The organism is Amycolatopsis bullii, assembly GCF_014654205.1.
Taxonomy (GTDB): domain Bacteria; phylum Actinomycetota; class Actinomycetes; order Mycobacteriales; family Pseudonocardiaceae; genus Amycolatopsis; species Amycolatopsis plumensis.
This window is the reverse complement of sequence record NZ_BNAW01000022.1, coordinates 56,617-111,935: the sequence shown is the minus strand read 5'-3', so window position 1 is coordinate 111,935 and position 55,319 is coordinate 56,617. Positions and strand designations below refer to the sequence as shown.

General features: G+C 69.9%; 54 protein-coding genes and 1 pseudogene (2 of these 55 only partly in view). 28 read left to right on the top strand and 27 right to left on the bottom strand.

What is annotated here, in order from left to right:
• The 3 genes from IE317_RS24000 to IE317_RS23990 all read right to left on the bottom strand — a co-directional run.
• On the bottom strand, positions 1–1,011 hold the 5' portion of the coding sequence (locus tag IE317_RS24000; RefSeq protein ID WP_191313581.1) for a bifunctional metallophosphatase/5'-nucleotidase. The gene continues 681 nt to the left of window position 1, outside the view; only the first 1,011 of its 1,692 coding nucleotides appear in the window; it begins with the start codon at positions 1,009–1,011; its stop codon lies off the left edge, out of view.
• A 116-nt stretch (positions 1,012–1,127) separates the two neighbouring features.
• On the bottom strand, positions 1,128–1,907 hold the full coding sequence (locus IE317_RS23995; protein WP_191313580.1) for an alpha/beta fold hydrolase: 780 nt from the start codon (positions 1,905–1,907) through the stop codon (positions 1,128–1,130).
• Between the two features lie 38 nt (positions 1,908–1,945).
• Positions 1,946–3,025, bottom strand: a complete 1,080-nt coding sequence (locus IE317_RS23990; RefSeq protein ID WP_191313579.1) for a Gfo/Idh/MocA family protein — start codon at positions 3,023–3,025, stop codon at positions 1,946–1,948.
• A gap of 209 nt (positions 3,026–3,234) precedes the next feature.
• On the opposite strand from IE317_RS23990, the gene IE317_RS23985 reads away from it, so the two are divergent.
• Positions 3,235–3,861, top strand: a complete 627-nt coding sequence (locus tag IE317_RS23985) for a VanZ family protein (RefSeq protein ID WP_191313578.1) — start codon at positions 3,235–3,237, stop codon at positions 3,859–3,861.
• Here the strand turns inward: IE317_RS23985 and IE317_RS23980 are convergent.
• Positions 3,802–3,978, bottom strand: coding sequence for a hypothetical protein (locus IE317_RS23980; protein ID WP_003058066.1), 177 nt, complete (start codon positions 3,976–3,978; stop codon positions 3,802–3,804). The genes IE317_RS23985 and IE317_RS23980 overlap by 60 nt on opposite strands.
• Positions 3,979–4,260: 282 nt before the next feature.
• Between IE317_RS23980 and mug the strand changes: the two genes are divergently transcribed.
• From mug to IE317_RS23960, 4 genes are all read left to right on the top strand, one after another.
• Positions 4,261–4,821, top strand: a complete 561-nt coding sequence (gene mug / locus IE317_RS23975; RefSeq protein ID WP_191313577.1) for a G/U mismatch-specific DNA glycosylase — start codon at positions 4,261–4,263, stop codon at positions 4,819–4,821.
• A gap of 264 nt (positions 4,822–5,085) precedes the next feature.
• Entirely contained in the window at positions 5,086–5,877 is a 792-nt protein-coding gene (locus IE317_RS23970; RefSeq protein ID WP_191313576.1) for a response regulator transcription factor, read from the top strand.
• Positions 5,878–6,036: 159 nt separating this feature from the next.
• Entirely contained in the window at positions 6,037–7,872 is a 1,836-nt protein-coding gene (locus IE317_RS23965) for an acyl-CoA dehydrogenase (RefSeq protein ID WP_191313575.1), read from the top strand.
• Positions 7,873–8,010: 138 nt separating this feature from the next.
• Complete coding sequence (locus IE317_RS23960; RefSeq protein ID WP_191313574.1) at positions 8,011–8,286, top strand: GlsB/YeaQ/YmgE family stress response membrane protein; 276 nt, start codon at positions 8,011–8,013, stop codon at positions 8,284–8,286.
• A gap of 63 nt (positions 8,287–8,349) precedes the next feature.
• Here the strand turns inward: IE317_RS23960 and IE317_RS23955 are convergent, their stop codons facing one another.
• Entirely contained in the window at positions 8,350–9,756 is a 1,407-nt protein-coding gene (locus tag IE317_RS23955; protein WP_191313573.1) for an MFS transporter, read from the bottom strand.
• 111 nt (positions 9,757–9,867) lie between these two features.
• Between IE317_RS23955 and IE317_RS23950 the strand changes: the two genes are divergently transcribed.
• Together IE317_RS23950 and IE317_RS23945 are read left to right on the top strand one after the other, a co-directional pair.
• Positions 9,868–10,710: a helix-turn-helix transcriptional regulator gene (locus IE317_RS23950; RefSeq protein WP_191313572.1), complete on the top strand. Its 843-nt coding sequence runs from the start codon at positions 9,868–9,870 to the stop codon at positions 10,708–10,710.
• Complete coding sequence (locus IE317_RS23945; RefSeq protein ID WP_191313571.1) at positions 10,707–11,414, top strand: leucine-rich repeat domain-containing protein; 708 nt, start codon at positions 10,707–10,709, stop codon at positions 11,412–11,414. The genes IE317_RS23950 and IE317_RS23945 overlap by 4 nt, the downstream gene beginning before the upstream one ends.
• Positions 11,415–11,418: 4 nt before the next feature.
• On the opposite strand, the gene IE317_RS23940 is transcribed toward IE317_RS23945, so the two are convergent.
• The 3 genes from IE317_RS23940 to IE317_RS23930 all read right to left on the bottom strand — a co-directional run bounded on the left by IE317_RS23940 (position 11,419) and on the right by IE317_RS23930 (position 15,791).
• Positions 11,419–13,332, bottom strand: a complete 1,914-nt coding sequence (locus IE317_RS23940; RefSeq protein WP_229902888.1) for a VanW family protein — start codon at positions 13,330–13,332, stop codon at positions 11,419–11,421.
• Between the two features lie 307 nt (positions 13,333–13,639).
• Positions 13,640–13,972, bottom strand: a complete 333-nt coding sequence (locus IE317_RS23935; protein WP_013230909.1) for a GroES family chaperonin — start codon at positions 13,970–13,972, stop codon at positions 13,640–13,642.
• A gap of 1 nt (position 13,973) precedes the next feature.
• Entirely contained in the window at positions 13,974–15,791 is a 1,818-nt protein-coding gene (locus IE317_RS23930) for an NHL domain-containing thioredoxin family protein (protein WP_191313609.1), read from the bottom strand.
• 153 nt (positions 15,792–15,944) lie between these two features.
• Between IE317_RS23930 and IE317_RS23925 the strand changes: the two genes are divergently transcribed.
• A complete protein-coding gene (locus tag IE317_RS23925; RefSeq protein ID WP_191313569.1) occupies positions 15,945–16,520 on the top strand; it encodes a hypothetical protein in 576 nt (191 codons plus the stop codon).
• Here the strand turns inward: IE317_RS23925 and IE317_RS23920 are convergent.
• The 5 genes from IE317_RS23920 to IE317_RS23900 form a co-directional block, all read right to left on the bottom strand.
• Positions 16,510–16,980 carry an SRPBCC family protein gene (locus IE317_RS23920; protein ID WP_229902887.1) on the bottom strand — a complete coding sequence of 157 codons (471 nt, stop codon included), beginning with the start codon at positions 16,978–16,980 and terminating at the stop codon, positions 16,510–16,512. The genes IE317_RS23925 and IE317_RS23920 overlap by 11 nt on opposite strands.
• 521 nt (positions 16,981–17,501) lie before the next feature.
• Positions 17,502–19,805 (bottom strand): oxidoreductase, encoded by a 2,304-nt coding sequence (locus tag IE317_RS23915; protein ID WP_191313567.1) that lies wholly within the window; start codon positions 19,803–19,805, stop codon positions 17,502–17,504.
• A gap of 81 nt (positions 19,806–19,886) precedes the next feature.
• Entirely contained in the window at positions 19,887–20,660 is a 774-nt protein-coding gene (locus tag IE317_RS23910; RefSeq protein WP_191313566.1) for an amino acid ABC transporter ATP-binding protein, read from the bottom strand.
• Positions 20,657–21,589, bottom strand: coding sequence for an amino acid ABC transporter permease (locus IE317_RS23905; RefSeq protein WP_191313565.1), 933 nt, complete (start codon positions 21,587–21,589; stop codon positions 20,657–20,659). The genes IE317_RS23910 and IE317_RS23905 overlap by 4 nt, the downstream gene beginning before the upstream one ends.
• A gap of 15 nt (positions 21,590–21,604) precedes the next feature.
• Positions 21,605–22,540, bottom strand: a complete 936-nt coding sequence (locus tag IE317_RS23900) for an ABC transporter substrate-binding protein (protein WP_191313564.1) — start codon at positions 22,538–22,540, stop codon at positions 21,605–21,607.
• A 138-nt stretch (positions 22,541–22,678) separates the two neighbouring features.
• Here IE317_RS23900 and IE317_RS23895 point away from each other — a divergent pair, with 138 nt between their 5' ends.
• Genes IE317_RS23895 through IE317_RS23885 form a run of 3 tightly spaced genes read left to right on the top strand, consistent with a single transcriptional unit; the run spans position 22,679 to position 26,135 of the window.
• Positions 22,679–24,337, top strand: a complete 1,659-nt coding sequence (locus IE317_RS23895) for a circularly permuted type 2 ATP-grasp protein (RefSeq protein WP_191313563.1) — start codon at positions 22,679–22,681, stop codon at positions 24,335–24,337.
• Positions 24,338–24,348: 11 nt separating this feature from the next.
• Positions 24,349–25,296, top strand: a complete 948-nt coding sequence (locus IE317_RS23890) for an alpha-E domain-containing protein (protein ID WP_191313562.1) — start codon at positions 24,349–24,351, stop codon at positions 25,294–25,296.
• Positions 25,293–26,135: a transglutaminase family protein gene (locus tag IE317_RS23885; protein WP_191313561.1), complete on the top strand. Its 843-nt coding sequence runs from the start codon at positions 25,293–25,295 to the stop codon at positions 26,133–26,135. The genes IE317_RS23890 and IE317_RS23885 overlap by 4 nt, the downstream gene beginning before the upstream one ends.
• On the opposite strand, the gene IE317_RS23880 is transcribed toward IE317_RS23885, so the two are convergent.
• Positions 26,132–27,136 carry a hypothetical protein gene (locus tag IE317_RS23880; protein ID WP_191313560.1) on the bottom strand — a complete coding sequence of 335 codons (1,005 nt, stop codon included), beginning with the start codon at positions 27,134–27,136 and terminating at the stop codon, positions 26,132–26,134. The two genes, IE317_RS23885 and IE317_RS23880, sit on opposite strands and share 4 nt — an antisense overlap.
• An 80-nt stretch (positions 27,137–27,216) precedes the next feature.
• On the opposite strand from IE317_RS23880, the gene IE317_RS23875 reads away from it, so the two are divergent.
• Complete coding sequence (locus IE317_RS23875) at positions 27,217–27,777, top strand: TetR/AcrR family transcriptional regulator (protein ID WP_191313559.1); 561 nt, start codon at positions 27,217–27,219, stop codon at positions 27,775–27,777.
• On the opposite strand, the gene IE317_RS23870 is transcribed toward IE317_RS23875, so the two are convergent.
• Positions 27,774–29,192 (bottom strand): M20/M25/M40 family metallo-hydrolase, encoded by a 1,419-nt coding sequence (locus IE317_RS23870; protein ID WP_191313558.1) that lies wholly within the window; start codon positions 29,190–29,192, stop codon positions 27,774–27,776. The two genes, IE317_RS23875 and IE317_RS23870, sit on opposite strands and share 4 nt — an antisense overlap.
• A 423-nt stretch (positions 29,193–29,615) precedes the next feature.
• On the opposite strand from IE317_RS23870, the gene pdhA reads away from it, so the two are divergent.
• The 5 genes from pdhA (at position 29,616) to IE317_RS23845 (ending at position 35,934) form a co-directional block, all read left to right on the top strand.
• Positions 29,616–30,821, top strand: coding sequence for a pyruvate dehydrogenase (acetyl-transferring) E1 component subunit alpha (gene pdhA, locus IE317_RS23865; protein ID WP_191313557.1), 1,206 nt, complete (start codon positions 29,616–29,618; stop codon positions 30,819–30,821).
• Positions 30,821–31,813: an alpha-ketoacid dehydrogenase subunit beta gene (locus IE317_RS23860; RefSeq protein WP_191313556.1), complete on the top strand. Its 993-nt coding sequence runs from the start codon at positions 30,821–30,823 to the stop codon at positions 31,811–31,813. The genes pdhA and IE317_RS23860 overlap by 1 nt, the downstream gene beginning before the upstream one ends.
• A 16-nt stretch (positions 31,814–31,829) precedes the next feature.
• Positions 31,830–33,230 (top strand): dihydrolipoamide acetyltransferase family protein, encoded by a 1,401-nt coding sequence (locus IE317_RS23855; protein WP_191313555.1) that lies wholly within the window; start codon positions 31,830–31,832, stop codon positions 33,228–33,230.
• A gap of 146 nt (positions 33,231–33,376) precedes the next feature.
• On the top strand, positions 33,377–33,961 hold the full coding sequence (locus IE317_RS23850) for a TetR/AcrR family transcriptional regulator (protein WP_191313608.1): 585 nt from the start codon (positions 33,377–33,379) through the stop codon (positions 33,959–33,961).
• A gap of 20 nt (positions 33,962–33,981) precedes the next feature.
• Positions 33,982–35,934: an ABC transporter ATP-binding protein gene (locus IE317_RS23845; RefSeq protein ID WP_191313554.1), complete on the top strand. Its 1,953-nt coding sequence runs from the start codon at positions 33,982–33,984 to the stop codon at positions 35,932–35,934.
• On the opposite strand, the gene IE317_RS23840 is transcribed toward IE317_RS23845, so the two are convergent.
• Positions 35,924–36,820 (bottom strand): quinone oxidoreductase family protein, encoded by an 897-nt coding sequence (locus IE317_RS23840; RefSeq protein ID WP_229902886.1) that lies wholly within the window; start codon positions 36,818–36,820, stop codon positions 35,924–35,926. The genes IE317_RS23845 and IE317_RS23840 overlap by 11 nt on opposite strands.
• Before the next feature lie 80 nt (positions 36,821–36,900).
• Between IE317_RS23840 and IE317_RS23835 the strand changes: the two genes are divergently transcribed.
• Both IE317_RS23835 and IE317_RS23830 read left to right on the top strand, forming a co-directional pair.
• Positions 36,901–37,452, top strand: coding sequence for a TetR/AcrR family transcriptional regulator (locus IE317_RS23835; protein WP_191313553.1), 552 nt, complete (start codon positions 36,901–36,903; stop codon positions 37,450–37,452).
• Between the two features lie 39 nt (positions 37,453–37,491).
• Complete coding sequence (locus tag IE317_RS23830; protein WP_191313552.1) at positions 37,492–37,959, top strand: FxsA family protein; 468 nt, start codon at positions 37,492–37,494, stop codon at positions 37,957–37,959.
• On the opposite strand, the gene IE317_RS23825 is transcribed toward IE317_RS23830, so the two are convergent.
• From IE317_RS23825 to IE317_RS23810, 4 genes are all read right to left on the bottom strand, one after another.
• Positions 37,946–39,145, bottom strand: a complete 1,200-nt coding sequence (locus IE317_RS23825) for a YDG/SRA domain-containing protein (protein WP_191313551.1) — start codon at positions 39,143–39,145, stop codon at positions 37,946–37,948. The genes IE317_RS23830 and IE317_RS23825 overlap by 14 nt on opposite strands.
• 53 nt (positions 39,146–39,198) lie before the next feature.
• Complete coding sequence (locus tag IE317_RS23820; RefSeq protein WP_191313550.1) at positions 39,199–39,702, bottom strand: SitI3 family protein; 504 nt, start codon at positions 39,700–39,702, stop codon at positions 39,199–39,201.
• A 5-nt stretch (positions 39,703–39,707) separates the two neighbouring features.
• Complete coding sequence (locus tag IE317_RS23815) at positions 39,708–40,259, bottom strand: SCP2 sterol-binding domain-containing protein (protein WP_191313606.1); 552 nt, start codon at positions 40,257–40,259, stop codon at positions 39,708–39,710.
• Between the two features lie 61 nt (positions 40,260–40,320).
• Positions 40,321–40,983, bottom strand: a complete 663-nt coding sequence (locus IE317_RS23810; protein WP_191313549.1) for an SCP2 sterol-binding domain-containing protein — start codon at positions 40,981–40,983, stop codon at positions 40,321–40,323.
• A 127-nt stretch (positions 40,984–41,110) separates the two neighbouring features.
• On the opposite strand from IE317_RS23810, the gene IE317_RS23805 reads away from it, so the two are divergent.
• The gene (locus tag IE317_RS23805; protein ID WP_043787198.1) at positions 41,111–41,767 is read left to right on the top strand and encodes a TetR/AcrR family transcriptional regulator; all 657 of its coding nucleotides are present in this window, start codon (positions 41,111–41,113) and stop codon (positions 41,765–41,767) included.
• Here the strand turns inward: IE317_RS23805 and IE317_RS23800 are convergent.
• Positions 41,759–42,601, bottom strand: a complete 843-nt coding sequence (locus IE317_RS23800) for a MaoC family dehydratase (RefSeq protein WP_191313548.1) — start codon at positions 42,599–42,601, stop codon at positions 41,759–41,761. The genes IE317_RS23805 and IE317_RS23800 overlap by 9 nt on opposite strands.
• A gap of 1 nt (position 42,602) precedes the next feature.
• The gene (locus IE317_RS23795; RefSeq protein WP_191313547.1) at positions 42,603–43,937 is read right to left on the bottom strand and encodes a 3-oxoacyl-ACP reductase; all 1,335 of its coding nucleotides are present in this window, start codon (positions 43,935–43,937) and stop codon (positions 42,603–42,605) included.
• 93 nt (positions 43,938–44,030) lie between these two features.
• Here IE317_RS23795 and IE317_RS23790 point away from each other — a divergent pair, with 93 nt between their 5' ends.
• On the top strand, positions 44,031–45,320 hold the full coding sequence (locus IE317_RS23790; RefSeq protein ID WP_191313546.1) for an acetyl-CoA C-acetyltransferase: 1,290 nt from the start codon (positions 44,031–44,033) through the stop codon (positions 45,318–45,320).
• Positions 45,321–45,371: 51 nt separating this feature from the next.
• Here the strand turns inward: IE317_RS23790 and IE317_RS23785 are convergent, their stop codons facing one another.
• Positions 45,372–45,911 (bottom strand): DoxX family membrane protein, encoded by a 540-nt coding sequence (locus IE317_RS23785; protein WP_191313545.1) that lies wholly within the window; start codon positions 45,909–45,911, stop codon positions 45,372–45,374.
• A 178-nt stretch (positions 45,912–46,089) separates the two neighbouring features.
• On the opposite strand from IE317_RS23785, the gene IE317_RS23780 reads away from it, so the two are divergent.
• The 4 genes from IE317_RS23780 (at position 46,090) to IE317_RS23765 (ending at position 49,734) form a co-directional block, all read left to right on the top strand.
• Positions 46,090–46,824: a MerR family transcriptional regulator gene (locus IE317_RS23780; protein ID WP_191313544.1), complete on the top strand. Its 735-nt coding sequence runs from the start codon at positions 46,090–46,092 to the stop codon at positions 46,822–46,824.
• 155 nt (positions 46,825–46,979) lie between these two features.
• On the top strand, positions 46,980–48,170 hold the full coding sequence (locus IE317_RS23775) for an ATP-binding protein (protein ID WP_003058004.1): 1,191 nt from the start codon (positions 46,980–46,982) through the stop codon (positions 48,168–48,170).
• A gap of 260 nt (positions 48,171–48,430) precedes the next feature.
• A complete protein-coding gene (locus IE317_RS23770) occupies positions 48,431–48,580 on the top strand; it encodes a hypothetical protein (protein WP_167344411.1) in 150 nt (49 codons plus the stop codon).
• Between the two features lie 224 nt (positions 48,581–48,804).
• The gene (locus tag IE317_RS23765; RefSeq protein WP_191313543.1) at positions 48,805–49,734 is read left to right on the top strand and encodes a bifunctional helix-turn-helix transcriptional regulator/GNAT family N-acetyltransferase; all 930 of its coding nucleotides are present in this window, start codon (positions 48,805–48,807) and stop codon (positions 49,732–49,734) included.
• Here IE317_RS23765 and IE317_RS23760 read toward each other — a convergent pair.
• Positions 49,731–50,054 (bottom strand): annotated as a pseudogene (locus IE317_RS23760) (peroxidase-related enzyme); the annotation flags it as partial. The gene IE317_RS23765 and the pseudogene IE317_RS23760 overlap by 4 nt on opposite strands.
• A 210-nt stretch (positions 50,055–50,264) precedes the next feature.
• On the opposite strand from IE317_RS23760, the gene IE317_RS23755 reads away from it, so the two are divergent.
• Entirely contained in the window at positions 50,265–50,858 is a 594-nt protein-coding gene (locus tag IE317_RS23755) for a hypothetical protein (protein WP_191313542.1), read from the top strand.
• On the opposite strand, the gene mctP is transcribed toward IE317_RS23755, so the two are convergent.
• Both mctP and IE317_RS23745 read right to left on the bottom strand, forming a co-directional pair.
• Complete coding sequence (gene mctP / locus IE317_RS23750) at positions 50,855–52,510, bottom strand: monocarboxylate uptake permease MctP (RefSeq protein WP_191313541.1); 1,656 nt, start codon at positions 52,508–52,510, stop codon at positions 50,855–50,857. The two genes, IE317_RS23755 and mctP, sit on opposite strands and share 4 nt — an antisense overlap.
• Positions 52,507–52,785 (bottom strand): DUF3311 domain-containing protein, encoded by a 279-nt coding sequence (locus IE317_RS23745; RefSeq protein WP_191313540.1) that lies wholly within the window; start codon positions 52,783–52,785, stop codon positions 52,507–52,509. The genes mctP and IE317_RS23745 overlap by 4 nt, the downstream gene beginning before the upstream one ends.
• A 189-nt stretch (positions 52,786–52,974) precedes the next feature.
• Here IE317_RS23745 and IE317_RS23740 point away from each other — a divergent pair, with 189 nt between their 5' ends.
• Together IE317_RS23740 and IE317_RS23735 are read left to right on the top strand one after the other, a co-directional pair.
• Positions 52,975–54,594 (top strand): alpha/beta hydrolase, encoded by a 1,620-nt coding sequence (locus IE317_RS23740; protein WP_191313539.1) that lies wholly within the window; start codon positions 52,975–52,977, stop codon positions 54,592–54,594.
• Between the two features lie 114 nt (positions 54,595–54,708).
• Entirely contained in the window at positions 54,709–54,981 is a 273-nt protein-coding gene (locus IE317_RS23735) for a helix-turn-helix domain-containing protein (RefSeq protein ID WP_191313538.1), read from the top strand.
• Here IE317_RS23735 and IE317_RS23730 read toward each other — a convergent pair.
• On the bottom strand, positions 54,978–55,319 hold the 3' portion of the coding sequence (locus IE317_RS23730; RefSeq protein WP_191313537.1) for an EndoU domain-containing protein. It continues 237 nt past the right edge of the window; only the last 342 of its 579 coding nucleotides appear in the window; its start codon lies off the right edge, out of view — the gene reads right to left on this strand; the stop codon is at positions 54,978–54,980. The two genes, IE317_RS23735 and IE317_RS23730, sit on opposite strands and share 4 nt — an antisense overlap.

Sequence of the window (55,319 nt, the reverse complement as noted above, 5' to 3'; positions counted from 1 at the left end):
GACGATCTCGTTGAACGCCTTGGTCTGCGACCGCACGACGTCACGGGTCTTGCGGCTGATCTTCAGGTCGACCACCGAAAGCAGGCGCCCGAACGACGAGCCCTGGATGACCGGCCGCGGCTGGCCGGCCGGGTCGTTGATCACGCAGTTGTACTGCTGGTGGCTGTGCCCGGTGAAGAAGGCGTCGACCTTCGGCGTCACCGCGGCCGCGATCGCCGCGGCCGGGCCCGGGCGCAGCTTGCAGTCGTTCGGGCCCTCGACCTCGGTGCCGTCGCCCTGGTGCAGGAGCACGACCTGGGCCTTGACGCCGAAGAAGTCGAGCAGGTTCGCGGTCCGGTTGATCGCCTCGACCTCGTCGCCGAACTTCAGGCCCTTGATGGCCTCCGGCGTGACGACGGTGGGCAGGTCCTTCAGCGTGGCGCCGATGACGCCGACCGGGATGCCGCCTTCGAACTTCACGGTGAACGGCAACAGCGCGGGCAGGCCGTTGGTGAAGTACACATTGGACCCGATGAACGGGAAGTTCGCACCCTTGAAGGTGTTCTGGAACTGGCAACCGTCGGTCGGGTGGCAGCCGCCGAACTGCATGCGCTGCAGTTCCTGGTAGCCCTCGTCGAATTCGTGGTTGCCGACGACGGAGGTGTCGACACCCAGCATGTTCAGGAAGTCGATGGTCGGCTCGTCGTGGAACAGCGCCGAGATCACCGGCGACGCGCCGATGTTGTCACCGGCGGACACGACGAACGAGTTGGCCACCTGCGCCCGCAGCTGCTTCACGTGCGTGGCCAGGTACGCGGCGCCGCCGGCGTCCACAGTGGTCCCGTCCGACTGCACCACTCGCCCGCTGGAGCCGGACGGCGGCTCCAGGTTGCCGTGCAGGTCGTTGAACCCGATGATCCGGACGTCGGTGGTGGGATCCGGGCGCTGGCCCGCGGACGCGGGTGCGGTGGTCACCGCCGTCGTCGCCAGCGCGGCCGCGGCCAATACCGCGAGCCGGGTCGAAAGCCTCATGAGTGTTCTTCCTCCGATTCGCGCCCAGGGTCCCCGAACGGGCGCACGGCGGAGGATTCTGCCTCGCGAAGCAGTCACCTACCAGGGTCAAAAGACGGACGTAAAGCGAATGTCACCTAACGGCTTCCGTCGAGCAGGACCCGCGCGACGAGTTCCGGGTCGTCGTTCATCGGCACGTGCCCGCAGCCCGGCAGCAGCCGGAACACCCCGTCCGGCGCGACTTTCCGCAGGTCGGCGACGCGCGGCCGGGCGAGGATCCGATCACGCTCGGCCCAGGCGATGGTCACCGGGACGCCGGTGACCGGCCCGGTGAACCGGAAGTCACCGCGGGACTGGGCGGCGGTGGGCTCGAAGCCCGGGGCAGTGGCGAGCGCGTGGGCGTCCTCGACGACCGTGTCGGGAGTCTGCAGCTCGGGACGTCCGACGATCATCCCGGTCAGGGCGCGGCGTCCGGACGCCGTGGCGGCGATGCGGCGCACGACGTGCGGCGGCGTGCGCTGCGCGAGCGCGCGGTGGGCCTTGAGCGTGGCGATCGCGTACATCTTCTGGCGCCGGTTCCACAACCCGGCCGGCGACAACGCCGTGACGCTGCGGACCAGCCCGGCCTGCCCGAGCGCCAGCGACAGCAGGCCACCGAGCGAGTTGCCGGCGACGTGCGGCCGGCCGAGCCCGAGGTCGGTGAAGAGCTCCTTGAACATCACCAGCGCCGGCTCGATGCCGTACCCGCCGACCGGTTCGGGCGACTCGCCGAAGCCGGGCAGGTCGACGGCGATGACGTCGCGATGGGGCGTGAGCAGCGGGAACACCGGCGCCCACGCCTGACGGCGGTGGCCGATGCCGTGGATCAGCACCAGCGGCTCGCCGCGGCCCGCGCGGTCGTAGACGACGTCGTCCATGACTCGAGAGTAGCGGAATCTGCAACCGGCGGTAACAGTTACTTTGCGTCCGGCACGACGCGGCTCCCGCTGTCGGCCGACCGCTGGACGGCGTCGAGCACCCGGTGCACGCCCACGGCGTGCGCGAAGTCCGGCAGGTCGCCCTTGAGGTGCCGGGCGTAGGCGTGCGCGACGTTGTACGACGGCTCGGCGCTGCGGCCGGCCAGCTGCGGCAGCTCGTAGCGCGCGGGCACGGTGAGCTTTTCCAGCGTGCCGGTCCGGCTGCCCCGCAGCGTCAGCTTCGCGATCCAGAACAGCGGGTCCGCGGCGTCGACGACCAGCGTGCCCTCGGTGCCGTTGATCTCCCAGCGGAAGTTCGTGGCCGGCGACGTCCCGCCGCGCAGGTGCAGGGACGCGACGGCGCCGCCGGTCAGCACGCCGGTGACGGCGATCTGGTCCGGCGCGGTCATCTCGACGGACTCGCCGGTGACCTCGTCACGCACCCGCGGCCGGACGGTCGCCATCGTCGCCGAGAGCTCGGCGAAGCCGCCGAGGACCATGGCCACCGTGTCGACGGTGTGCGCGAACGGGATGGTCAGCATCGTCGCCCCGCCCGCGGGGTGCAGCTGGTAGTCGCGGCCGGCCCGCACGCTCGGGCCCCAGTTCGCGCCCGAAGCGATCAGCGACGTCGAAAGCACGCGGCCGACGTACCCGTCCTTGATGAGGTCACGCAGGTAGCGCAGCGCCGGCGCCGACCGGCCCTGCAGGCCGACCGCGGTCGTCCTGTCCCGCGCGGCTTCGGCCAGCGCCTCGGTCTCGGCCAGGCTGACACCAAGAGGCCACTCGCTCAGCACCTGCTTGCCGGCGGCCAGCGCGGGCTCGATGAGTGCCCGGTGCTCGGGCACCTTGACGGCGACCACCACCAGGTCGACCTCGGGGTGCCGGGCGAGCTCGCCAGCGTCGCCGAAGGTCAGCGGCACGCCGTACTTCTCGCCGGCCACCCGCGCCGTCTCCGCGCTGCTCCCGGCGAGCGCCCGGAGCTCGTAGCCGTCCACCGCGGCCAGCGCAGGCACGTGCGCGGTCGCGGCCCAGCCGCCGTTCGCGCTGAGCCCGACGATGCCGACCCGGACCGGTGCCATGAGCGTTCCTTTCGTTGCCCCCTAAAGACTCCGACGTGCCGAGCGTCGTAGTCATTCCCGTATCGGCGCAAGCCGCATCCGGTTACGACGGCATGACTTCGATCACCCGCGAGCCGTCGATCGGCCGCACCCGGGTCGGCCGAGTGGCCGAGGGAGCCGGGCTCATCGACCGAAGCGGCGCCCCGGCCAAGATCCATAACGTCGATGACATGACGAACGCACAGCTCACGGCCCTGCAGTACGGCTTCATCGCCTTCCTCGCGCTGTGGGCCGTGGTGCTGGTGCCGCAGCTGATCACCCAGCTCGCCCGGCACGGCGGCCTGCGGTGGCGCGGGATCGCGACCACGGCGGCGGTGCTGCTCTACGGCTGCATGACTCTCGCGGTCGTCTTCCTGCCGCTGCCGGGCCCCGGCACCCGCCGGCTCGCCCAGACCGTGCAGCTGCACCCCTTCCAATGGATCGCCGACATCCACACCGAGCTGCTCAAGCACGGCGGGCAGTGGTTCATGACGCAGACGTTCCAGCAGGCGTGCCTGAACGTCCTGCTGTTCGTGCCGCTCGGGGTGTTCGCACGGATCCTTTGGCGCCGCGGCCTGACGGGCACCGCGCTGATCGGCTTCACGGCATCACTGTTCATCGAGGTCACGCAGCTCACGGCCAACTTCGGCACGGCGCCGTACGTCTACCGGATCTTCGACGTCGACGACCTCATGAACAACACGGCCGGGGCGATGGTCGGCTGGGTGTTCGGGGCGCTCCTGCTGACGCTCCGGCGTTCAACGGTCGACGTGCAGCCGGCCCGGAGCGAGCGGGTCGACTTCGCCGAGACGCGCTAGGCGGGCTTTCCGCTGCAGCGCGGCCCGCTTGGCGGCCCGCCGGTCTTCCAGGACGACGACGAGCGCGGCGACGGCCAGGACCAGCGCGACCAGCCCGAGGACGATCGGAAGCTGCACGAAATCCTCCTCGGTACGGCGCTGTGCGGGAGATCACACAGGTTACGCAGGTCAGTGCCGAATTCGCTACCCCACGCGACCGGCCCGGGCAGCGAACCAGTTCCGGTCAGCGGCGAGCCAGCCGTCGAAGGTGAGATCGGCCCAGGTCAAGAGGGTTTGGAGGTCGAGGCGGCGGCAGGTGAATTCCTGGTGCCACCGCCGGTCACGAGCGATCCGCGGACATCGGCCCGCGTCAGCCGGTGACGCGCCGCGGTCGAGCGCGGCGTGCCGGAGACTGGACGGGTGAGCACCCGACCCACCAAGGACCAACTGGCCGCAGCCCACAACACGACCATCCCCGACGTCATCGCCCCCGGCCTCGACGTCCTCTTCTGCGGCATCAACCCCGGCCTCTACTCCGGCGCGCTCGGGCAGCACTTCGCCCGCCCGGGCAACCGCTTCTGGCCCGCGCTCCACAAGGGCGGCTTCACCCCGCGCCTCTACGCACCCAGCGAGCAGGACCAGCTGCTCGACCTCAAGCTCGGCATCACGAACGTCGTCGCGAGGACCACCGCCCGCGCCGACGAACTCACCGACGACGAACTCCGTGAAGGCGGGCGGATCCTCACCGCGAAAGTCCTCGAGTACCGGCCGGCCTGGCTGGCCGTCGTCGGGATCACCGCCTACCGGACCGCCTTCGGGTTCCCGAAGGCGCAGGTCGGCCCGCAAGACCACCGGATCGGCGACACGCGCGTGTGGGTGCTGCCGAACCCGAGCGGGCTCAACGCACACTGGACGCCGGCCGGGCTGGCGGCGGAGTTCGCCCGGCTGCGGGCCGCATCCGAAGACTGTCGAAATCGTTGAACGGCCTGCGGGCCACCCTCAGTAGCGCCGACTGCCCCAACAGGTCCCATCCTGCCCGGCGGAGCCAGCTCCCCAAGATCCACTTCTACGGAAAGTTTGCTGTGACCGGCAGATTGGGCCATGAGGGGGATTTGGCGTCATGAGCTGCGCAATCGCGACTCGTACCAAGCAGGAGGAGTCACTCCACCGGTCCCGGCAGGGGGACCGGACGGCGCCGGAGACGTCCGGCACCGGTGAGCGACGGCGCAGAGACGGAGGCCCGCGATGCACGGCATCGAGCCCACCCGCAGGCCCACGGGGCCGCCGGCCGGACCCGGTGGCGGGCGCAGCCTCGGTGTGGCGGTCGTCGATCCCGTCCCGATCTTCCGCGACGGCCTCGCCGCGCTCGTGCACCGCAGCCAGGGGCTGCACTGGGCCGGACAGGCCGCCAGCCACCACGCCGCTCTGCAGCTGTGCGAGCAGGTCAAGCCGGACGTCGTCGTGCTCGACTCGGCGCTGGACCCGAACTGCCACCTGACCAAGCTGCTCAACGCCGGCGACCCGGCCCTGCTCCTGGTCACCCTGATCCGTGACGCGAATCGCACGCAGCAGTACCTCGCCGCCGCGATCGCCGCGGGCGCGCACGCGATCGTGCCGCGGTCGATCGATTCACGACGTCTCGCCGAAGCGATCCGGCGGGCGCACAGCGAACGCCGGTACATCGACCCGGCGCTGGCCGCGCTGACCGCCCGGCCGAAGCGCGCGACCGCCCCGAAGGGTGACGTCGCCGCCGACAGCCCGCCGTCCCCGCGCGGCGCGATGCCGCTGTCCAGGCGCGAGTACCAGGTGCTCCAACTGGTCGCCGAAGGACTCGAAAACTCGGCGATCGCGAAGCTGCTGTTCCTGTCCGTGGAGACCGTCCGGACCCACGTGAAGAGCATCCTGCGCAAGCTTTCCGCCCGGGACCGGACACACGCGGTGACGATCGCCTTCCGCAGCGGGATCCTCATCGCCCGGCCCGAAGACGGGTACGTCCCGGTGACGGCGGACACAACGGCGATCCCGGGCCACCGCTGACGCCTCTTCACCAGGAAGAAGGCAACATTCAGGGGAATTTCCGATACTCGGAAGTGCGGATCTGCTTGCTCTGGTTACCCACAGGTAATATCCTGAAGTTACCGGCGAGTAAGGCGAACATGTGCCCGGCCGGGGAGCCGAACACATTGGAGTGACGACATGGGCCACTACAAGAGCAACGTCCGAGACCTGGAGTTCAACCTCTTCGAGGTACTCGGCGTGCAGGACCGCCTGGGCAAGGGTGTGCTCGCCGAATCCGACGAAGAGACCGCCCGCGGTGTGCTGTCCGAGCTGAACAAGCTCGCGACCGGCCCGCTCGCCGAGTCCTTCGCCGACGCCGACCGCAACCCGCCCGTGTACGACCCGAAGACGTTCAGCGTCAAGATCCCCGAGTCGTTCAAGAAGAGCTACCAGCAGCTCATCGAGGGCGAGTGGTGGCGCCTCGGCCTGACCAACGACCTCGGCGGCTTCGGTCTCCCCCCGACGGTCCAGTGGGCCGCGTCCGAGCTGATCCTCGGCGCGAACGCCCCGCTGTTCATGTACATGGCGGGCCCGAACTTCGCCATGATCGTCGACAAGAACGGCACCGAAGAGCAGAAGCACTGGGCCCGGATCATGATCGACCGGGCCTGGGGCGCCACGATGGTGCTGACCGAGCCGGACGCCGGATCCGACGTCGGCGCGGGCCGCACCAAGGCCACCAAGCAGGAGGACGGCTCCTGGCACATCGACGGGGTGAAGCGGTTCATCACCTCGGCCGAGCACGACATGAGCGAAAACATCATGCACCTCGTGCTGGCGCGCCCCGAGGGCCCCGGCATCGAGACCAAGCCGGGCACCAAGGGCCTGTCGCTGTTCCTCGTGCCGAAGTTCCACTTCGACACCAAGACCGGTGAGCTGGGCGAGCGCAACGGCGCCTTCGTCACGAACGTCGAGCACAAGATGGGCATCAAGGCCTCGACGACCTGCGAGCTCACCTTCGGCCAGCACGGCACCCCGGCCAAGGGCTGGCTGCTCGGCGAGGTGCACGACGGCATCGCGCAGATGTTCCAGGTCATCGAGTACGCCCGGATGATGGTCGGCACGAAGGCCATCGCGACGCTGTCGACCGGTTACCTCAACGCGCTCGAGTACGCCAAGGAGCGCGTCCAGGGCGCCGACCTGCCGAACATGCTGAACAAGACCGCGCCGCGCGTCACCATCACGCACCACCCGGACGTCCGCCGCTCGCTGATGCTCCAGAAGGCCTACGCCGAGGGCCTCCGCGCGGTGTACCTCTACACCGCCTCCTTCCAGGACCAGCTGTGGACCGGCGAAGGCGACCAGAAGCTCGCGCACGGCGTCAACGACCTGCTGCTGCCGATCGTCAAGGGTGTCGGCTCCGAGCGCGCCACCGAGCAGCTCGTGCAGTCGCTGCAGACGCTGGGTGGCTCCGGCTTCCTGCAGGACTACCCGATCGAGCAGTACATCCGCGACGCGAAGATCGACTCGCTGTACGAGGGCACCACGGCCATCCAGTCGCTGGACTTCTTCTTCCGGAAGATCGTCCGCGACAAGGGCCAGTCGCTGGCCTACGTCGCCGGGGAGATCACCAAGTTCATCGAGTCCGAGGCGGGCAACGGCCGGCTCAAGAACGAGCGTGCGCTGCTCAAGCAGGCCCTCGAGGACACCCAGGGCATGCTCGGCTCGCTGATCGGCTACCTGACGGCGTCCCAGGAGGACCCGCAGAGCATCAACAAGGTCGGCCAGCACACGGTCCGGCTGCTGATGTCGGTCGGTGACCTGCTCATCGGCTGGCAGCTGCTCAAGCACGCCGAGGTCGCCATCGGCAAGCTCGACGCGGGCGCGTCCGCCAAGGACACCCCGTTCTACGAGGGCAAGATCGCCGTGGCGTCGTTCTTCGCGAAGCAGGTGCTGCCGGAGCTGACCGCCCGCCGCGCCATCGTGGAGGCCGCCGACAACGCGCTCATGGAGATCGACGAAGCCGCGTTCTGATCAATGCGTTCCGCCGAAGGGCCCCTTCCGACCCGGGAAGGGGCCCTTCGGCGTTTCGACGCGGGAAAGCCGGGGAATTCCGTCTGCGAGTTCGCGGGACCGAGTGGCCGGATCCGCGATCACCGAGAGGAGAAAGTGATGACTGTCGCCGGCATCATCAGCGCCATCGTCGTCGGGCTGATCATCGGCGTTCTGGGCCGGCTGCTCGCTCCCGGCAAGCAGAACATCCCCATCTGGCTGACCATCGTGATCGGTATCATCGCCGCCTTCATCGGCACGGCGATCGCGCGTGGTCTCGGCTACGCCGACACGGACGGCATCGACTGGCTCGAGGTCCTCACCCAGGTTGTGCTGGCCGCGATCGGTGTCAGCATCGCCGCCGGTGCCTACGGTCGCCGAGGTGTAACCAGGTAACGCTTTCGGATCTGCGGCCCGGCCGGTCCACCTTCGGGTGAACCGGCCGGGCTTTTCCGTGGGCTACCGCCGGGCCGACGCGCGGGCGAGCGCGACGCCGAACCCGGCACCCACCAGCAGCAGCGCCGCGGCCCAGGTCATCGTCGTCGTCACGGCGTGGGCCGAGGAACCGCCGGCGAGCGTCAGGAAGAGGCTGCCGAACGTCGCCACCCCCACGACCTGGCTCAGCTGCAACGTCGTCGTGAGCAGCCCGCTGGCGTCCGCCGCGCTGGCGAGCGGGACGTGGGTGAGGGCGTGCGCCATCAGGGACCCGAACGCCAGGCCCATGGAGAGGCCGAACAGGATGAGCGCGGCGAAGAACAGCGCGCCGCCCCTTCCGCCGTCCTTCAAGCTCAACGCCAGCAAGGCGTACGCGATCGCCGACCCGGCGTAGCCGCACGGCGTCAGTGCCGTGTGGACGCGTGCGGGCAGTTTGTGCCAGAAGAACCCGCACACGCCGAAAACCACGCCTCCGGGCACCATGGTGAGCCCCGCGGACAGCGCCGTCTCCCCGAGGCCCGTCTGCAGGTGCAACGCCACGCAGAACAGGAAACCGCCGTAGGACGCCATGCCGGTGGCGAGCGCGGCCAGTCCGGGTGCGACCCCGCGGACCTTCAGGACGCCGAGGTCGACCAGCGGGTCGCGCACCCGGCGTTCCAGGACCACGAACAGCACGGCCAGCAGTACGCCCGCCGCGAGCGAGCCGAACGTCCACATCGGCCAGCCGGTTTCGTGCCCGAGGACGAGCGGCAGCACGACGAGCACGACCGCGGGCACGGCGAGTGCGAGGCCGGCGAGGTCGAGCCGGCGGCCCGCTCCCGCCGCGCCGCCAGGTACCAGCCGCAGGGCCAACGCGGCCACGAGCACGCCGATCGGCACGTTCACCAGGAAGATCGGCCGCCAGCCTGCCCCGAAGAGGTCCGCGCCGACGAGGACCCCGCCGAGCACCTGGCCTGCCACGAACGCGACCGAGATGACCGCGGTGTACGCGCTGAGCGCCTTGGCCCGCGCGGGGCCGCTGAACTGCGCCTGGATGACGCTGATGACCTGCGGCATCATCAACGCCGCGCCGGCGCCCTGGGCGATCCGCGCGACGATCAGCGTGGTGGGGTCCGGCGCGAACCCGCACAGCAGCGAGCAGACGGTGAAGGCGGCGACACCGGTGACGAACAGCCGCCGCCGCCCGAACAGCTCGCCGAGACGGGCGCCGGTGATCAGCAGCATCGCGTAGCCCACGGTGTAGCCGGAGACGATGAGCTGCAGCGCGGCGCCGGAGGCGTGCAGGTCGGTGCGGATGTCGGTCATGGCGACGTTCACGACGGTGACGTCGAGCAGCGCCATGAACTGGCCGAGCAGCAGGACGGCCAGCATGAACCACGGCCGCCGGGTGGCCCGGTCCGGGACGGCCGGGGCTGAGGTGGTCAGAGTCATGCCTCTGACCATGGGATTTTCTGGCTTGGTGCGGAGAGAGCCTGTCGATGCTGGTACTGGCAGCACCTGTTTCGCCGAAAATTGTCGTACCCGTCGGGCACCATGGTCCGCATGACGTCGACGCAGGTTCACACCAGCCACCGGGAGGAACTCGGCCAGTTCCTCAAGGCGTGCCGGGCGCGGATCGGCCCGGAGGAGGTCGGGCTGCCGCCCGGCGTGCGCCGTCGCACGAGCGGGTTGCGGCGGGAGGAGGTCGCGCTGCTCGCGGGCGTCGGCGTCACCTGGTACACGTGGCTGGAGCAGGGGCGGCCGATCAACGCGAGCGCGCAGGTGCTCGACGCCGTGGCGCGCACGCTGCGGATGGACCACCCCGAGCGGGAGCACCTGTACCGGCTGGCGGAGCTGACGCCGTCGCGGCTGCCGTCGTCGGTCGAGGTGGTGCCGGACGCCGTGCGCGAGGTGCTGCGCGCGCTGGATCCGCTGCCCGCCACGGTGATCAACGGCCGGTTCGACGTCCTCGAGTCGAACGCGGCGCAGACGGAGCTGTTCTGGGAGTGGCACAGCCTGCCGTGCCTGCACAAGAACCTGCTGTGGTGCTGCGTGACCGAGCCGAACGCGCGGCGGATGCTGCTGAACTACGACGAGGAGGTCCCGCACATGGTGGCGCGGATGCGCGCCGAGTACGGCAGGCACGTCGGTGATCCGTCCTGGGAGGAGGACATCCGGCGGCTGGCCGCGCTGAGCCCCGAGTTCGCCGCGTTGTGGGCGCGGCACGAGGTGGCCGAGCCGCGGCCGCGGTTGCGGGAGTTCCAGCACCCGCGGGCCGGCCGGATGCGCCTCCGGCTGACCGAGCTGGCCGTCTCGGAGGCGCCGGGGCTGCGGATCCAGGTGTCCACTCCGGACGACGCATCGACGTGGGCGCTGCTGCCCTTGACTCGCCGGGAGGGGTCATGACGGAACTGGACCTGAGCGATCGGGGGCTGACGTCGGTGCCTTCGATCCCCTCCGACGTCACCCGGCTCGATCTGTACAAGAACGCGATCGCCGAGGTGCCCGGGTCGCTGTGGTCGCTGACCGGGCTACGCGTGCTGAACCTCGCGGCGAACCGGATTTCCGTGCTGCCGCCGGGGATCTCGGCGCTGACGTCGCTGCACACGCTCGACCTGGCGCACAACCGGTTCGACGTGTTGCCGGACGAGCTGGGCGAGCTGGCCGGGCTCACCGAGTACCTGTACGTCAGCGACAACCGGCTGACGAAGTTCCCGGCGGCCTGGTGCCGGCTGGGCAAGCTGCGGTACCTGGGGTGCACGGACAACCGGCTCACGTCGCTGCCGTCGGACCTCTCGGGGTTCGCGTCGCTGCGCGAACTGCGGTTGTACCGCAACGAGCTGACCACGCTGCCCGAGTCGATCGGCGCGCTGAGTTCGTTGCGGGAGTTGCACCTGCGGGGCAACCGGCTCACTTCGCTGCCGTCGTCGATCGGCTTGCTGGGTGAGCTGCGTCAGCTGGACCTGCGGGAGAACTCCTTGACCGAGCTGCCCGCGTCGTTGGCTCAGCTGTCCAAACTGGACAAGCTGGATCTGCGGTGGAACAAACAGCTGCGGGAGCCGGCGTGGCTGCGCGACTTCGAGGAGGCGGGGTGCATGGTCCTTCGCTGACAACTCAACAGAGAACGGTCGGGCGCGGACCGTAGGTCGCCGTGTGCGACGTCCGCCGGAGCTCGGTGCCGCTCGCGAGGTCGTAGAGCACACGCGTGTCGGTGACGCTGAACCCGGACGAACCGATCGAAGGCTGGCAGGCGGCCGCCCCACCGGAGCCGAACTGGATCGTGGGCGGGTCGCCGGGGGTCTGGGCGCCGGTCTGGCTCTCGACGCGGAAGTGCCGGGTGCCCCAGATCCGGACGGTCACCGAGCCGCCGGAGACGGTGGCCTGGATGGCGATGCCGGTCGCGGCGTCGTTGGTCACCTTGAGCTCGACGGGGCTGCCGTCGGCGTTGACGGCCTTGGCGTCGCGGCCCACGGGGTAGCGGTCGAGGTAGTGGTCGTGCTCCAGGTGGCCGGCGTCGGCCAGGCCGGCCAGGTAGGCGGCGTTGTACAAAGTGGACGCCAGCTGGGAGACGCCGCCGCCGACCACGGCCGAGCCGGTGCCGTCCTCGTCGACCGGGGCGGGCAGGTACCCGGCGTCCGCGGTGCGCGGGCCGGAGCGGGCGCCGAGGCTGAACGTCTCGCCGGGCTTGACGATCGCGCCGGACACGCGGGCGGCGAGCGTCCGGTTGTTCGTCTCGGCCGGGCCGGTCAGGCCGGCGGTGGTGAACTCGCCGATGACCTCCTTGATGCCGAGCGCGCTGGCGGCGTCGGTGGTCACGCTGGGTGCCGACGAGCTGTAGACGACGGGGAGATCCCGCCCGTCGGTCTTCTTCAGCACGTCGATCAGGGGGAGGAAGGTCTTCTCCCAGTCCACCTTGCGGGCCTCTTCGGAGGGCTCGACCGTCGGCTGGTCACCGGTGAAGACGATCTGCGCGTCCTTGCCGTCGGTCTCGGTGCTCGCGAGCCCGTCCTTGAGGGCCGCCTGCAGCTTGCCCTGGTCGATGCGGACCTCGAGGGCCCCGCCTTCGACCGCGGCGAACTGGAAGGAAGCCGCGATCGTGGCGGGCTTCAGCGGAACGTCCTTGCCTTCGCCGTGCACGACGACCGGCTTCGCGACAGCGGGCACGACGATCTGCCGGCAGGCGGCCTGCACTCCGGCGGCGGTCGCGCGCACGGGCGTGATGGCCATGGCCAGCTTGACCCCGCCGGGGTCGAGCCAGTGGTCGGTGACGGTGTGCACGGCGCCGGCGAGGTCGGTCAGCTGCTGGCCCTGCCGCGGCAGGATCGGGAAGGCGGTGACACCGCCGTCGCTGCCGTCGATGGGCGTGAACCCGACCGAGCCTTCGGTGGCGGGGTGGTTCAGCTTGCCCTCGGCGAGCTCCCGCACGGCGTCGGCGATGCGGTTCTGGTCGGTGCGCGTGGCCACCCCGACCTCGCGGCTGGAGAAGAAGGACATGATCCGCGTGATCGGACTCAGCGGCTGGTGCCCGGCGAGCCCGAGGGTGTTCGGCCAGTCGAGCCCGAGCCCGGACTGCGCGGGCAGGAGTTCGGCCTGCACGTCCCCACCGTGGACGGCCACGGGCCGGACCAGCCGCGGCTCGAGCTCCTTCCGCAGCTTGGCCTCGGCCTCGGCATGGCTGAGCCCCCCGACCTCGACACCGGCAACGGTCACCCCGCGCGGCACGTCCCCGAGGCTGACGACGAGATCGACGGCGTAGAGGATGACGAAGAGGCCAAGAGCGAGCCCGACGGCCATCATGGCGCGGGCAACGCCCTTGCGCAGCTTTCGCGCGGGCGTCTCCGGAGCAGGCGGCGGCGCGGGGTTTTCGAGGAGCTCGCCGAGCAGGTCTTCGGAGAAGAGATCGGTGGTGGCAGCCGGGGGCGGGACCACCGGGGGCCACTCCGCGACCGCGACGGTCGGCGCCTCCGAGGCCAGCGGCGACTCGGCAGCAGCGGCCGGTGAATCGGCCGCCGTGGGCCACTCGGGCACCACAGCCCCGACCGGCTCGGCAGCTGGTGGCGCCACACCGCCATCAGCCGCCGCGGGTGGCCCGGCTGCGGCGCCATCGGCAAATGCAAGCGACCCGGTGACCGTGCCGCCAGCCGCCGCGGGTGGCTGGGCGGGTTCGGGCCGCTCGAGTTCGGCAGGCGGCGCGGCCTCTCCCGTCGCGGGCCGCCCGGGAGCTTTTTCCGGGTCGGCAGCCGCCACGAGCGCCCCCTCGGTGGCGAGCTCGCTCGACTTGGCGCCCTCGCGTCCCTCTTCGTCTGCCACGCGCCTGCCTTTCGCGGGACCCGACCTACAGGTAGAGCCCCGTCCCGTGCTCGGTGCGCTCGGTCGCCACCGCGTGGATGTCGCGTTCGCGCATCACCAGGTGCCCCTCGCCCTGGATCTCGACCTCGAGCTGGTCCTCCGGGTTGAAGAGCACGCGGTCGCCGGTCTTGACGTTCCGCACGCTGTTGCCTACGCCCAGTACATCACCCCAGGCCAGCCGGCGCGCGACCTGGGCCGTTGCGGGGATCACGATACCGCCGCTGCTGCGGCGTTCCCCTTCTTCCGGCGACAGCCGCACGAGTACCCGGTCGTGCAGCATCTGGATTTCGAGTTTTGGCCCGTCAGACACGGCCTGCATGTTACCCGCCGGTCCGCGGCTCCCCGGCCATGACCAGGCTCAACTCGCTCACGCCGCCGTCTTCAATCCGCACCGGGACGCCCCAGTCCTGCCGGGTGATCCGGCACGCCGGGTGCTCGCCACCGTCGTCGCAGCTCGCGGCCTGCGCGACGACCTGCAGCACGCCCTCGGTGACGCCCGGGGCCAGCCGGATCTTGCGGTTCAGGTCCGTGCCCGTCCCGCCGCCGTCGGCCAGCAGCGACGGCGGCGACGCGCTGATCTCGAGCCGCGTCGACGGGCCGAAGCGGTCGTCCAGCTTCTCGCCCGGCGGTGCCGTGAACACCACCGAAAAGTCGATCTCGCCCGGGGCGAGCACCGTCGGCGGGCGGCGCACCGCGTGCGCGTCGCCGGTCACCACCGTCGGCTCGGCCGCCGCGACCGGGGCGATCCGGTGGCCCGCGGACTCGACGGCCAGCAGCTCGCCGTCGTGCAGCAGCAGGCCCTGCGGCTCGGCGAGCCCGGTGGCGATCGTGGTCACCTGGCGGGTGAAGACGTCGAAGCGGCGGACCGCGCCGTTGTAGGTGTCGGCGATCGCGATCTTGTCGCCGGGCAGCACGGCGAGGCCGAGCGGGTGCTGGAGCAGCGCCTGGTCGGCCGGGCCGTCGGTGTGGCCGAAGGAGAACAGGTCGACGCCGATCGCGGTCTGGACGGTGAACGACTCGCCGTCGGGCTCGATCCAGCGCAGCGCCGACGTCTCGGCGTCGACGAGCCACAGCTTGTCGCCGTCCACGGCCAGGCCGGACGTTTGCGCGAAGAACGCTTCGCCGACGTCGCCGTCGCGCAGTCCTTCGACGGTCGTCCCGGCGAAGCGGCGGATCGTGCCGCCGACCGGGTCGAACACGCCCAGCGTGTGGTTGCCCGCCATGGCGACGACGACCCCGCCGGCCGGGCCCCACCAGGCGACGTCCCACGGGCTGGTGAGGTCGACCTCGGCGGCCTTGCCCGAGTCCGGCCCGCTGCGCCACTGCGCACCGGTGCCGGCGACCGTCGTCACCTCGCCGGTGATCAAGTCGAGGCCGCGCAGCCGGTGCCCGGCCGTGTCGGCGACGACGGCGTGGTAACCGACGCGCTCGGCGATGTCGTACGGCAGGAGCGCGATGCCCGACGGTTCGGTGAAGGTCGCGATGTCGAACGGGCCGTCCTGGCTCCCGCGCTCCCCGCTGCCGAAGCGGCGGATGACGGTCTCGCCGTCCGAAGCGAACTCGACGATGGCGTGGTGCCCGGTGTCGGCGACCAGCACGCGCCCCTCGGCGGTGGCGACGGCCTTGCTCGGGAACCGCAGCTCGGCGGGCTGCTCCTCGACCGGCACGTACGGGCTGCCGCCGCGACGCAGGGTTCCCTTCGCTTCGTGCTTGGTCACGAGCTCGGCGATGACGCGGCGAAGCGCTTCTTCGTGCCCTTCGCCCGCGGCGACGTGCACGACGTACCCCTCGGGGTCGACGACGACCAGCGTCGGCCAGGCGCGCACCGCGTACTGCGACCACAGCTCCATCTCGGGGTCGTTGACCACCGGGTGGGGCACGTCGTAGCGGCGGACCGCGGCCTCGATCGAGGCGCGCTCGCCCTCGTGCAGGAACTTCGGCGAGTGGACACCGACGGTGACCAGCACGTCCGCGAACTCGGCTTCCAGCGGCCGCAGCTCGTCGAGCACGTGGAGGCAGTTGATGCAGCCGCTGGTCCAGAAGTCCAGCAGCACGACGCGGCCGCGCAGCTCGGCGAGGGTGAGCGGGCGGCCGCCGGTGTTCAGCCAGACGTCGCCGCGCAGCTCGGGGGCGCGCACGCGGCTCTGCGGTCGTGGAGAAGTCACGGCATGAGTGAACTACACGCGCTCACGCTCTGTTCCGCGGTCCGCCCGATGAGAGAACAAACTCACCCCGTGTGGGTGGTCGAAAAAGGACGGGCGCGCGGTTGAGCCGCCGCTTAGGCTCGGGTCATGACCCCAGTCCAGCCGGCCGGCGCCCTCACTCCGGAGGAGGCGCGGCACCTGCAGGAGAACCTCCGGGAACCCGTGCGTCCGGGGCTGAGCGAAGCCGAGCTCGACGACGTCGAGCACCGGTTCGGCTTCCGCTTCGCCGCGGACCACCGCACGTTCCTGTCCGCCGGCGTCCCGATCGGCGACCGCTGGCCCGACTGGCGCTGCGGCAACCCCGAGCAGCTGCGCAAACGATTGGCATGGCCGGTCGACGGCGTGCTGTACGACGTCGAGCACAACGGTTTCTGGCTGGCGGACTGGGGCACCCGCCCGGTCGGCCCGGAGGACGCGGTCCGCGAGGCCCGCCGCCGGCTGGCCGACGTGCCGCAGCTGGTGCCCGTGTGCGGGCATCGGTACCTGCCCGGCCTCCCGGGAACGGTGGGCTATCCGGTGCTGTCGGTGTACCAGACGGACATCATCGTCTACGGCAGTGACCTGCGGGATTACCTGCACCGCGAGTTCGCGACGGGCGGCATCAGCACGGCCCCACCGGACGGCCCCAGGTACATACCGTTCTGGTCCCGCTTCATCGACTAGCTTCGGCGGCCCGCTTCAGCCGGGCGAGGGTGGCGGCGATGTTGGCGATGTTGGCGACTTCCCGATCCCAGACGCCGGTGACGGTCGACGTCGCCACCTTGAACCACCCCGGCCGCCGTTCCCACATGCTTTCGACGACGACGCACCCGTCAGGGGCGGGCTCGAAGTCGTACTGCCACCGCGCGACGGGCAACCCGGCGAACGAGGTGACCTCGAAGCCGAACCGCCGCCCGGGGTCGGCATCGGTGATGGTGGAGAGGGTGCTCCACCGCCGGAAGCCGCGCTGGTTGCGCCCGCGGAACTTCGCCCCGACGACGGGCCCATCGGTGCCCCCGACCCACCGGTGCCCGGCGTACTCCTCGGCGAGGTCGGCCAGTTTGCCGGGGTCGCTGACCAGCGCATACACGGTCTCGGGAGCAGCGTCGATTTCGATCCGACCGGTAGCGTTCGGTGCGTTCAAGGAGGCCTCCGCGTTGAGGGACATACCGAGGGTATGCCAGCGACCGGCGGTTGGGAACGACCCTGTGGATGCCGGACGGGTGATGTGGACAGCTCCGGCTCGGAACGCTGTTACGGCCGGGTCTGTCGGACCCCGCCGATAGACTGGACCTGGGGACGCCCCCCGGAGAGGGTGGGGGCTGTCTGGTTACGGACGGGGCCCGGCGAAGTCGGCCGCTGTTGCGTGGTGGAAGCCGGGGTCTGCTGGCCGGGCTCGGTGCGAAGGTGCGGCTGACCTGGGCGGTGTCGGGTCGCCTTGGCCGACAGACCGGGGCGCCCGGCTCGGCTGGCAGTTCGGTGCCCACCACCCCGAAGCCGGAATTGTGACTACGTCCGACAGCACCGCGTCAAGGCGGGAAAGCGTGCCTTGACCCGGCACTGCCGGCGTGTTCTGGCTTCGGATCGGGGCGGTGGGGAGGTCTGGGTGGGGTGTTAGCGTCCCGTTCACGCCGGTGAGGCTGCCGAAAGAGGCGGGTGTCTGGCTCAATTCTCCCGGCGCAACATGCGGCTCACGCCCGCCGCCACCGTGGTGGCCAGGATCCAGCCCGACGCCGTGAAGCCGGCCGCGACCCAGTTGTCCGGGCCGTGCATGTACCACCTCGACTTGTTGCCGAAGTCGACGATCGGGACCAGCAGGTCCGCCGTGTAGATCACCGGGTTCCACTGCAGCCCCGTGTCCTGCTGGTTCACCACGCAGCGGTCGCCGCTGCGCATGTAGCGACCGGACGTGTCGTGGATGCAGTCGTCGGTGCCCAGGCCGAACCAGAGGCTGCCCAGCACCAGCAGCGTGAGCAGCCAGCCCAGCGCGCGGACCGGGCGGTAGCCGTAGCCCACCATCGATCTCTGCAGCCAGCTCCACAGCCTCACCCCCGGGCCGAAGAACTTGAAGCCGCGGGCCAGTGCCTCGTACCGGAACTGCTGCTTGCGCAGCGCCACCGTCGAGGCGTGCTCTTCGTTGCCCGCCGCGCGGAGCATGTGGGCGAGCTGGTCGTACGGGCCCGGGCGGTAGCCGCGCATGGCCTTGCGCAGCAGCTCGATGCGGTGGTCGAGGGCCTTGTCGTCGTCGAGGGGGATGCCCTTCTTCAACGCGTCGTAGCGGAAGTCCTCCAGCTCGATGCCCTCGGACGCGGCCCAGAACTGCTCGTTGTCGCTCAGCGTCCCGCAGTGCGCCCGCCGCAGCACCACCCGGCCGACCGGGGCAGTGCTGGGCGTGAGGATGAACTCGTCCGAGGCGACGTCGCCCGCGTCGAGGGCCACGCCGAACGGGGGCAGCGACCCGAGCTGGGAACCGCGCAGGTCCACGCGCCGGGCCACCTGGGCGCCGTCGAGGTTGACGCCGCCTTCGGCCACGAAGGGGCGGCCGTTGTTGTCGCGGAGGGTCAGGTCGCGGCCGACCCGGCCGGTGCGGACGTCGAGGGAATAACTGCTGGTCGCGCGGCGGCCCGGGTCGGTCAGCCTGGTGCCCGCCAGGTTGATGCTGCCGCCGACGTCCACGCCCTGCAGGCGCAGCGTGCCGTGGATCGTGGCGTCGGTGAGCTGGAAGTTGCCCGCGATCTTCGAGCGGCGGGCGGAGAACACGTCCCGGCCGGGGTGGCGGAACATCGAGTTCCAGGCCAGGAAGTTGCCGCCCACCGTCACGTCGGCCAGGCGCAGCTGCCCGGCCGGCACGCGCAGGCTCGTCGCCTCGATGTCGCCGCCGATCTCGGTGCCGTCCAGGTGCAACGCGCGGTCGTAATACGGCACCGTCTTGCCGCGCTCGACCCGGATCTCGGCGCCGGCCAGCCGCAGCGAGCCGCCGATCCGGGCGTTCACCATGCGCAGCGTGCCCAGCGCCTGCAGGCCGTCCGAAAGCTCGATGTTGCCGTCGACGCGCATCCGGTCGGCGACCAGCGCCGGCCGCGGGTCGATGTACGGGTCGTTGGACTTCCAGGCGTCGACCGCGATCGGGCCGTGCTGGGACACCGTCAGCTTGGCCTCGCGCAGGGAGATGTCGCTGTCTACGGTGGCGCTCGGCAGGTACATGATCCCGGTGGCGGAGAACCGCTTGCGCTGGCTGGCCGGCCCGTAGTTGTCGACCTCGCACAGCAGGCTGCCGCCGATGTGCAGGCCGTTGCCGTTGAGCGCGAAGCCGTCCGGGTTGTTCAGCGTGGCGCCCGAAAAGTTGACGTTACCGCCGGTCCGCACGCCGGGGAGCCGGACTTCGCCGTTCGCCACCATCCGGTAGGCCAGCAGGGCGCCGGTCAGCACCAGCCGATCCGCCTGGATCGCTTTGCCGTGCGGGTGCGAGATCACCGTGCGGGTGAGCACCATCGAGCCCTCGATCACCGCGTCGGTCAGGTTGACCGCGGCGTTCGGCATGCCGCGTTCGCGGTCGTCGCCGCGCTGCACGGTCGTCTCTTCGATCTCCCGCCGGTCGCCGTCGACCTGCACGACGCTGCGGATCAGCCGGACGTCGTTGCGGCTGCGCATGTTGCGGGCCTTGAGCCCGGGCAGCCAGCACTTGCGGAACACGAGCCCGAGCAGGTTCGCCTCGCGCACGTCCGGCGGCTGCTCGAACCGGCAGCGCTCGAACCGGAACAGGTACTTCAGGTCCGCGGCCCGCAGGTCCAGCGTCCCGGTGATGTAGGCGTCCTCGACGTAGACGATCGGGGCGTTCGTGGCCTGCCGCCGCCAGCGCATCAAGCCCGCGTTGCCGGGTTTCAGCAGCTCGGAGGCCTTGACCTCGTAACGGCGGTCCGGGATGCCCGCGAAGGGGTCCAGCGGCGGCAACGCGCTTTCCGTCGACATGAGCCCTCCCTCACCCCGACATCAAGGTAGCGAAAAAACGGCGGAAACGGTGCCGGAACACCGTTTCCGCCGTCGAACACCTCAGGCGTTGGGGTTGAGCACGCGGGCCAGGAACTCCTTCGTGCGCTCCTCGCGCGGGTTCCCGATGACCTGCTCGGGCGGCCCCTCTTCGACGACGACCCCGCCGTCCATGAACAGGACTTTGTCCGCCACCTCGCGCGCGAACTGCATCTCGTGCGTGACGACGACCATGGTCATGCCGTCCTTGGCGAGCTGCTTCATCACGCCGAGGACGTCACCGACCAGCTCCGGGTCCAGCGCCGACGTCGGCTCGTCGAACAGCATCAGCTTCGGCTGCATCGCGAGCGCCCGGGCGATCGCGACGCGCTGCTGCTGGCCGCCGGACAGCTGGGCCGGGTAGTTGTTCGCCTTGTCCGCGAGGCCGACGCGCTCCAGCAGCTCGTGCGCCCGCTGCCGGACCTGGGCCTTCGGCTCGCGCCGGACCTGGACCGGCGCCTCCATGACGTTCTCGAGCGCCGTCATGTGCGGGAAGAGGTTGAAGCGCTGGAACACCATGCCGATGTCCTTGCGCTGCAGCGCGACTTCCTTCTCGCGCAGCTCGTGGAGCTTGTCCCCGCGCTGCTGGTACCCGACCAGCACGCCGTCGACGTAGAGCCGGCCGGCGTCGATCTTTTCGAGGTGGTTGATGCAGCGCAGCAGCGTCGACTTGCCCGAGCCGGACGGCCCGATCAGGCAGAGCACCTCCCGCTCGTGCACCTCGAGGTCGATGCCCTTGAGAACGTCGACGCTGCCGAAGCTCTTGAAGATCCGCTGCGCGGACACCACGGGGGTCATGTGACGTTCCCTCCACCCCGGCTGAACATCCGCGACGCCCAGCCCTGCCGCTGGACCACGTCCCGCGAGGTCCCGCGTGCGAAGCGCTTCTCGATCTGGATTTGGACCAGCGTCAGCACCGACGTCATGAACAGGTACCAGGCCGCGGCCGTGATGAGCAGCGGAACCGTCTTGTAGTTCTGCGCGTAGATGGTCTGCACGGCGACCATCAGCTCGTAGTACCCGATGGCCACGACCAGCGACGTCGTCTTCAGCATGGAGATGGTCTCGTTGCCGGTCGGCGGGATGATCACCCGCATCGCCTGCGGCAGGATGATCCGCCGCAGGGTCTTCGTCCGGCTCATGCCGAGCGCGCTCGCCGCCTCCAGCTGGCCGGAGTCGACCGACTGGATGCCGCCACGGACGATCTCCGCCATGTACGCGGCTTCGTTCAGGCCGAGGCCCAGCAGCGACGCGGTGAACTGCGTGATCAGCTGGTTGGTGTCCCAGCTGACGAACTCCGGCCCGAACGGGATGCCCAGGCCGAGGCGCGGGTAGGCCAACGCCAGGAAGTTCCAGATCACCAGCTGCGTGATCAGCGGGGTGCCGCGGAACAGCCAGATGTAGATGGCGGCCGCGCCCGAGGTCAGCGGGTTGGGCGACAGCCGCATCACGGCCAGCAGGATCCCGCCGACGATGCCGATCAGCATCGCGATCACGGTCAGGATCAGGGTGTTCTGCAGGCCCCGCAGCACCCGGGCGTCGAAGAGGTAGTCCCCGACGACCGGCCACTGCAGTGCGTCGTTCGTGATCACGCTGCGGATCACGATGAACGCGAGGAAGAGGATGATCACCCCGGCCACCCAGCGCCCGTAGTGGCGCACCGGGACGGCCTTGATGGGCTCGGCGTCGATCGGCGCCTCGGTGGGAGGCGCTTCGGAGGAACTCACGAACTACGTCCTATCTCAGGAAGCCGGGTTGATCTCCGACTTGGTGACCGCGCCGGCGGCGTTGAGACCCCACTTGTCCAGGATCTTCTTGTACGCGCCGCTGTCGATCAGCTTCTGCACCGCGCCCTGGACGGCCTTGCCGAAGTCACCGCTGTTCTTCGGCAGCACGATGCCGTAGGGGGCGGTGTCGTACGGCGTGCCGACCGACTCGAGCTGGCCGTTGGTCTGCTTGACCGCGTAGTCGATGACCGGGGAGTCGGCCAGTTCACCCTGCACGCGCTTGGCGGTGAGGGCCAGGTTGACGTCGGTCTGGGCCTGCAGCTGCGTGACCTCGATGGCGGGCTTGCCCGCGCCGGTGCAGGCGGCGTTCTTCTTGTCGAGGTCCTCGACCTGGGTGGTGCCCTTCTGGACAGCGACCTTCTTGCCGCACAGGTCGTCGGCCTTCAGGCCGTCGGGGTTGCCCTTCAGCACGGCCAGCGAGGTGCCCGCGCTGTAGTAGGAGATCATGTCGACCGACTGCAGCCGCTCGGCGTTGATGCTGAACGACGACATCGCCAGCTCGTACTTCTTGGCGCCGATGCCGGGGATGATCCCGTCGAACGCGGCGTTCTGGAAGTCCATCTGCACGCCGAGCACCTGGCCGATGGCGGTGCCGAGGTCGACGTCGAAACCGGCCGGCTTGCCGCCGTCGACGAACTCGTTCGGCGGGTAGCTCTGGTCCTGGCCGACCACGATCTTGCCGTCGGCCTTGATGTCGGCGGGGACCATGGCGGCCAGCGCGTCGTCCTTGGCGACCGCGACCGCGTCACCCGATGCGGTGCCCGATGCGGCGGAGCTGCTGGTGTTGACGTTGCCCGCACCGCTCCCTCCCGCGCCGCACGCCACGGTCAAGCCGACCAGGGCGAACGCAGGCAGCAGGGCGATCGCCTTGAGCTGGGTTCCTCGGGCCACGTCGTCACTCCTCGTAGTTCTCAGGTTCTGAGAGCACGCATATTGCCACTCATCCATACCAAAGCACAGCACCGTGAAGTTACAGCGATGTTTAGAGGGGCGCGCGACTGTCGCGTCCGGAGCGCACGGTGAGCGAGGATGTCGACCATGAACGCCACCCCGCCGCGGCTGCCCCCGTCCGGTCGACGCGCGAGGAAGGCGGCGACCAGCCGGATCACCCGTCCGGGCGACCGCTTCGAGGGCTATCTCTCGCCGGAACGGCCGCACGCCGGCGCCTACGACGAGATGTTCGCCGCCGACGGCACGGTCCGCGGCCCGTACCGGGCGCTGTACGAATCCATCGCGGCCCTCGACGCGCACGACCTGCAGTCCCGCTCCCAGGCCCTCGACCGGGCGATGGTCGACCAGGGCATCACCTTCTCGCTGTCCGGGCAGGAGCGGCCGTTCCCGCTGGACCTGGTGCCGCGGGTGATCCAGGCCGCCGAGTGGACGAAGCTCGAGCGCGGCGTCGCCCAGCGCGTCCGCGCGCTCGAGGCGTTCCTCGCCGACGTCTACGGCGACCGGCAGATCCTGCGCGACGGCGTGCTGCCGCGCCGGCTGATCACCTCGTGCGAGCACTTCCACCGGGAGGCCTTCGGCATCACCCCGCCGAACGGCGTGCGCATCCACGTGTCCGGAGTGGACCTGGTCCGCGACGAAGAGGGCACGTTCCGGGTGCTGGAGGACAACCTCCGCAACCCGTCCGGGGTCTCGTACGTGATGGAGAACCGGCGCACGATGGCCCGGGTCTTCCCCGACCTGTTCGCCCAGCACCGCGTGCGACCGGTCGGCGACTACGCGTCGCACCTGCTGCGGGCCCTGCGCGCGGCGGCCGCGGCGAACGTCGCCGACCCGACGGTCGTCGTGCTCACGCCGGGCGTGCACAACTCGGCGTACTTCGAGCACTCGCTGCTGGCCCGGCTGATGGGGGTCGAGCTCGTCGAAGGCCGCGACATGTTCTGCCGCGACAACGTCGTCTACCTGCGGACCACCGAGGGCGAGCGCCAGGTCGACGTCATCTACCGGCGGATCGACGACGAGTTCCTCGATCCGGTGCACTACCGGCCGGACTCCGTGCTCGGCATCGCCGGCGTCCAGAACGCGGCCCGCGCGGGCAACGTCGTGGTGGCGAACGCGATCGGCAACGGCGTCGGCGACGACAAGCTCGTCTACACCTACGTGCCGGAGATGGTGAAGTACTACCTGAACGAGAAGCCGCTGCTGCCCAATGTGGACACCTTCCGCTGCTGGCTGCCGGACGAGTTCGACCACGTCATGGCGCACCTGGACGAGCTGGTCGTGAAGCCGGTCGAGGGCTCGGGCGGGTACGGGATCGTGTTCGGGCCCGAGGCGTCGAAGAAGGACCTGGACACGCTGCGGCGGAAGGTGCGCGCGAACCGGCGCGGCTGGATCGCGCAGCCGGTGGTCCAGCTCTCGACCGTGCCGGCCAAGGTGGACGACCGGCTCGCGCCGCGGCACGTCGACCTGCGGCCGTTCGCCGTCAACGACGGCAAGGAGATCTTCGTGCTCCCCGGCGGCCTGACCCGGGTGGCGCTGCCGGAGGGCAGCCTGGTCGTCAACTCGTCGCAGGGCGGTGGTTCGAAGGACACCTGGGTGCTGACGTCCCGGACGTCGACGGCCGAGCGCGAGCTGGAGCAGCCCGCGCTCGGTGCGATGTCCACTGTGGACGGACTGGTCGCCGAGCAGGGTCCCGAGCTGACGACGTCCCAGCAGCAGCAACAGCAGCAACAGAGCTAGGGAGGTTTCGCATGCTCGCCCGCAACGCGGAGTCGCTGTACTGGATCGGCCGGTACGTCGAACGCGCCGACGACACCTCCCGGATCCTCAACGTCTCGGTCCACCAGCTGCTCGAAGACGCGACCGTCGACCCGGACCACGCGAGCCGCCAGCTCCTGGCCGTCCTGGGCATCGACCCGGCGGGCGCGCAGGAGCTCGACGTGTGGAAGCTGACCGAGCTGGTGGCGTACGGGAAGGACAACCCGGCGTCGATCGTCGGCTCGATCAACTCGGCGCGCGAGAACACCCGCGGCGCCCGCGAAGTCGTCTCGACCGAGCTGTGGGAGTGCTTGAACGCCACCTGGAACGCGGTGCCCGACCGGCAGCGCTACGCCCGGCGCGCCGGGCCGCACGCGTTCCTTTCCTTCGTCGAGGAGCGCGCGGCGATGTTCGCCGGGCTCGCGGATTCGACGATGTCGCGGGACGACGGCTGGCTGTTCATGGTGCTGGGCCGCTCGATCGAACGCGCCGACATGGTGGTGCGGCTGCTGCTGTCCCGGGTCGCGGACCGCGCGTCCTCGCCCGGCTGGATCACCGTGCTGCGCTCGGCCGGCGCGCAGGACACCTACCTGCGGACGTACCGGGGCGCGCTGGACGCCGGCCGCGTCGTGCAGTTCCTGTTGCGGGACACGCTGTTCCCGCGCTCGGTGTTCCACGCGCTGCGGCAGGCCGAGGAGTGCCTGCAGCGGCTCGACCCGGGCGGCGGCTCGCGCAGCAACGAGAAGTCCGAGGCCCTGCGCGAGCTCGGCCGGGCCCGCAGCGAGCTGGAGTTCCTGCGCCCGTCGGAGCTGCTCACCGACCTGCCGCGGCGGCTCGCGGCGTTGCAGACGTCGATCAGGGAAATCGGGGAAGCGGTGTCGTTGCAGTACTTCAGCACGTCACCGTGGGTGGCGTGGAGCGGTGCGGAGGTTTCGCTGTGACGTGGCAGCTGCGGGTGGCGCACCGGACCGGGTACCGGTACGCGACACCGGCGACGCAGTCGTACAACGAGGCCCGGCTGACCCCGCGCTCCGACCGCCGCCAGACGACGGTGGCGACCCGCATCGAGACGGCCCCGGCCACCCGCGCGTATCGGTACACGGACTACTGGGGCACGGTCGTGACGTCGTTCGACCTCCACGCGCCGCACACCGAGTTCACCGTGCTGGCGACCTCGGTGGTCGAGACGGCGGACGAGGCCGAGCCGATCCGCACGGCGTCGTGGAAGGACCTGCGGTCCGAGACGGTGATCGACCACCGCACCGAGTACCTGAGCCCGACCGACTACACCCCGCGCGACGCCGAGCTGGCGCGCGAGGCCCGGGCGCTGCGCACCGGCCTCGACCCGGCGGACGCCGTACTGGCGGTGTGCGCGTGGGTGAACAAGCAGCTCAAGTACCAGCCGGGCACCACGGGCGTCCACTCGACGGCGACGGACGCCTGGCAGGCGCGTGAAGGCGTCTGCCAGGACTTCGCGCACGTGACGCTGGTGATGCTGCGCGCCATCGGCGTCCCGGCGCGGTACGTGTCGGGCTACCTGCACACGAAACCGGACGCCAAGCTCGGCGAGGTGGTCGAAGGCGAGTCCCACGCGTGGGTCGACGTGTGGACCGGCGGCTGGTGGGCGTACGACCCGACGAACGCGATCCCGGTCGGCCCGCGGCACGTGTGGGTGGCCATGGGCCGGGACTACGCGGACGTGGCCCCGTTGAAGGGCATCTTCACCGGCGGCGGTCAGTCCACTTTGGACGTCTCGGTGCAGCTGACCCGGTTGGCTTAGAGCAGGAAGGTCCCGCCCGCGGCTTCGGCGAGGTCCGCGCCGAGGGCTGACGCCGGGGTGTGCGCGCCCGGTTTGCCTTCGCCGCGGGCCAGGCGGGCTGCCGTTTCGGCCACCACCGCCGCGGTGAAGTCCATGGCTTCGCCCGCGCGGAGCCAGCCTTCGCGCGTTGTCCCGCCGGGCCAGGTCACGACGGCGTGTCCCCAGGTGTGCGTGCGGGGGCGGGGTGCCGCCTTCGTCCGGATCGCGGCGAGCCGCCGGACGGCGAACCGGCGTACGGCCGGGATCGACACCACCCGGCCGAGCAGCGGGAGCAGGGCCCGGACCACCGGGGCGGTCGGGGCGAGCCCGGAGTAGACCGTGACGTCCGGTGTGCCGCTCGCGCGCCGGGCGGCGATCAGCTCACCCGAGTCGATGCCTGCCACCTTCGCCGTCTCGCCGTCCGGCAGGACGAGGGTGCGCGGGCGCGCGCCCCCGGCCGAGACCGCGGTCATGGCGTCGACGATGCTGGCGGCGAGCGCGACCCCCACGGCCCCCTCTTCGACGGCGACGGAAGCCAGCGCGTCGACCTGCACGTGGCTCGGCGTGGGCCGCCCCTCGCACAGCTTGGCGACGACGGCCTCGGTGGCCAGGACGCCGAACCCGGCGCCGGTCACGAACGTGCTGGCGCCGCCCACGGCCTCGTCGTGCAGGTCGAGCAGCCGCTGGACCGCGACCGGGTCCGCGGCCATGTCCACGTAGTGCCCGCCGGGCAGGCCCGCCCGCGCGATCGTCGCCGCCGTGGCGGCGTACTCGCCGATCGTGTTGATCACGACCGTCGGCCGCTGCCGCCGGATCTCCGCCGCGATCGCCTCGACGCCGTCCGCGACGACGTACTTCGAGCCGGTCGCTGCCAAGCGTTCCCCGTTGCGCCCGACCAGTACGGCAGGCAATCCGCGCGCAGTCAGTTCGGCGGTGATGGCCCGGCCGGTGCGACCCAAAGCGCCGAGTACCCAGATCTCCATGTCGACTCCCGTGATGTCTCAGTGTGTCATCATCGAGGCTAGCATGTGATGACACACTGAGACATCAGTTAGGCTGGGGCGTGGCCAGATGGGATCCCGGGACCGCGGACCGGCTGCGGAAAGCCGCGCTGGAGCTGTACGCCGAACACGGCTACGACGCCGTGACGATCACGCAGATCGCCGAGCGCGCCGGGATCACGCGCCGCTCGTACTTCCGCTACTTCCCCGACAAGCGCGAAGTCCTCTTCGCGGGCGCGGAACAACTGCCGCCCGCGGTCGCCGAAGCCGTGCTCGCCGCCGAAGAAGGCGAGTCACCTTTGCGCACGATCCTCGCCGCGCTGGCCGACGTCGGCACGCGGATCACGCAGGTCGTCGACCCCTCGCCCGAACGCCGCGCCATCATCGCCGCCACGCCCGAGCTGCGCGAACGCGAACGCAGCAAGGCCGCGGCGATCACCACCGCGATGCAGGACGCCCTCGAACGGCGGGGCACCGCTCCCGAGCTGGCGAGACCGGCGGCGCAGGTGGCGGCGATCGTCTTCGGCGACGCGTTCGACCGCTGGATCGACTCCGACGGCGGAAGGAGCTTCCCGGCCTGCCTCGACGAGGCCGCCTCGGCATTCCGGGAAGCCTGCCGCTAGCCGCGGGCGTGCGCGTCCAGGATGTGCGCGACGGCCTCGGTGACCTGCTGCGCGTACTCCAGGTGCAGCCACTCGTCCGGCACGTGGATGTTCGAGTCGGCCCCGCACGCGCCGGTGACCAGGAACTGCGCGTCCGGGTACTTCCGGGAGAGCAGGCCCATGAACGGGATCGAGCCGCCCATGCCGGTCGCGCGGTGGGGGCGGCCGAAGACCTCGTCGCCGACCGTGCGCAAGGCCGTCGTCAGCCACGGCGATTCGGCCGGTGCGTTCCAGCCGTTCTCCGCCTGGGGTGCGCCGAGCGTGACCTTCGCGCCATAGGGCACGTCGGTGGTCAGGGCGCGCTTCACGGCTTCGAGCGCCTTCTCGGCGTCGGCCGTCGGCGGGAGGCGGAAGCTCAGCGTCAGGGTGGTGCTCTCACGCAGGACGTTGCCGGCGTCGGCCGGCTTCGGGAAGCCGTCGGCGCCGATCACCGACAGCGTCGGCCGCCACGCGTTGTTGAGCATCAGCTCCAGCGCGTCCTCGGTGATCACGCGGCCGCCTTCGACCAGCGGGAACGCCTTCGACAGCGCCTCCGGGAACTCCTCCGAGACGGCCTTGAGCTCCGAGAGCCGGTTCGCCGGGACGTCGACCTTGAGCTCGTCGAGCAGCAGTTCGCCGGTCGCGCTGTCCTCGAGGCGTTCGATCAGGTGCCGCAGGATCCGGAACGAGCTCGCGACCACACCGGACGCGATGCCCGAGTGCTGGGCCGCGCCGAGCAGCTGCACGGCGACGTCGAGGTGCAGCATCCCGCGCAGGCTCGTGACCAGCCACAACCGCTCGTAGTCGCTGCCGCCGGCGTCGAGGCAGATCACCAGCGAGACCTCGCCGATGCGGTCGGCCAGGTGCTCGACGTAGGCGGGCAGGTCAGGGCTGCCGGACTCCTCGCCGGTCTCCAGCAGCAGCACGATGCGGGCGTGCTCGCCGCCGGCCGCGTGCACGGCCTCGATCGCCGTTGTCGCCGCGTAGCCGGAGTAGCCGTCGTCGACCGAGCCACGGCCGTACAGCCGGCCGTCGCGGATCACCGGCGTCCAGGGGCCGAGGCCTTCGGACCAGCCGCCGACCGGGGGCTGCTTGTCGAGGTGGCCGTACATCAGGACGGTGCCCTTGTCCGCCGCGCCCGGGGTCGCCGGGACGTCGACGAGCAACAGCGGAGTCCGGCCTTCGAGCTGCACGACCTCCAAGCTCGCGCCGGGCAGGTCGCGCCCGGCGATCCACGCTCGGACGTGCTCGACGGCGGCGGCGAGGTGGCCGCTCTTCGCCCAGTCGGCGTCGAAGGCCGGGGACAAGGCGGGGATCGCCACCAGTCCGGACAGGCTCGGGATGACGTCGCCGGTCCACGACGCCACTACGGATTCACGCACGGATTTCTGCTCCACGCGGCCATCGTGCCACTGTGACAACCGGGGCTTCGCCCCGAGCCGGGGGCTTCGCCACCCGGACCCCCGGAAAAGCCGCAGGTGGTCCGACAGTGCGAGACATCACAGCGTCGTCACCGGCGAGCGTGATCGCGTGATCACCCGAGGGCGCCACGCCTGGTGAGCGCGCGCGTCGATTCCCTACTCTCGTAGGTCCGATGCTCGGGCTTCCTAACGTTTTCCCAGTTCAGAGCCTATTTCTCAGCAACAAATCAGCAACCGCGTCTCACCAAAGCGGTGACCTTCGTGCCAGGATGTCGGCGTGAACCGTCAACGCCGACGGTGACCGAGCGCTTCGGACCCGATGCGCTGGTCCCCGCCGGTGCAGTCGCTGTGGTCGCCACAAGCGGCCGCCAGAGGCACCGACACCGAGGAGTACTGCGCATGCCGTCCGAACAGTGGACGCACCCGGAGCCCGGAGACGGGCCGGCCGCCGTAGCGGCCCAGCCGTCCCCCGAGCAGGTGATCGCCGGATTGCGGGCAACCAGCGAAGGTGGCGCTGAGCTGACTCAGCTGCTCACCCCCGAAGGCGAACGGGTCCCCTCGCCCCAGTTCGACAAGTACGTCGAGGACGTCGACGCCGAAGCGCTGCGCGGCCTGTACCGCGACATGGTGCTGGTGCGGCGGGCGGACCGCGAGGCCAACGCCATGCAGCGCCAGGGCCAGCTCGGCATCTGGGTCCCGCTGCTCGGCCAGGAAGCCGCGCAGATCGGCTCCGGCCGGGCGCTGAAGAAGAACGACATGGCGTTCCCCAGCTACCGCGAGCACGGCGTCGCGTACGCGCGCGGGGTCGACATGAAGGACCTGCTGGGCATCTTCCGGTGCACCGACCACAGCGGCTGGGACTACCAGGGCCACGGCTTCCACCCGTACACCATCGTGATCGGCAACCAGGTGCTCAACGCCGCCGGTTACGCGATGGGGCAGAAGTTCGAGGGCAAGGTCGGTGACGACGACGGCGAAGCCACCATCGTCTACTTCGGCGACGGCGCCACTTCGCAGGGTGACGTCCACGAAGGATTCGTCTGGGCCGCCGTCTACGACGCGCCGCTGGTGTTCTTCTGCCAGAACAACCAGTGGGCGATCTCCGAGCCGACTGAGCGCCAGTCGCGCCTGCCGCTGTACCAGCGCGCCCGCGGCTACGGCTTCCCCGGCATCCGCGTCGACGGCAACGACGTCCTGGCCTGCTTGGCGGTGTCGCGCTGGGCGCTCGACGAGTGCCGCCACGGCAACGGCCCGGTGCTGATCGAGGCGTTCACCTACCGGATGGACGCGCACACGACGACCGACGACCCCACCCGTTACCGGCTCTCCGACGAGCTGGAGGAGTGGAAGCTCAAGGACCCGATCGAGCGCGTCCGCGCCTACCTGGCCCGCAACGGCTACGCCGACCACGACTTCTTCGACAGCGTCCAGGCCGAGGCCGACAGTTTCGCCGCCGACCTGCGCGAGTACACGTTCAACATGCCGGAGCCACCCCCGGAGCGGATCTTCAGCAACGTCTACGCCGAGGGCAACCCGGTGCTGGACGCGCAGCGCGAAGAGTTCCTGTCCTACCTCGACGGCTTCGTATCGGCGGGTGAGCACTGATGTCCGACCTCCAGAAACTCACCATCGGCAAGGCCCTCAACCTCGGCCTCCGCCGCGCGATGGAAGAAGACCCGAAGGTCCTGATCATGGGGGAGGACGTCGGCAAGCTCGGCGGCGTCTTCCGGATCACCGACGGCCTGCAGAAGGACTTCGGCGAGCAGCGCGTGCTGGACACGCCGCTCGCGGAGTCGGGCATCATCGGCACCGCGGTCGGGCTGGCCGTGCGCGGCTTCCGGCCGGTGTGCGAGATCCAGTTCGAGGGCTTCATCTTCCCCGGCTTCGACCAGATCTCCTCGCAGCTGGCGAAGCTGCACTACCGGACGCAGGGCAAGGTCAAGATGCCCGTCGTGATCCGGGTGCCGTTCGGCGGCGGGATCGGCGCGGTCGAGCACCACTCGGAGTCGCCGGAGTCGCTGTTCGCGCACATCCCGGGCCTCAAGGTCGTGTCCATTTCGAACGCCGTCGACGCCTATTGGGGCATCCAGCAGGCGATCAGGTCCGATGACCCGGTGCTGTTCTTCGAGCCGAAGCGGCTGTACCACTCGGGTGCGCTGCGGGCCGAAATCGACGTCACCGGCACGCCGGCGCAGGTGTTCTCGTCGCAGGTCGTCCGCGAAGGCACGACGGCGACGGTCGTCGCGTACGGCCCGTCGGTGAAGGTCGCCCTCGACGCGGCCGCCGCGGCCGAGGACGAAGGCAAGTCCCTCGAGGTCATCGACCTGCGCACGCTCTCGCCGCTGGACCTCGGGCCGGTGTTCGAGTCGGTGCGCAAGACCGGACGGCTGATCGCGCTGTCGGAGGCGCCGTCGGAGTCGTCGCTGACGTCGGAGATCGCCGCGCGCGTCCAGCAGGAGTGCTTCTACTCGCTGGAGGCGCCCGTCCTCCGGGTGACCGGGTTCGACACGCCGTACCCGCCGGCCAAGCTCGAGGAGCACTACCTCCCCGACCTGGACCGGGTGCTGCACGCCGTCGACCGTTCGCTCGCCTGGTAAGGGGGATTTCCGCGCAATGCCCACGTACAAACAATTCCCCCTGGCCGACACGGCGGAGGGGCTGACCGAAGCCGACATCCTGAACTGGCACGTCCAGCCGGGCGACACGGTGACGGTGAACCAGATCGTGGTCGAGATCGAGACCGCGAAGGCCGCCGTCGAGCTGCCGATCCCGTGGGCCGGGGTCGTCACGGAGCTGCACGTCGAGCCGGGGCAGACGGTGGAGGTCGGCACGCCGATCCTCACCATCGACGTCGACCCCGGTGGTGCGGCCGCGCCTGCTCCGGCGGCCGCCGCTCCCGCTCCCGCCGAGGCGGAAGAGGAGATGAAGCCGCTGGTCGGGTACGGCTCTAAGGCCGTGGTCACGCAGCGGCGGGCCCGCAAGGGTGCCGCTCCGGCGGCTCCGGCTCCGGCGGCTCCGGCTCCGGCGGCTCCGGCTCCGGCGGCTCCGGCTCCGGCGGCTCCGGCTCCGGCGGCTGCTGTCGCCGCTCCTCCGGCGCCTGCTCCGGCCCCGGTCACGGCTCCGCGCGGTGGGTACGTCCCGCTGGCCAAGCCGCCGGTGCGGAAGCTCGCGAAGGACCTCGGCGTCGACCTGCACGCGCTGACCGGCACCGCCGAGGGCGGCGTGATCACCCGCCAGGACGTCGAGCAGGCGGCCAACGGCTCGGCCCCGGCCGCCGCGGTCGCATCCACCGTGGACTCCGGGTACGACCCGGCCACCCGGGAGCGGCGCGTGCCGATCAAGGGCGTCCGGAAGATGACCGCGGCCGCGATGGTGCAGAGCGCGTACACCGCTCCGCACGTCACGGAGTTCCTGACCATCGACGTCACGCCGATGATGGAGTTCCGCGAGAAGCTGAAGAAGTCGCGGGAGTTCGCCGGGGTCAAGGTCACGCCGCTGACGTTCGCCGCGAAGGCCGTGTGCCTGGCGGCGAAGCGGACGCCGGACGTCAACGCGGTCTGGGACGAACAGGCGCAGGAGATCGTCTACAAGGACTACGTGCACCTCGGGATCGCCGCGGCCACGCCGCGCGGCCTGATCGTGCCGAAGGTCCGCGACGCCGATTCGATGTCGCTGAAGGAGCTGGCTCAGGCCCTGACGGCCCTGACCGACACGGCCCGCGAGGGCAAGACGTCCCCGGCGGACATGGCGAACGGCACGATCACGATTACGAACGTGGGCGTGTTCGGCGTCGACACCGGAACGCCGATCATCAACCCGGGCGAGTCCGCGATCCTGTGCCTCGGCGCGATCAAGGACCAGCCGTGGGTGGTGGACGGCGAGATCAAGGTCCGCAAGGTGCTCCAGCTGTCGCTGAGCTTCGACCACCGCGTGGTCGACGGCCAGCAGGGCTCGGAGTTCCTGGCCGACGTCGGCGCGCTGCTGGCCGACCCGGCGATGGCCATGACCTACTGAAGTTCCGCAGGTGGAGGGCCGTCCCGGAGTACCGGGGCGGCCCTCGCTGTTTTCGCCGTCGGCGTATTCGTTTGACGGAGTGAGCACTCACTCCGCACACTGGTGCCATGACACCAGCACCCGAGACCCGGCGCAGAGCGCCGAGCATGAGCGCCGAAGACCGGCGCAGCATGATCGTGCACGCGGTGCTGCCGCTCCTGATGGAGCACGGCACAGGCGTCACGACCAGCCAGATCGCCCGCGCCGCCGGCATCGGCGAGGGCACCATCTTCCGCGCGTTCAAGGACAAGGACGAGCTGATCGACGCCTGCACCGCCGAGGTGCTGCGCCCCGACCACGTCCTCGACGCGATCGCCGAGATCCCCATCGACCAGCCTCTGGCGGACCGGCTCGTCGAGGCCGCCGAAGCGCTCGGCGCCCACTTCGAGCGGATGGGGGCGCTGATGGGCGCCCTGCACGCGTCCGGCCGCGTCAAGCACCGCGACCCGGAGCAGCGCCTGAAGAACCGCACGATGAAGGGCGGCCGCAGCGAGTCGATGGCCGCGATGCGGGGCGCGATCACCGAACTGTTCGAACCCGAAAAAGACCGGCTGCGGCTGTCCCCCGAGCAGCTCGCCGCGCTGTTCCTGACCCTGCTGTTCGGCGGCCGCCGGATGGCCCCGATCGACGACGCCCCCACCACGCGCCAGGTGGTCGACGTCTTCCTGCACGGCGCCGTGGAGGCCGAGTGATCCCGGGCGGTGGGGGCGGCATGGAGTTCATGCTGGCTCGGCGAGGACGGCGGCGGCACGCCGTGACCGTGCCGGAGAGCGGGCTCACCGGGCCCGTCGACATCCCCGAACCGAAGCAGGACGACCAGCCGAAGGACCTGCGCTCCCGGCTGCGGCGCGCGAAGACGTCCGTCGCGGGCACGGTCCGCGGCCTGCCGAAGGTCGTGAAGCTGACGTGGCAGGCCAGCCCGGTCCTGACGATCCTCCTGGCGCTGATCACGCTGCTGTCGGGGCTCCTGCCGACCGTGACCGCGTACGTCGCGAAGCTGCTCCTCGACTCCGTCGTCGCGGCCATCCAGGGCAAGGGGACCACGGGCGACATCGTCAACGTCGCGCTGTTCCAGTTCGGCGTGCTCGCCGCGACCGCGATCAGCAGCGCGCTGACGTCGATCGCGCAGTCGCTGCTGCAGGAGCGCATGACGCTGACCATCCGCCACCAGGTGATGGCGCACGCGAGCGAGCTGCACCTGGCGTACTTCGAGGGGTCCGCGTCCTACGACATGCTGCGCCAGGCCGCGCAGGAGGCCCCGACGCGGCCGCTGTCGATGATGAACTCCGCGCTGGGGCTCGTGCGGACGCTGATCACGTTCGGCAGCATGATCGCGCTGCTCGTTTCGATCAGCCCGCTGCTGGCGCTGGTCGCGCTGGTGGCGCCGATCCCGGCGTTCATCTCGCAGTCCAAGTACGGCTCGCGCGCGTTCTGGCTGACGTTCCTGATGTCGCCGATCAAGCGGCGGATGGACTACCTGTCGTCGCTGGTCACGACGGACACCTACGCCAAGGAGACGAAGCTGTTCGGGCTGGGCCCGTACTTCGTCGACCGCTTCCGCCGGCTCGGCGTCGTCTCGTACGAGCGGCAGCGGAAGCTGACGATCAACCGCAACATCAGCTCGACGGCCTGGGGGCTGCTCAGCACGCTGGCGGGTTCGGCGATCGCGCTGTACATCGCCCTGGAGGCGGTCGGCGGCCGGCTGACCCTCGGTGACCTGGCGTTGTACACGGCCGCGGCGACGTCCGTGCAGACGTCGGTGTCCGGGCTGTTCACGGCGTTTTCCGGGATGTACGAGAACAACCTGTACCTGGACACGCTGTACCGGTTCCTGGACACGAAGCCGGAGATCACGGCGCCGGCGTCACCTCGGCCGTTCCCGTCCGTTGTGGACGGTCACATCGAGTTCGACTCGGTCACGTTCGCGTACCCGGGTTCGGAGGAGCCGGCGCTGGAGGACGTCAGCTTCGAGATCCGCCCGGGCGAGACGGTGGCGGTGGTGGGCCGCAACGGCGCGGGCAAGTCGACCCTGTTCAAGCTCCTCTGCCGGCTGTACGACCCGACCGGCGGCCGCATCCTGCTGGACGGCGTGGACATCCGCGAGTACGACCCGGACGAGCTGCGCACGAGGATCAGCGCGATGTTCCAGGACTACGTGACGTACCAGGGAACGGCGGCGGAGAACATCGGCCTGGGCGACCTCGCGCGGCTGGAGGACCGGCCCCACATCGAGGATTCGGCCCGCCGGGCGGGAGCGGACGAGCGCATCGAGCGGCTGCCGTCCGGTTACGACAGCCCGCTGGGGCGCTGGTTCGACCAGGGCGTCTCGCTGTCCGGCGGTGAGTGGCAGAAGATCGCGCTGGCGCGGGCGTTCCAGCGGGAGGCGCCGATCTTGATCCTGGACGAGCCGACGTCGGCGTTGGACGCGCAGGCCGAGCACGACCTGTTCTCGCGGTTGCGCGAGTTGTCCGAGGGGCGGACGACGTTGTACATCTCGCACCGGTTCTCGACGGTTCGGCAGGCGGAGCGGATTCTGTTGCTGGAGCGCGGGAAGGTTGCGGAGTACGGGACGCATGAGGAGCTGATGGCGGCTAAGGCCGGGTACGCGGACTTGTTCACGCTGCAGGCGCAGGCGTACCTGGACGAGGTGCCGGTCAAGGGATGAGCACGACCTTGCCGACCCCCTCGCGGCTCTCGACGCGCGCGTGCGCGGCGGCGACGTCGGCGAGGGGGTAGGTCCGGTCGATGACCGGGGGCAGCGTGCCGTCCGCGACGAGGCCGAGCGCCTCGGCGCGGTCGGCCGCGACCCGCTTCCCATAGGCGTCGGGCCCGCCGAAGCCGATCAGGGTGATCCCGCGGGCGATGAGGCCGGCCACGGGGAAGACCGGGAATTCGCCACTGAGCATGCCGTAGGCGAGGATCCGCGCGTGCGGTGCGAGCTTCGCGGTGAGCTCAGCCGCGCGCGGGCCGCCGATCGACTCGAAGACGACGTCGATGCCTTCGGGCACCTGCTGCCGCCAGTCCGGGTCGCGGTGGTCGATGTCGGCTTCGGTGTTCCCGGCGGTCGTGACGACCCGGGCGCCTCGCTGTTCGGCCAGCCGGGCCAGGAACCCGCCGATGGCGCCGGACGCGGCTTCGACCAGCACGGTTTCGCCTGCTTTGACGTCCGCGGTCTTGATGAGGGCGAGCGCCACCGAGGCCGGAACGGCAGCGGCGACGGCCAGCTCGGGCGAGAGGCCGCCGGGCACGAGCGCGTACTGGCTCGCGGCGACGACCTCGGCGTACGCGCCGCCGGTGTAGGACATGGTGACGACCCGCTTCCCGCGCAGGTTCGGGTCATCGGCGTCGAGGACGATCCCGGCGGCCTCGTGCCCGAAGACCGACGGCGGCCCGGCCGGGATCAGCCCGGACCGCAGCTGCGTCTCGTAGAACGGCACGCCGATGGCCTCGGTCCGGACGAGGACTTCGCCGGGGTTCCGCGCCGGTTCGGGCCGGTCTTCGACCACGAGCACTTCCGGACCACCCGTGCCGTGCTGCACGACTGCGCGCATTGCCACCCCTTAACTGGACCACCGGTCAACTTACGGTCGCCTACTATATGGACCGTCGGTCAAGTTGTCGAGGAGTGGTCATGGAACGCGCGGACGCGGCCCGCAACCGCCGCGCGATCCTGCGCGCGACGGAGGAGTTGTTGTCGACGCACGACCTCGCCGACGTATCGATGGACCGCGTCGCGGCCGCGGCCGGCGTGGGCAAGGGCACGGTGTTCCACCGCTTCGGCAACCGCGAAGGCCTGATGCGCGCGCTGGTGGAGTCGCGGGTCGAGGAGTTGTCTGTCGCGTTGACCTCGGGCCCCCCTCCCCTCGGCCCAGGCGCACCCCCCGCTTCGCGCTTGGCGGCCTTTTTCGACGCGGTGGTGGAGCTGGCTTCCCGCAACGTGAAGGTGATGGCGGCGTTCGAGCAGGCGTCGACGGACCGCCTGAACAGCCCGGTGTACCGGTCGTGGCACGCGCACGTGTCGGGGCTGATCGCCTCGGCGTCACCTTCGCTCGATGCCGACCTCGTGGCGCACCTGCTGCTGGGGTCGTTGCACAGCGACCTGATGCTGCGGTTCTTGAAGACGGGCGAGACGGACCGGCTGGCCACGGGCCTGCGGTCGATGGTCACGACGTTGCTGCGCTGACCCGGGAGCAAATCGGACAGGCTGCTCGTTGTAGGGGGTATGGCTGTCGCGTTCCTGCTTTACGTCTTCGCCGAGATCGCCGCGATCTGGGCGGTGGGTTCGGCCGTCGGCGTGCTCGGCACGCTGGGCCTCCTCCTGGCGGGCGCGGTCCTGGGATCGTGGCTGGCCCGCCGCGAGGGCGGCAAGGCCATGAGGGCCTTCATGGCCGCAGCCCGTTCAGGGCGCCCGGCGGAGAAGGAACTCACCGACGGGATGCTGGTCGGGCTGGGTGGGGTGCTGATCCTGGTGCCCGGGTTCGTTTCGGACGTGCTGGGTTTGCTGTTGATGCTGCCGCCGTCACGGGCGGTGGCGCGGCGGTGGTGGTTGAAGCGGATGGAGAAGCGGGCAGTCCGGTTCGCCAACCAGCGGCGGGGGCCGGTGATGGTGGTGGACAGCGAGGTCGTGTCGTCCGATGAGCCGCGGCGGGACCAGCCGCAGGTGATCGAGGGGCGGATCATCGAAGGCTGACCCCGGAATGCAAGTCCCGGTGGTACGCCAGGTACTCGTCTTTGATCCCGTGCCCCGGGAGTTCAAGCAACTTGCCGGCTGGAACACCCTCCCGCAGCACGGTGCGGTCCTCCGCAATCACGACCGCACCGCGGTCGAACTGCACGTGGCAGTTGGGACAGAGGCAAAGCACGTTGGATGCGAAGTCGGGGCCGCGGTGCAAGCCACCGAGAGCCTGGATGTGCGCACCTTCTGAATAGCCCTGGCCATCCCCAAGGGACAACCGGGTGTTGCAGAGTTGACACGTGTGGTCGTAGAACTTTTTGACGTCCTCAGAGACCTTCGTGGAACGAACTATGCGTTGCGTTATGACGGCCTTGCGCCCAGGTTGGGCGTTGCCCACGGAATGACTGGGCTCCGACGGCAGCAAGTAGTCACCGACCGGGAAGTTCACATCAGCGGCACTACTGGCTTTGACCAATTGGAACCGGCACACGAGGTAGTCACCTCGGCCCCGCACCAGCGCTGCGTCCTCGACCCGAAACAAACCGTCGTAGCGGTAACCCTGATTGGGCGCGTGGGAAGACTTCGTGTCCGCGCCACGCACAACTCGCACTAGCGCTCCGGTTTCTCTGCTCGTCAAAAGGGCAGCATTGCCGGGATCCGCGAACGTTTGGTCGGCGTTCTGCCGACCGCCGCTGTTCCGCCCTCCGTGACCGGTGTAGATCAGCTCATCCCCGCGGTCATCGTCGTCTTCGTAGCCGCCTGACGACACGATCGACTCAGCACCCCGCGCACCGGTTCCGGTGATGCCAGCTTGCAGGGCGCGGTGCACGCCACTCGCCGCCACCTCGGCCCGACTCGCGAAGGTGGTGCCTTCCGGACACCCAGCGACTTCGCCGTAGACACGCGCATTGCTCGCCGGCTTACCCAGAGCTTCACGGAAGAAGAAACCGAGTTTGGCCAGATACGCCGCAACATCGCGGCTTGCATCGGTGAGCGCCGGCGGTCGGGGCGAATGCGCCAGCGCAAATCCGTGAGCCGAACGAGCCAAGGCGTCTGAGTCGTACAGCTTGCCCCGGTACACGACGACGTACCTCGACGCCGCTGCGGACCCATACCTGCCCAGGAAGGCCTCGCGTCCGAGGTCGTCAAACTCCTCGATGGCTTTGAGGACGTGCTCCTGGTGGACGTCGGTCAGACTCATGGATCCACACTAAAGGCGGACACCGACAGTTTGCTGTCACCAGTCCGGAACAGCTAGTCCACGGCGGAGTCAGGGAGCATGACCTCAGAGAAGGCGAGGGCTTTCCGGCGGTAGGGCCGGGGCAGTGTGGCGAGGCGGTTCTCGGGCCAGATGTCGTCTCGGTCGTTGAGGATCAACTCACCGTCGCGGCGGATGAGCCAGATCGTTTCCATGCCGGAAAGCACCGCGTCGCCGGTGACCCTGTCCAGCAGGCCGGTGACCAGCCGGACCAGCTCGTCCTGTTGTTCGGGAATCCGGTCGTGTTTGTAGATGCCGAACCCGATGGCCACCGTCGGAGTGATTCCCAAGTCCGTCACCACTGGTGACCAAGGCGCGGGGTTGCGTTCGTAGACCCGGACCCACGTGCGGAGAGGGGTTACCGCTCCGTCGCGGGATACCTGCTCTGGCGTGACCGACCCTTCGAAGAGCCGCAACGGACGACCGGCATCGAGCAGAGCGCGTGCGACCTGCTCCGGCGACGATGATGTCGCCATTTCGAGATCGTAAGAAATAGCCATTCGAGCTAGTCCACGGATGGCTTCGGGATGTCGAAGTAGCTGCTGAACCGCACCGCCGGGGCGTACTCGCCCTTCACCTTCACCCGGCCCGTCACGAACATCGCCGCTACCGCTGCATTGCCCGTGGCCATCCGGATGAAGTCGTCCACCGAGAGCGTGATCGTTGTGTCCGGGGTCCGCGACAAGTCTGCCGAAGACACGCACACGCCGTCCTCGATCACTGTCTGGAAACGGTCGTAGCCATCTTCTCCCGACCCCTCCGAGAAACGCCAGGAAACGACGAAATCCACATGACGGGCCCGGGCCGGTGAGAAGTGCTCCGACATTCGGCGGAATATCTCGTCCAGGAACACCGATCGCAGTTCCGGATGCGAAGCGATCGCCTTCAGTTGCTCCCGGGAGGCCCGGCGGACCACGTCCACCAGGACGTCCGTCGACAACGAGCTCAGCTCGATGCCCGCCCCCGCGGAACCCAGCATGTGCAGGGTTTCCAGCACCTGGGTGAACTGGGCGGGGGTCAGGCGGTCGATGACCAGCTTCTCCGCGAACGCGTTCACCACGTGACCACCGCGAACAGTGCGGGGGCGGCGCCATCTTGCGTTTCGGGGCACGGCCGGACTATACGGGGTGTGGTAAGTCGAAGAAACCGATCAAGCCCGCCGCGAAGGCCAGGTCGCCTTTTACCTTGATTCTTCCCGTGACGAACAACACCGCCGGGGTTGCTTGGTGGGTGATGAGCCGGAAAAAGTCGGCCGGGGCGATGGTGATGGTGACTCTCGCCGGCGAGTGCATCTCGCGACTGACCGTGCACGAGCCGTGCGAAATGGCCGTCTCGTAGCGGTCGTAGCCGCCTTCTCCGGTGCCGCCGGACAGGCGCCAGTGGACCACCGCGTGCAGGTCGCGGGCTCGGTCGGGCCTGATGTGGGCGCCCATGCGGGCGAAGATCTCGTCCAGGACGCGCTCGCGCAGGGCCCGGTCCGCGACGACGCTCTCCAGCTGGGCGCGCGACGCCGAGGCCACCAGGGACGCGAAGCGGGCCGGCTCGACTTTGCTCAGGTCGAACGCCGGAGCTCGGGACGCCAGCGCGAGCAGGGCCTTCAAGAACCGGCTGAAGTCGTCCTTGCGGAGTTCGCCGGCGTCCACGGCTTCGGCGAGCTCGTTGACGTCGAGGGCGTGGGCCTCCGGGCTCAGCGGGTCGAGCCGCTCCAGGGCGTCGAGCAGCGCCGCCCCGCGGAGGTCCGCGATCCGATCCGCGCTGGTCATCCCGGCGTTTTCGGCCATGGTCACCCCTCTCCCGGTTACTCATGCGTAAGGCTACCCGTCAGTAGGTAGGCGGGCAAGCGTGCCGAAATCACCCGCGCGGGGCAACGCCCGGTACCGTCTCCGGGCAGCAACGAGGAGGTCGAGCGTGTCAGAGGAAGATCAGCGTCCGCCCGAACGGGCCAGGCGGCTGCCGCGTGCGGTACGCGAGCGGCAGATCCTGGACGCGGCCGTCCAGGTCTTCTCGCGGCACGGCTACCACGCCGCGTCGATGGACGAGATCTCCGACGTCGCCGGGGTCTCGAAGCCGATGATCTACACCTACCTCGGCTCGAAGGAAGACCTCTTCGGCGCGTGCATCCGCCGCGAGGCGACGCGCCTGCTCGAGGCCATCCAGGCCGGCGTGCAGCCCGACCTGCCGCCGGACATGCAGCTCTGGCACGGTCTGCGGTCCTTCTACCGCTTCGTCGCCGAGTACCGCGAGTCCTGGACGGTCCTGCACCGCCAGGCCCTCACCGTCGGCGGGGCCTTCGCCGCGGAGATCACCGACATGCGGGCGCGCGCGATCCAGCTCGTCGCCGCGCTCGTCGTCTCGGCCGGCACCCGCAAGGGCGTCGGCGAGCAGGCCGAGTTCTCCGGCGAAGGGCTGGCCGCGTCGCTGGTCGGCGGGGCCGAGTCGCTGGCCGACTGGGCCCTCGACCACCCCGACATCTCCGACGGCGTCCTCGCCTCCTGGCTGATGAACCTCGTCTGGCTCGGCTTCAACGACCTCATCGAGGGCGCCGTCTGGAAGCCGTCAGAGTGAGCTGATCGTCCCCTCCAGGTGCGGCTTGGACCCGCTCCACAGTTCGAAGGCCCAGCCCTCCGAAGTGGACCAGGACGTGAACGCGGCCTTGGCCGGCAGCAGCACCGGCTGCTTGAAGCGGACGTCCACGGTGAACGCCTCCGGCAGCCGGCCTTCGAACGCGGCCAGCGCGTGGGCCTTCGTCCACATGCCGTGGGCGATCGCGCGGGGGAAGCCGAACAGGCGGGCCGTCAGCGCGTGCAGGTGGATCGGGTTGCGGTCGCCCGAGACTTCCGCGTAGCGCCGCCCGATGTCGCCCGGGACGCGCCAGATCGCATCCGGGGTCGGCGGGGCCAGCTGCTCGCGTCGCGCGGAAGACCCGGAACCAGAACCCCGACGCAGGTACGTGCTGACGTCGGTCCACACGAGGTGATCACCGACCCAGGCCTCGCTGATGACGTCGAACTGACGGCCCTTCTCGTGCGGACGCAGGTTCTCCGCCCGCACGCGCACGGTCAGCGGCTCACTCACCCGCAGCGCGCGGTGCTGGGTGATCCGGTTGCTCAGGTGCACCATGCCGAGCAGCGGGAACGGGAACCCCGGCTCGGTCATCAGCGCCATCTGCAGCGGGAACGCCAGCATGTGCGGGTACGTCGCCGGCAGCTCGTCGCTCAGCCGGAAGCCGCACACGGTGTTGTACGCCGCCAGGTGCGCCGGGTCGACGACGACGCCGGTGCGGACCAGCTCGGTGTCCGGCAACTCGGACCCGGACGGCTTGCGCAGGACCCCGCCGAGCAGGGCCTTCGGGTACAGCGTGGCCAGGCTCGGCGTGCTGTCGAGTTCGCGGATCGCCACGTCACGCCCCCAGCAGGGCCTGGCCGCAGACGCGGACCACGTTGCCGTTCACCGCGGCGGACGCCGGGTTCGCGTACCAGGCGATCGTCTCGGCGACGTCGACCGGCAGCCCGCCCTGGCCGAGGCTGGACAGCCGACGGCCGGCCTCGCGGATGAACAGCGGCACCGCGGCCGTCATCTTGGTCTCGATGAACCCGGGCGCGACGGCGTTGATCGTGCCGCCGTACGCCGCCAGCTGCGGCGCGCCGACGTTCACCATGCCGATCACACCCGCCTTCGACGTCGCGTAGTTCGTCTGGCCGACGTTGCCGGCGATGCCCGCGATCGACGAGACGCCGATGATCCGCCCGTTCTCGTTCAAGACGCGGTCCCCGAGCAGCTTGTCGTTCACCGCGAGCTGCGAGGCCAGGTTCACCGCGATCACCGAGTCCCAGGCGCTCTCGCTCATGTTCCCCAGCGTCTTGTCGCGGGTGATCCCGGCGTTGTGCACGACGATGTCGACGCCGCCGTGCCGCTCCTTCAGGTACTCCGCGAGCTTCGCGGGCGCGCTCGGCGAAGTGATGTCGAGCTGCAGCGATGACCCGCCGACCTGGTTGGCCACCTTCGACAGGTCGCCGCCCTGGGCGGGGATGTCGAGCGCGACGACGTGCGCGCCGTCGCGGGCCAGCACCTCGGCGATCGCCGCGCCGATGCCGCGGGACGCGCCGGTGACCAGCGCGACCTTGCCCTCGAGGGGCTTCTCCCAGTTCGCGGGCGGAGACGCCGTCTTGCCCTCGGTGCCGATCCGGATCACCTGCGCGTCGACGAACGCCGACTTCGCCGAGAGCAGGAAGCGCAGCGTCGACTCCGTGGCCTCTTCGGCGCCGTCAGCGACGTACACCAGCTGGGCGGTCGCGCCGCGCTTCAGCTCCTTGCCCACCGAACGGATGAACCCTTCGAGCGCGCGCTGGGCGATCCGCTCGCGGCCTTCGACCTGCTCCGGCGGCGTGCCCAGCACGACGACCCGGCCGGACGGGCCGACGCTGCGGATCACCGGGTGGAAGAAGTCGTAGACCTCGCGCAGGCGCGCGGGGTCGGTGACGCCGGTGGCGTCGAAGACCAGCGCCGCGTGCCGGTCGGCCGGGGTGGCGATCACCTCGATGCCCGCGTCGGCCAGCTGGTCGCGCAGGGTCTTCTCCAGCCGTCCGCCGGGCGCGGCGCCGAGAAGTGCGGGACCCTCGAGGGCGGGCTGCCCGGGCCGGTACCGGCGCAGCGTCGCGGGATTCGGCAGGCCGAGCTTCGGCACCACGAACTTCCCCAACGGGGTTTTCGTGAACTGCTGGTACCTGTCAGCCATCGGTTGCCTCCCGTGCCGTCTGCGTCACGCCGCAGTCTAACCTACTCCTGAGTAGGTTACAGTGTGCAGGAGCCGACCAGAGAGGTGAAGTTCATGCCGCCGAAGAAGACACCCGCCGTGCGCAAGGTCGCGATCATCGGGGGCAACCGGATCCCCTTCGCGCGGTCGAACGGTCCGTACGCGAAGGCGTCGAACCAGGACATGTTCACCGCCGCCCTCGACGGCCTGGTCAGCCGCTTCTCGCTGCAGGGCGAGGTGATCGGCGAGGTCGCGGCCGGCGCCGTGCTCAAGCACTCGAAGGACTTCAACCTGGCCCGCGAGAGCGTGCTGGGCAGCAAGCTCTCGCCCGCGACACCGGCGTCCGACGTCCAGATGGCGTGCGGCACCGGCCTGCAGGCGATCGTCAACGTCGCCAACAAGATCGCGCTCGGCCAGATCGACTCGGCCATCGCCGGCGGTGTCGACACCACCAGCGACGCGCCGCTCGCCGTCAACGAGGACCTGCGCCAGATCCTCATCCAGCTCAACGCCGCGAAGACGCTCGGCGACCGCCTCAAGCTCGTCGCGAAGATCCGCCCCGGGCACATCGTCCCGGCGATCCCGCGCAACGAGGAGCCGCGCACCGGGCTGTCGATGGGCGAGCACGCCGCGCTCACGGCGAAGGTTTGGGAGATCACCCGCGAGGCGCAGGACGAACTGGCCGCGAGCAGCCACCAGAAGCTCGCCGCCGCCTACGAGCGCGGGTTCTTCGACGACCTCGTGACGCCGTTCCTGAAGCTGGCGCGCGACCAGAACCTGCGGCCGGACTCGACGGCGGAGAAGCTCGCCAAGCTCAAGCCGGCCTTCGGCGGCCCGGACGGCACGATGACGGCGGGCAACTCGACGCCGCTGACCGACGGCGCGTCGACGGTCCTGCTCGCCACCGACGAGTGGGCGAAGGCGCACAAGCTGCCGGTGCTGGCGTACCTGACGTTCTCGCAGACCGCGGCCGTCGACTACGTCCACGGGGACGAGGGCCTGCTGATGGCGCCCGCCTACGCCGTGCCCCGGATGCTCGCGCGCGCCGGGCTGTCCCTGCAGGACTTCGACTTCTACGAGATCCACGAGGCGTTCGCGTCGCAGGTGCTGGCCACGCTCAAGGCGTGGGAGGACCCGGTGTTCGCCAAGGAGAAGCTGGAGCTGGACGAGCCGCTGGGCGCGATCGACCGGGCGAAGCTGAACGTCAACGGCTCGTCGCTGGCGGCCGGGCACCCGTTCGCCGCGACCGGCGGCCGGATCGTCGCAACGCTGGCCAAGCTGCTGCACGAGAAGGGGTCCGGCCGCGGCCTGATCTCGATCTGCGCGGCCGGCGGCCAGGGCGTCACCGCGATCCTGGAGAAGTAGCTTTCACGCGCAGAAGGGCCGCCCCTCGTGAGGGGCGGCCCTTCTCGCGTTCTAGTTGGGGAGGGCCTTCTGGGCCCGCTTCGCGAGCTTGTTCGCCCGCTTCTCGGCCTTGCGGCTCAGCTTGCCGGCCGCGACGCCGACGTCCTTCGCGGCGTGCTTCGCGCGCCAAGCCGCCGACGGCTTCCCGTGCGTGTCCGCGACCGCGAGCAGCAGGCCGCCGGCCAGGCTCGCGTTCTTGAAGAACTGGATCTGCTGCTGCTGCTTCTCGCCCGGGTCCTTGATGGCCCAGAAGCTGTGCGTCGCGAGCGTCGTCGGCACCAAGCTGCCGAGCAGCAGCCCGGCCGCGAGCCGCGGTGCCTTGCCGGCCGCCAGGGCGAGACCGGCGCCGACCTTCACCGCGGCGTCGATCCGGACGAGCGTCACCGGGTCCCGCGGGATCTGCTCCGGGAGTTTGTCACCGAACTTCTCCAGCGTGCTGTTGAGGAACGGTTCCGCCGCCTTCGCGTGCCCTTCGGCCTGCCTCAGCGCATTGATTCCGCCCGTCACGAAGATCGTGGCGAGCAGGGGACGTGCCACTCGACGGAGTATCACGGTCGTTTGCCTTCCTCGTACGGGCCACTGCCTGGTCGAACCTACTCCGTGGATGCCCGCTCGGCCCGTGCTCGAATCCTCATCGGGCTTTCTCCCGCTTTATAGTCGTAACGCTAGAGAGTGCTATAAGCCTTTAGCGGTTGACCTTGACGCAGCGTCAACTTCTATCGTCGACGTCATGGAGTGGTCGATCCAGGACATCGCCCGCTCGGCGGGGACCACGAGCCGGACGCTGCGCCACTACGGCGCGGTCGGCCTGCTCGAGCCCAGCCGGATCGGCGGCAACGGCTACCGCTACTACGACGAGCAGGCGCTCGTCCGGCTGCAGCGGATCCTGCTGCTGCGCGAGCTCGGGCTCGGGCTGCCGGCCATCGCCGAGGTGCTCGACGGGCAGCGCGACAGCGCCGCGGCGCTCGAAACCCACCTGGAGCTGCTCGAAGAGGAGCAGCGGCGGATCGGACGGCAGATCGAGTCGGTCCGCACGACCCTCCGGAAACTGAAGGGAGGTGAACGACTGATGGCAGAAGAAGTCTTCGACGGCTTCGACCACACGCGCTACGAGGAGGAGGTCACGCGCCGCTGGGGCGCTGACGCGTATCGGCGCGGTGACCAGTGGTGGAGCTCGCTCTCCGCGGCGGAGAAGGAGGCCCACCAGCAGGAGCAGCGGGACATCGCGGCGGCGTTCGGCGCGGCCCGGACGTCCGGACTCGCTCCGGACTCCGACGAGGTCCAGGCGATCACGCGGCGGCTGCACGAGTGGCTGCGACCGGCGGTCTCGTCGGTGTCCGTGGGGCACTTCGCGGGCCTCGGCCAGCTGTACGTCGACGACCCGCGCTACGGGTTCGAAGGCGAAGGAGCGGAATTCGTCCGGGACGCGATGAAGATCTACGCGGAACGGAACCTGAACGGCTAGTGGTGCGTCGTAAGGGCGCACTGGGGGTAGGGACGAGCAGGGCTGCAGACCTGTTCGTCTCTATGTACGGCCATCCGGTCGAACCTCGGCGACACGCGCTAACCGTCTATGGCGGAATATCGGGCTCACCCTAGAAACGCCGATAGCTTGGCAGAGTGGACCCCATCCGCAACCCCTTCGCGCCGGGCGCCGGGCAGCGGCCGCCCGAGCTGGCCGGGCGTGAGCGTGAGCTCAAAGCCTTCGAAGTGGTGCTGGAGCGGGTGGCCCGGGGGAGACCCGAACGCAGTCTCGTGCTCACCGGCCTGCGCGGAGTCGGGAAGACCGTCCTGCTCGGGGAGCTGCGGGCGATGGCCGTGCGGCACAAGTGGGGGGCGGGCAAGATCGAAGCCCGGCCGGACGCCGAGCTGCGGCGGCCACTGTCGGCCGCGCTGCACCGGGCGATCCGGGACCTCGCCGTGCGGCACCGGGCGCCGGACCGGGTCGAAGAGGTGCTCGGGGTGCTCAAGGCGTTCGCGCTGCGAGCCAACAAGCCCGACGCCAAGCTGCGCGACCGGTGGCAGCCGGGCATCGACGTGCCCGCCGCGCAGGGGCGCGCGGACTCCGGGGACATCGAGATCGACCTCGTCGAGCTGTTCACCGACGTCGCCGAACTGGCCGCGGACGTGGGCACCGGCGTCGCGCTGCTCATCGACGAAATCCAGGACCTGCAGCCAGACGACGTCTCGGCGTTGTGCGCGGCCTGCCACGAGCTGTCCCAGTCCGGTGCGCCGCTCGTCGTCGTCGGAGCCGGGCTGCCGCACGTGCCCGCCGTTCTTTCCGCGTCGAAGTCCTACTCCGAGCGGCTCTTCCGCTACGCGCGCATCGACCGGCTCAGCCGCGAGGACGCCGATTTCGCCGTGATGGCGCCGATCGAGCGGGAGGACGCCGGCATCGAGCCGGAAGCCCTCGACGCGCTCTTCGACGCGTCCGGCGGCTACCCGTACTTCATCCAGGCCTACGGCAAGGCGGCCTGGGACGCGGCGCCGTCCGACCCGATCACGGTCAAGGACGTCCAGGTCGCGGCGCCCGAGGCGGAGTCGGAGCTGGCGGTCGGCTTCTTCGGGTCGCGCTACGAACGCGCGACGCCGGCCGAGCGGGAGTACCTGCAGGCGATGGCGTCGCTGACGCAGGGCCGGGACGAGCCCGCCGGCACCGCCGACGTCGCCGTGTTCCTCGGGCGCAAGCCGTCGTCGTTGTCGCCGGCGCGCGACAGCCTCATGAAGAAGGGCCTCGTGTACTCCGCCGAGCGGGGACAGATCGCCTTCACCGTGCCGCACTTCGGCCACTACCTGCTCGGCCGCGACTGACCTGGGCTTTTCCGGCTGTCTCGCGGTCTATGAGCGTCGCTAAGTGTTTATAGTTTTTCTGCTAGATAACCTTAGATGTCGCTAGCGGGTTGCTTCGCCGTGACCGCCGACACCCCGGATCTCTCCGGCCCATACCCAAGTTTGCCGATGATTCATCGGCCAGTGCGCCAGATCACCGGATATTCATTGGCGTCCTTGTGAAAAAAGGTGCATACTAGACCTACAAGCCACCAAGACCCTCGAAGGGGATGCAGAAACCGATGAACAACATCGCCGCCAAGCTCCGTGCCCGTCGCGCCGAGGCTCGCACTCGCCGGGCGCTGAACCGGGCGATCGACACCGCCGCCACCGCGACGGTCCGTCAGGAACTCATCGCGATCGCGCAGGCCCGCTCCGGCTACATGCGCTGATCTCTTCACCCCGTGGCGGTCGCCCATTCGAGTGACCTAGGCCACATCGTGCTCATGGTGTAACGCCGCCCGGAGAGGCGTCGATACCCAGTACGACCCCGTGATGCTGGCGGACCCCCGACCTGGCAGCATCGCGGGGTTTCCCATTTTCCCGGTATTTCCCTTGCCGCGGGAGCCTTCTGCAGTAATCTTTGACTTCGTCAACGAACTTGTTGAGGTGGTCAATGAATGACGCTCAGCTGGCCGACCGGGTCGCCGCGGTCCGCGCCTTCAACCGGCTCTACACCGGGGTCATCGGCGTGCTCGACGAAGGTCCGGCGGACGCCGAGTACTCGCTGCCCGAAGCCCGGGTCCTCTTCGAACTCGCCCACCAGGACCCGCTTCCGGTGACCGACCTGCGGAAGCGCCTCGACCTCGACGCCGGTTACGCCAGCAGGCTGCTCGCGCGTCTCGAGTCCCGCGGGCTGATCGTGCGCGAACGGTCCGACGAGGACGCCCGCCGACAGCTCGTGCGCCCGACCGCGGCGGGCCGGGACGCGTTCGCGGTGCTGAACCGCCGTTCCACCGACCAGATCGGCGGGCTCTTGCGCCGCTTCGCCGACGAAGACCAGCAGCGCCTGCTGGCCGCGATGCGCACGATCGGCGACCTCGTCGGCGACCGCCGTCGCGACCCGGCCCTCGTGCTCCGCCCGCCACGACCGGGTGACCTCGGTTGGGTGGTGGAACGACACGGCGCGTTGTACGCCCGCGAGTACGGCTTCGGCGCCCCCTTCGAGGCGCTCGTCGCCCGGCTCGCCGCGGACTTCCTGGACAACAGCGACAACCCGCGGCAGGCGTTCTGGATCGCCGAGCTCGACGGCGAGCGGGTGGGCAGCATCGGCTGCGGCCGCGGGCCGGACGCGGACACCGCGAAGCTCCGGCTGCTGCTGCTCGAGCCGTCGGCCCGCGGCCACGGCGTCGGCAAGCGGCTGGTGACCGAGTGCGTGACGTTCGCCCGGGCGCACGGCTACCGCGCGATGGAGCTGTCGACGGTGTCGATCCTCGATGCCGCGCGGTCGATCTACCGGGCGGCCGGGTTCGAGCTCGTCGGCGAGAAGGACTTCGACGACTGGGGGCCGAAGCTCACCGACGAGACCTGGCGCCTGGAGTTCTAGCGGGGCGTCCGGCCGAGCAGGAAGAACTCCGGGTTCGGGCGGAGCGCGGTCAGGTGAGCGAGCCGGTTCGACATCGCGAACAACGCCGTGATCGCGCCGACGTCCCAGATCTCGTCCTCGGTGAGGCCGGCGTTGCGCGCGGCTTGAGTTGGGCGAGCGCGCGAGGGCCAGCTCGATGATCGCGCGGCCGCGCTCGCCAGCTCGACTTGCCACAGGTTGCTCAACACGCGATCGGCCAGCTCGGGGTCCTTGGCGCGGATGCGCAGGATGGCGCCGTGCGCGACGACGCAGTACGTGCAGTGGTTGGCGCGACGAGCAGCTCGCCGCACAACGCAGAGGCAAGCCACCGACCTCGCGGTACGCAGCCCCCGCCCTCCCTAGGGGGCGTGCCCTTGTCCAGCTTATCGGCGGATACCGACGAAAGCTGCGGTTCGTGGGATGTGCGGACCGGTTGTCCACACCCGGCCGGGAATGTGGACAGCCGGCTCACCTCGGCGCTCATACCCAGCTAGTCGTGGTTGAGTGGGCGCGTGACGGACTACGTCGACGGGTACTGCGAACGCGTCGGGCCCGGGCTCTGGGGCGAGCCGCTCAACAGTCTCAGCAACCTGGCCTTTCTCGTCGCCGCCGTGCTGGTTTGGCGGCTGGCCGACGGTGGGCGCGCCGGGCGGTTGCTGGCCGGGCTGATCGGGCTGATCTTCGTCGCCAGCACCACTTTTCACCTGCTCGCGACGCGCTGGGCCGCGGTCGCGGACTCGGTGAGCATTCTCGTGTTCGTGCTGGTGTACGCCGGTTTGTTCCCGCGTCTTTTCTTCGGGTGGCGGCTGTGGTGGCTCGGGCCGCCCGCGTTCCTCGCGCTCACCGTCGTCACTGCTCTGCTGGGTGGCGGGCTGTACCTGTCCGCCCTGATCGGGCTGTTCACCTTCGCCGCGATCCTCGCCTTCCGGCGCGACCCGCGCTGGACGCACTTCGCCGTGGCGGGCGCGGTTTTCGCCCTCTCACTGAGCTTGCGCGCGCTCGACCGGGACGTGTGCGACTACGTCCCGGCCGGCACGCACTTCCTCTGGCACCTGCTCAACGGGCTGGTGCTCTACCTCGTTTCCCGCGCGGCCATCCGTCGTTAGTGGACGCCGATCGGGCGGAGGTTCTTGTCGTGCTCGTCGGTGTGGTAGTCCTCGGGCTCGGTGTCGTCGGTGCCGTTGAAGACCTTCATCTGCCGGGCGATCACCGTGACGATCGCCGCCACCAGCAGGTTCGCGATCAGGGCCACGAAGCCGACGTAGATCTGGACCAGTGAACCGGCGAACGGGTGCCAGCCGAAAATCGACATGTTGCCCAGGGCCAGCGCCGAGCCGCCGAAGTGCAGCTTGCCGTTGGCCGGGTTGGGGATGCCGTACAGCATGATCAGGCCCCAGCCGATGCCGACGACCCAGCCCGCGATCAGGCCCCAGCGGTGGAACCAGCGCGTGTACAACGCGAGCGCCACGGCCGGCAGCGTCTGCAGGATCAGCACGCCGCCGATGAGCTGGAGGTCGATCGAGAACTGCGGGTCGATCAGGATGATCACGGCGACCGCGCCGAGCTTCACGACCAGCGAAGCCAGCTTCGCCTGCTTCGCCTCTTCCTGCGGGGTCGCGTTCTTGCGGATGTACTCCTTGTAGATGTTCCTGGTCCACAGGTTGGCCGCGGCGATCGACATGATCGCGGCCGGGACCAGGGCGCCGATGCCGATCGCGGCGAACGCGATGCCGGCGAACCAGGACGAGAACTGGTTGTCGAACAGGACCGGGACGATCGTGTTGCCGTCCGCCTTGCCGGTGGCCGCGTTCGTCAGCGGCTTGACCCCGGCCGTGATCGCCACGTAGCCGAGCAGCGCCAGCAGGCCGAGCACCAGCGAGTACGCCGGCAGCGCGACCATGTTCCGCTTGATCACGCTGCGGCCGCGCGAGGCCAGCACGCTGGTCAGCGAGTGCGGGTACAGGAACAGCGCGAGCGCCGAGCCCAGTGCCAGCGTCGCGTACTGCAGCTGGTTGTTGGCCGTGAGCAGGATCGACCCGGCCGGCTTGCCGGTGGTCGGGTTCGGCGTGCCGAGCTTCTTCGCCGCCGCGTCGAAGATGTGCGACCAGCCACCGAGCTTCGAGGGCAGGTAGATGATCGCCACCAGGATCACGATGTAGATCAGGATGTCCTTGACGAACGCGATCAGCGCGGGCGCCCGCAGGCCGGACTGGTAGGTGTAGAAGGCCAGGATGACGAAGGCGACCAGCAGCGGCAGGTGCCCGACGATGCCGCCGCCGTTGATGCCCATCGTCCGCAGCACGGCTTCGAGGCCGACCAGCTGCAGCGCGATGTACGGCATGGTCGCGACGATGCCGGTGATCGCCACCAGCAGCGCGAGGATCGGCGAGCCGAAGCGGCCGCGCACGAAGTCGGCCGGGGTGACGTAGCCGCGGACCCGCGAAACCGACCACATCCGCAGCGCCGGCAGCAGGACGATCGGGTAGACGACGATCGTGTACGGCAGCGCGTAGAGGCCGAGCGCGCCGGCGCTGAACACCAGCGCGGGCACCGCGACGAACGTGTACGCCGTGTAGAGGTCACCGCCGAGCAGGAACCAGGTGATCCACGAGCCGAACTTGCGGCCGCCGAGGCCCCATTCGTCCAGGTGGTCCAGGGTGCTGCCGCGCTGCCAGCGTGACGCCATGAAGCCGAGCACGGTGACCAGGGCGAACAGGACCGTGAAGATGATCAGCTCGGGCCACTGCAGGTTGCTCATCGAGCGTCCCCCTCGTCCAGGTCCTCGACGCTCAGCTTGTCCGGCGCGTCAGCGGTCGGCTTGTCCCGCGTCATCAGGTAGACGATCCAGGTGCTCAGCACCCCGACGCCGACCATGAGGAACTGGAACCAGTAGAAGAACGGCATCCCGAACAACCGCGGACCGTCCATGTTGAACAGTGGCGTGACCAGGACCAGCAGCGGGACGATCAGGAGCAGGTTCCACGGGCTGAACTGGAACCCGCGCACCTTTCCGTCGTGCTTCGCAGTCGACATCGGACCTCACCTAACACTCCCGTAACCGACCGCCTGACCTTAAGACCTCAGTGACAGCGAGTCACGCTTGTCCGATATCGATTTGATCGCCACGGTCCGCGATGCCGACCAACGTCGGTTGCCCTGCCCCAGTGGGGCCTATATCAATAGGCCGACTCCGCACGCGCAAAACCCAAAAGGGGCAACTGTATGACACGACTCCGCTACGCGGTGGTGATCCCGGCCGTCGCCGGCACCCTGCTGGCCGGGTTCACTCCTGCGTTCGCAGGGCAGGAGATCGCGGCCGGTAAGCAGCCGCTGAACTCCACGAACATCCCGGCGCAGTACGCGAACCAGAAGCTGGACTGGCACAAGTGCGCGGTCCCCTCCGAGCTGCCGACGGCTCCGCCCGCGGGCGCCGAGGACATGGAGTGCGCGACCTACAAGACCCCGCGCAACTGGTACCAGGCGAACGCCCAGATCGACCTGACCATCGCGGTCAGCCGCCTGAAGGCGACCAAGGACGCGACCGCCAGCGTCGTCACCAACCCCGGTGGCCCGGGCGCGCCCGGCCGCAACTTCCCGGCCCGGCTGCGCAACCAGCCGAAGCTGCGCGAGCACCAGGAAATCGTCGGCTTCGACCCGCGCGGCACCGGCAAGAGCACCAACATCACCTGTGGCGGCGCCATCGGCACCGGGTCGGACCTGGACCCGCGTGACCGCGACCGCGGCAACCTGAACCTGATCCTGCAGGCGACGAAGTACGCGGCGCTGTCCTGCCAGCAGAAGTCCGGCGAGCTGGGCCCGCTGATCAACACCGACCAGACGGTCAAGGACATCGACCTGCTGCGCGTGCTGCTCGGCCGCGACAAGATCAACTGGGTCGGCTACTCGGCGGGCACCTGGATGGGCGCGCACTACGCGCAGGCCTACCCGACCCGCACCGGCCGGTTCGTGCTCGACTCGGCCACCGAGTTCACCACGACCTGGCAGAAGTCGTTCGACTGGCAGCCGCTCGGCTTCGAGCGCCGCTGGCGCCAGGACTTCCTGCCGTGGATGGCGAAGTACGACAACCTCTACCACTTCGGCACCACCGGCGAGGCCGCCCGCCAGACCTACGAGCAGGTCCGCTACGCCCTGACCCAGGGCGCGGTCACCCTGCCCGACGGCTCGACCGTCTCGGCCAACGGCCTGGACTCGTTCATCGCGTCGCAGATCTACTCGAAGCGCGCCTTCCCGGGCCTGGCCGACTACCTGGTCAGCGTCCGCACGCTGACCCAGGGCACCGCCTCGGCGGCGGCCAAGTCCTCGGCCGCGCAGAAGGCCAAGGTCGCCGACAAGAGCACCGTCACCTACGGCCCGCAGCCGCTGATGGTGCCGGCCGACGGCGACGCCTACGACGCCAGCTTCTGGACCATCCCGTGCAACGAGGGTCCGTGGACCGGCTCGCCCAACAGCGCCATCCGGGACTCGCAGAAGCTGATCGACCAGCAGCTGCCGCTCCTGGGGGCCGGCTGGTTCATCCAGCCGTGCCTGTTCTGGAAGAAGCCGCCGTCCCCGCTGCCCGTGCTGGACGGCAAGGGTGTCCCGCCGGTGCTGATCGTCGAGTCGGAGCACGACCCGGCGACGCCGATCGAGGGTGCGCGCCGCGCACACAAGGCGTTCGCGGGTTCGCGGATGCTGACCATCACCGGCGAGGGTGACCACGGCATCTACGCCGGCGGCAACGCGGGTGTGGACAAGGTCGTGGAGGCCTACCTCGTCGACGGCGTGGTGCCGAACGACCAGAGCCTGCCCGGCATGCCACTTCCGGTGCCCGCGGGCGCCTGAAGGCACTAGATGTGGTGGGGCCCCGTCGAGCGGAAGCTCGGCGGGGCCTTTTCCACACCTGTGCACAGAGTTATCCACAACCGGTGGACAACTACCGGTATTAGAATGCCGTTCATGGTACGAGTCCCACTGACGGATGAAGAGCGCGAGCGAGGCGAACGCCTCGGCCAGGCACTGCGGGCGGCGCGGGCCGGCCGGAGCATGGTCGACGTCGCCGCGGAGGCCGGGATCTCGGTCGAGACGCTGCGGAAGATCGAAACCGGCCGCATCCCGACGCCGGCGTTCTTCACGGTCGCGGCCATCGCCGACGCCGTCGGCCTGCCGCTGGACGAGCTGCGCGCGGCCGTCACGCCCGCCGCGTCACCCCCGCTGTCCCAGGCCAGTTAGAGCGGCCGCAGCTGCTTGAGGATGTGCTCGCGGTCGTTGAGGAACGCGCACCCGGGCACCGGCAGGTCGTAGCTGTTGAGCAGCTTCTCGAAGTCCGAAAACTCGTCGGCGGAGAAGCCGAAGCCGACCCGGTAGGCGTGGGCGGCCAGCACGTCGGCCAGCTCCTCCCACTCGCCGGCCCACAGCAGCGTCCGGTAGTGCGTGTAGTCCTCCGGGGAGAGCCGGTTGCCGATCATGGTCAGCACGCTGTCGGCGAAGAAGCTGATCCGGTTGCCCTTGAGGTCGGCGACCGTCGGGTTCGCCGGGTCCCGCGCGGTGTCCGGGTTGCGGATCACGCC

What these genes read in the sequence shown, in the direction of transcription:
- IE317_RS23950 (WP_191313572.1), top strand. Translation starts at nt 9,868, where the DNA reads ATGACGTCGACGCAGGTTCACACCAGCCACCGGGAGGAACTCGGCCAG.
- IE317_RS23850 (WP_191313608.1), top strand. Translation starts at nt 33,377, where the DNA reads ATGAGCGCCGAAGACCGGCGCAGCATGATCGTGCACGCGGTGCTGCCG.
- IE317_RS23825 (WP_191313551.1), bottom strand. Translation starts at nt 39,145, where the DNA reads ATGAGTCTGACCGACGTCCACCAGGAGCACGTCCTCAAAGCCATCGAG.
- IE317_RS23935 (WP_013230909.1), bottom strand. Translation starts at nt 13,972, where the DNA reads ATGCAGGCCGTGTCTGACGGGCCAAAACTCGAAATCCAGATGCTGCAC.
- IE317_RS23845 (WP_191313554.1), top strand. Translation starts at nt 33,982, where the DNA reads ATGGAGTTCATGCTGGCTCGGCGAGGACGGCGGCGGCACGCCGTGACC.
- IE317_RS23860 (WP_191313556.1), top strand. Translation starts at nt 30,821, where the DNA reads ATGTCCGACCTCCAGAAACTCACCATCGGCAAGGCCCTCAACCTCGGC.
- IE317_RS23735 (WP_191313538.1), top strand. Translation starts at nt 54,709, where the DNA reads ATGGTACGAGTCCCACTGACGGATGAAGAGCGCGAGCGAGGCGAACGC.
- IE317_RS23990 (WP_191313579.1), bottom strand. Translation starts at nt 3,025, where the DNA reads ATGGCACCGGTCCGGGTCGGCATCGTCGGGCTCAGCGCGAACGGCGGC.
- IE317_RS23820 (WP_191313550.1), bottom strand. Translation starts at nt 39,702, where the DNA reads ATGGCTATTTCTTACGATCTCGAAATGGCGACATCATCGTCGCCGGAG.
- IE317_RS23810 (WP_191313549.1), bottom strand. Translation starts at nt 40,983, where the DNA reads ATGGCCGAAAACGCCGGGATGACCAGCGCGGATCGGATCGCGGACCTC.
- IE317_RS23910 (WP_191313566.1), bottom strand. Translation starts at nt 20,660, where the DNA reads ATGACCCCCGTGGTGTCCGCGCAGCGGATCTTCAAGAGCTTCGGCAGC.
- IE317_RS23795 (WP_191313547.1), bottom strand. Translation starts at nt 43,937, where the DNA reads ATGGCTGACAGGTACCAGCAGTTCACGAAAACCCCGTTGGGGAAGTTC.
- IE317_RS23925 (WP_191313569.1), top strand. Translation starts at nt 15,945, where the DNA reads ATGACCCCAGTCCAGCCGGCCGGCGCCCTCACTCCGGAGGAGGCGCGG.
- pdhA (WP_191313557.1), top strand. Translation starts at nt 29,616, where the DNA reads ATGCCGTCCGAACAGTGGACGCACCCGGAGCCCGGAGACGGGCCGGCC.
- IE317_RS23740 (WP_191313539.1), top strand. Translation starts at nt 52,975, where the DNA reads ATGACACGACTCCGCTACGCGGTGGTGATCCCGGCCGTCGCCGGCACC.
- IE317_RS23780 (WP_191313544.1), top strand. Translation starts at nt 46,090, where the DNA reads ATGGAGTGGTCGATCCAGGACATCGCCCGCTCGGCGGGGACCACGAGC.
- IE317_RS23945 (WP_191313571.1), top strand. Translation starts at nt 10,707, where the DNA reads ATGACGGAACTGGACCTGAGCGATCGGGGGCTGACGTCGGTGCCTTCG.
- IE317_RS23890 (WP_191313562.1), top strand. Translation starts at nt 24,349, where the DNA reads ATGCTCGCCCGCAACGCGGAGTCGCTGTACTGGATCGGCCGGTACGTC.
- IE317_RS23965 (WP_191313575.1), top strand. Translation starts at nt 6,037, where the DNA reads ATGGGCCACTACAAGAGCAACGTCCGAGACCTGGAGTTCAACCTCTTC.
- IE317_RS23915 (WP_191313567.1), bottom strand. Translation starts at nt 19,805, where the DNA reads ATGTCGACGGAAAGCGCGTTGCCGCCGCTGGACCCCTTCGCGGGCATC.
- IE317_RS23880 (WP_191313560.1), bottom strand. Translation starts at nt 27,136, where the DNA reads ATGGAGATCTGGGTACTCGGCGCTTTGGGTCGCACCGGCCGGGCCATC.
- IE317_RS23835 (WP_191313553.1), top strand. Translation starts at nt 36,901, where the DNA reads ATGGAACGCGCGGACGCGGCCCGCAACCGCCGCGCGATCCTGCGCGCG.
- IE317_RS23840 (WP_229902886.1), bottom strand. Translation starts at nt 36,820, where the DNA reads ATGCGCGCAGTCGTGCAGCACGGCACGGGTGGTCCGGAAGTGCTCGTG.
- mctP (WP_191313541.1), bottom strand. Translation starts at nt 52,510, where the DNA reads ATGAGCAACCTGCAGTGGCCCGAGCTGATCATCTTCACGGTCCTGTTC.
- IE317_RS23830 (WP_191313552.1), top strand. Translation starts at nt 37,492, where the DNA reads ATGGCTGTCGCGTTCCTGCTTTACGTCTTCGCCGAGATCGCCGCGATC.
- IE317_RS23995 (WP_191313580.1), bottom strand. Translation starts at nt 1,907, where the DNA reads ATGGACGACGTCGTCTACGACCGCGCGGGCCGCGGCGAGCCGCTGGTG.
- IE317_RS23790 (WP_191313546.1), top strand. Translation starts at nt 44,031, where the DNA reads ATGCCGCCGAAGAAGACACCCGCCGTGCGCAAGGTCGCGATCATCGGG.
- IE317_RS23770 (WP_167344411.1), top strand. Translation starts at nt 48,431, where the DNA reads ATGAACAACATCGCCGCCAAGCTCCGTGCCCGTCGCGCCGAGGCTCGC.
- IE317_RS23765 (WP_191313543.1), top strand. Translation starts at nt 48,805, where the DNA reads ATGAATGACGCTCAGCTGGCCGACCGGGTCGCCGCGGTCCGCGCCTTC.
- IE317_RS23960 (WP_191313574.1), top strand. Translation starts at nt 8,011, where the DNA reads ATGACTGTCGCCGGCATCATCAGCGCCATCGTCGTCGGGCTGATCATC.
- IE317_RS23985 (WP_191313578.1), top strand. Translation starts at nt 3,235, where the DNA reads ATGACGAACGCACAGCTCACGGCCCTGCAGTACGGCTTCATCGCCTTC.
- IE317_RS23970 (WP_191313576.1), top strand. Translation starts at nt 5,086, where the DNA reads ATGCACGGCATCGAGCCCACCCGCAGGCCCACGGGGCCGCCGGCCGGA.
- IE317_RS23895 (WP_191313563.1), top strand. Translation starts at nt 22,679, where the DNA reads ATGTCGACCATGAACGCCACCCCGCCGCGGCTGCCCCCGTCCGGTCGA.
- IE317_RS23745 (WP_191313540.1), bottom strand. Translation starts at nt 52,785, where the DNA reads ATGTCGACTGCGAAGCACGACGGAAAGGTGCGCGGGTTCCAGTTCAGC.
- IE317_RS23855 (WP_191313555.1), top strand. Translation starts at nt 31,830, where the DNA reads ATGCCCACGTACAAACAATTCCCCCTGGCCGACACGGCGGAGGGGCTG.
- IE317_RS23955 (WP_191313573.1), bottom strand. Translation starts at nt 9,756, where the DNA reads ATGACTCTGACCACCTCAGCCCCGGCCGTCCCGGACCGGGCCACCCGG.